Origin of the sequence: Micromonospora sp. NPDC048898 (assembly GCF_043198035.1) — a bacterium.
Lineage (GTDB): Bacteria > Actinomycetota > Actinomycetes > Mycobacteriales > Micromonosporaceae > Micromonospora.
On record NZ_JBICUF010000019.1, the window covers coordinates 1 to 57,205 of the forward strand.

Sequence of the window (57,205 nt, forward strand, 5' to 3'; positions counted from 1 at the left end):
CTTCTTGCTCGACACAAGTTGATCTATCAGGAGTCCCGTTCTCACTACTCAGCAGGGGTTGACCCGCCGATCACAGCCCTAACGCAACGGCGTTGTCAAGGAAGTGCCCGATCGGGGAGTGGGTTGGGCCCGGCTTGGCGATCATGGAGTTGTGGTGCCGACTTTGGGGGTTCGTCGGCGCGTTGGTGAGGCCACTACTTCCTGGATGGAGCGTGACCAACGGACGCCAGTCACCCCGAACCCGCTGCGGCCCCGCCCAAGCACGGTGCTCGTCATCAAGATCCGCGCAACTACCCAGATGTTGCTCCGCCGCGGTCCTGCGTAAAATCCCGCCGTCGGGGGCACCAGCGGGCTGGCGCCTTGGTGCCGGCGTGCGGGGTCAATTGCACAGCCGCGTACGCCAACTCGCACAACGAGATGCGACGCGTAGGCGGGTCCAACGGCGTCCGGATCTGCCGATGAGCGGATGTCGATGCCTGCGCGCTCTCCGGCGGTTCGACGCGCTGCTGTGCTGGATGGTGACGCTGACCGTCGGGTAGATCGGCCTGCCGATGGTCTGATCGAAATGACTCAACGGGACCGGTGCGTCGGTTGTTCGGTATCGCCTGGATGGGAACGGGATGTCGGGCGGATCAGGGTGATGCCGTAGGCGACGACCCACACGACCCAGATCAGCCAGCCGACAAGGCCGAGGAGGCCGACCGTGCCGGGGTCGTCGATGGCCAGAGGGCTCAGCACGGCCGAGCCGAACTGGAGTGCGGCGGCAAGCAGACCGATCCCGCTGTGCCAGCGGCGGATCAGGCCGGCGCGTCGGCCGCTGATGGACAGGCCGGTCATGGCCAGTGCCAGGAAGGTGCCGTTGAAGACGAACAGCGCGTTGTGTAGTGCCCAGATTCCGGCGATCGTGCTGCTGTCCTGCGCGGTCGTCGACGCGAGTGCGAGCCGGGTGGCCATCACGCCGGTGAAGGTGACGTTCTGCATGATCACTCCGGCGAATCCGACCAGGGACCAGGCTGTGCCGTGCTCGCGGTCGGATCGCCACAGCACGGAGACCGCGCCGGCGCCGAACAGGGTTGCCAGCACCCAGGCGATCGGGGCGAGTGCTGACGCGAGGCCGACGGTGTTCTGTTGGGTGGTGAAAAACTGGACAACGTCGTTGGTCTCAGCGCCGGTGTGGGGCAGGCCGGCTGGCACCAGGAAGGCGTTGGTGGAGGCGATCAGGATGGCGAAGCCGAGTCCGGCGAGTCCGGCGATCCGCGAGAACGTCCAGGTGCTTCCGACGTCGAGTTTACGCAACATATATTCAATATAAGGCTCGGAAACTGAAAGAGGCAAGCCATTGACCGACGAGACAGGCAGGCGGAGGTACGAATCACTGCGCCGGGTGGCGCAAGCGGCAGAGACCAGGGGTGAGATCGCCAGCGCCGCTCGTCGACTGTTCCTCTCCCGCGGCTGGGCGGCGACCACGGTACGTGACGTGGCACGGGAGGCGGGGGTCTCGGTGCCGACCGTCTACGCGGTGTACGGGAACAAGACCGGGCTGATCCAGGCCCTGGCCGACGCAGCAGACATCGCCGCGAATCCATCGCAGTCGCTCGCCGAACTGGAAGGGGCCGAGAACGATCCGGTGCGGCAGCTCGCGGCGATGGCCGGCTACGACCGGCGGCTCTTCGAGCGTGCCGGTGACATCATCGCGCTCGTACGCGAGGCGGGCCGCACCGAGCCTGCGCTGGCGAGCGTCTACCGCGACGGCCGTCAGCGGGGGGACGAGACCAGGATCCAGGTGTTCTCGTCGTGGCCGGGCGGCGTTCTCCGGGAAGGACTAGACATACGGTCGGCCGTCGATATCTATGCGGCGATCTGCAACATCGACGTCTACACCACACTGACCGGCGAACGCGGCTGGCAACCCGATCAGGTCGAGCGCTGGTGGACGGAGGCCCTGGCCCGCGAACTCCTGACCTGACGTGTCATGAGGTGCCTCATGACGGGCCGTCCTGGTACGGAAGATTACGAGGTGGACGACGACCATGAAGACCACGCCACCTCGTCCCACGGGCACCGCATGGGTAACCCCACACTCTCTCAGCCGACCGTGGCGACCGAGAGAGCGACGAGCAGGAAGGCCGCGAGATAGGCCCACGAACGGTATCCCTGAAACCACTCCCAGCGGTTACGGCGCTCCTGCCAGCGCTCCGGAGGGAAATCCTTGTCCCAGCGCAGTGTGGACAGGTTGATCGGCACGTTCACGACCACGGTCGTGACGATGCCCGTGGCCCAGGTCGCGGCCGCAACCCAACGCAACACCTCGGGCAACCCCGCCCCATCAGGGCGGGCCGCGTAGCTGACAGCCAGCACGAGCGAAGCCGTCATCAGCACCGGCATCACAATACCGAAGGTACGCAGCAGGCCCTGTTCGACCAGGATGTGGTCACGCGGCGCCAGACGCTTGACCACCGGATGCACAAAAGCATAGGAGCCGAACTCGGCGCACGCCGTGAACCCCAGCACCGCGACGGTGGCGAACATCAGCACGTCCATACCCGGTCCCCTCGTCGTCCCGGACTGCACGGTGTCACGCCCCATCGGCGAGCTGTCCCGCAGCGTCCGCGACGTGACACCGCACATGAGAGAGCACGGCTGGAGCCGATCGCCGGCGCTCACGCCGAGGTTATTGATTGATTGATAACATGTCAACCATGGGCCAGAAACGAATCTCCTCGTCCCAGCGACGCGCCTCCGTGCTCGCTGCGGCGATCCGGATCTTCGGCAGCAAGGGCTTCGCCGCAACCACCACGGCAGACATCGCCCGCGAGGCCGCCGTGAGCCAGCCCTACGTGGTGTCTTTGTTCGGCAGCAAAGACGCGCTCATCCGAGCCGCGATCGAGCACGCGCTCGACAGAGTGGTCGAGGTGTTCGAGCAGACGATCGACGACGACGCACCTGGCGACCTCGCGCCGCGTATCGGTGCCGCCTACCTTCAACTGTTCAAGGAGCAGGGATTGCAACTCTGCCTCGCGCACGCCTTCACCGCCGGCACCGATCCGGAGATCGGGCCACTCGCCAGAGACGGCTTCCTCCGCGTCTACCGAGTGCTCGTCAACCGCGGAGATCTCACACCCGAACAAGCCAGTCAGACCCTCGCCGCCGGCATGATGGCCAACGTCATCCTCGGCTTACGTCTGGCCGACGACTATGACCGTGAACCCGTAATACGCGAACTCCTCTCGGCGACCTACCCGAGCAATGTCGAGCTCCTCAGGACCGTCACCGGTGCCTACGATGGCGTCGCCCCTCGACAAGGTGAGGCCGGCGTTTGATCCGCTGGTGGGTCAGGTCAACGGCGGGACGGTCGGATCGTCGGCCTGCAACTGCAGCGCCCGACGGGGCGCCGACCGTTGTGGTGACGCGAATGATGATTGGGCGTCCTCACCCGGCCTGCCAAACCACGCATCCTCTTCACCGAACGGGATCTGCCACGATCCCGGCGCTGCCATGTCACGTCCACCAGTTACTCGTTGTTGGCGGACGTGGGTGGCCGATTCGCCGCCGTCGTGCCGTCCCCAGCACCTGGCCGGCGGAACCTCTGCACATCTGGCGTATCTGCCTCGGCATGAAGTTGGCTCCGGCAAGATTTTCGTAGCCGGAGATCGCCTGGCGTCCTGACCCGGTGACGGGCTCAGACCTCCTTATTGTCGACCCAGCGACAAAACGGGTCCGTGGTGTCCTCGTCGCCCATCTCGGCGGGCTCCGCCACGATCTCCAGCCCGGTCGCCGGGGCGGTGACCCCGAAGGTGCGGTGCAGCCAGTCCCGGTAGGGCGCATTGACGATCTCGTGGTCGGCGTCCCACGGCTCGGGTGGCGCGCTGAACTCCTCGTTCCAGCAGATCTCCCGGTAACCGATCGCCAGCAGCCGCAGGAAGTCGACCGCATCGTCGGCGAGCACACACGTCATTATCGAACCGCTGCCCGAACCGAGATGAACGATCCTCACCTGTCCCCGACCGTCGCGCCACAGCGCGGCCATCGAACCCTCGCCACCGGTCTGCGCGAACGGCCACAACCGTGCGGCCGCATCCGGGACCGACTCGTCGAACCAGGACCGTGCGTACGACAGGGTCTGCTCGGCGGTGTAGCCACGCAACTCGATCGAGGTGCCCACCCAGCCGTTGTCGCTCAACGAGCCGTACAGATCCCCGTCGTGCCCTTTCACCACGAAACCCTGCTCGTCGACCCAGGCGAAGAGCAGGCGCAGCGGCTCCGGCAGGTCGAATCCGTCCGGCACCCGGGCCAGCGTCGTCTTGAGGAAGTCACCCACGCCCGGCAGCGTACGAGATCACCTCGCCCTCCCACAGTCTCAGCCGCACTGCACGGTCGCCGACGTGCAGGGTGCCGCCGACCAGCTGGCCGACCTCGTCGTGCTCCGGAACCTGTGCGCAGGCGGCGCGGGGGTGTTCGGGCACGCGGGTGCGTGCGGGTCGGCAGGGGAGGCGGGGCCGCAGGGGCGGGCGGGCCGTGCGGCTCCCGCCCGCCCCGAGCCCACCGTCAGCAGTTGCGCAGCTCCGGCGACTGGTTGAGCAGTTGCCCACGGGTGGACACGAAGCGGCGGTAACGCTCCCCGTCAACGACCCACGGACGCGCCGCGGGAAAGAACTGCGATCCGACGGAGGTCAGGGGCGGCGGGGGTGACCCTTGAGGTGCCTGCCCAGCTCGCGGGCGATCTCCCGGTTGGCGTCCCGCTCGGCCAGCGTCTGCCGCTTGTCGTAGGAGCGCTTGCCCTTGGCCAGGGCCAACTCGACCTTGGCGTAGCCGTTCTCGAAGTACATCGACAACGGGACCAGGGTCACCCCGCCCTCGCGGACCTTGTCCAGGATCCGGTCGATCTCGGCCCGGTGCAGCAACAGCTTGCGGTTGCGGCGGGGGGCGTGGTTGGTCCACGTGCCGTACGCGTACTCGGCGATGTGCAGGCCGTACAGCACGATCTCGCCGTCGCGCTCGTGCGCGAACGCGTCGACAAGCGAGGCCCGCCCCTCGCGCAGCGACTTCACCTCGGTGCCGACCAGCACGATGCCCGCCTCGTACGTGCGCAGCACGGTGTACTCGTGCCGGGCCTTCTTGTTCGAGGCGATCAGCCGGCGCTCGGGCTTCTTGGACGGTGTCACCCGGAGACGATATCCGGCCGCCAGCCCGGTCGGGTCAGTCGACCGCCGGGCGGTCGCGGTGCAGCCGTGCGGCCAGATCCCGCACCGCCTGCCCGAACGCCTCCTCGGACTCGCACGGCCAGTGCCCCAGGATCGGCGGGGGGACACTGTCGCTGGGCGGCGGCACCACGTCCTGCGGATCGGTCAACCGACGATCCACCATCGCTTCCGGCCCGGTCAGCGTCTCGGCCTCGCCGGGCCGGTGGGAGGCGAAGATCCAGCCGCCGATCGGGTCCGTGTCGCGCCACAGGTTGACCCACCGCCAGCCCACCCGCTCGCCTACCTCCCGCAGCGTCGACATGTCGACGGAGGCGGGAAACAGCCGCGAGTACAACCGGCCCAGGGGCGACCCGTAGGTCAGCAGAGCGACCCGGTCGGTGACCCGGGCCGGCAGTTGGAGCACCGTGGCGGCGAGCAGCACCGAGCCGTGGCTGTGCCCGGTCAGCAACACCCCCTGCCCCTGGTCCACCAGGTAGGTGATGCGCTTGGCCAACTCCGGCACGGCCCGCTCGGCGTAGCAGGGCGGGGCGAACGGGTGCGCCGCGCGGGGCCAGAAGGTGCCCAGGTCCCACAGGACGCCCACGTACCGGCGAAACCCGGCCGTACGGTAGGCGAAGAGGCCGCCGATCACGAGACCGAGAATGATCGCGGCGATCACATAGCTGCCCATGCCGATGAAGAAGTTGACGAAGTCGTCGGGTACGCCGAGGAACCGCTGGGTCATGTCGCCGGGATAGATCTGGAACAGTCCGACCGCACTGGTCGCCAGCCCCAGCGCGGCCAGCCCCGCGTACACCACGGCGAGCGGCTCCAGTCGTTCGGTGAACCGTGCCCGTGCCACCGCCCGTTCGACCTGGCGCAGTCGGTCGGCCGCCTCCGGGGGCGCGTGCGGAAAGTCCGCGGCCACGATCGCCCGCGCGGCCTGCCACCGACGGCGTCGGGTCAGCACCGTGACCAGGGCGGCCACCAGCAACGCGCTCAGCACCGCGAGGAAGAAGCTGAAGATCGCCCACTTGTACGCCAGCGGCGGGCTCGTCGCGATCTTGTCCGCGGTTGTCCCCTCCCGGTCCAGGAGGTCCGCGGTCCGGTAGACCAGCTCGGCGGAGAAGGCCACCGCGAGTCCGGCGGCGATCGTCACGAGAACCGGCGAGCCCAGTGCGCGCAGCGTCGCGGGCCGCCGTCCTCCGACGCGCTGCTGACGGCCCCGCCGCGAGATCACCACGGCGGCGAGGACCGTGATCAGCACGGTCTGGCTGACGAACAACCCGGCCACGGTGGCGCCGTACCCGGGCAGTGCGCGGCTCTGCGGCCAGGGCGCCGGGCTGACGAGGACGTGCACGATCACCAGGATCGTCAGGCCGCAGGTGATCGTGCGCAGTCCGCGGGTGAGCCCGTCCACCAGGGGTGCCGGCTCGGGCCGGTCGAAGGTCCGCACCGCGCTGACCATGACCAGGCAGGCCAGCAGGACCGCGCCGACGGCCACCACCAACACCGCCATCACCCAGGTGCGGTGCTGGCTGGACTCGGCGAGCAGCAGGCTGCCGTCCAGCGTGGCGAAGGCGGCGGCGACGTGCACCGACCGCAGGCGACCGACGAGCGGTGCCCCGTCCCACTGGCCGACCGCGCTCAGCCGATGCCTCGAGGTCGCCGGCCCGCCGGTGTGGAACGCGTCGAACGAGTGGCTCAGGCGGGTACTCAACCACCAGAGGACACCGACGGCGGCGATCGCCACCAGCGCCAGCACACCCAGGCGCAGCCCGACCGGGCGGCCACCCATCCAGGACAGCCAGCTCCGGCCCGCCAGGCAGGACGGGTCGCCCATGCAGCGCCAGGCGATCAGGTCCAGCACCACGCCGACGATGGAGAGCACGTAGAGCATGGTGAGGCTGAGGGCAAGCGCCCTACCGAGGGCGACGACGACGCTCTTCGGGGCCTGGGGCACCGGGTGCATCCAGATCGCCACGTTGCACAGCATGAACGGCAGCAGGAACACCAGTGACAGCGTCCGCACGGCCGTGCCGGACGGCAGGTCACTCCAGCGGTACGCCTCCAGCGTCACCCCGTCCGTCGCGGCGGACCCCGGATAGCCGGGCCGGGGGCGGTAGAACCCGCCGTTGCGGTCCCCGGCGACCTGGTGCACGTACGGCCGGTCCAACACCTGGTCCGCGCCCGCACCGGACACGCCGTGCACCCGCAACTGAACGATCCCACCCGACGTCGTCGGTCCGGTCGGCGACACGTCCGCCATGGGCCCCCCGAGGTGTGCGCGACAGCGGGGCGTGTCGTCGACGGACGACCACCCACGCGGCTCCCCGGCTTACCCATCCCGAACCCGGTCAACCGTGCCGCGCGGCCCGGGCCAGGTGCGGCCGAGCGGCAGGAGGTGATTTCATGGCGCCATGGCGAACCCGGTGATCCTGACCGTCGACGACGACCCCGTGGTGTCCCGTGCGGTGGCCCGGGACATCCGCCGCCGCTACGGCGACCGCTACCGGGTGCTGCGGGCCTCCTCCGGGCCGGAGGCGCTGGACGCGTTACGGGAGGTCAAGCTGCGCGGCGAGCAGGTGGCGCTGCTCCTGGCCGACCACCGGATGCCGGAGATGACCGGGGTGGAGTTCCTGGAGGCCGCCATGGACATCTTCCCGGCCGCCCGCCGGGTGCTGCTCACCGCGTACGCGGACACCGACGCCGCGATCGAGGCGATCAACGTCGTCGACCTGGACCACTACCTGCTCAAACCCTGGCACCCGCCGGAGGAGAAGCTGTACCCGGTGGTCGACGGGCTGCTGGAGGCGTGGTCGGTCACCCCGGACGCGGCGAGCGCCGAGATCCGGGTCGTCGGGCACCGCTGGTCCGCGCCCTCGTTCAAGGTCCGTGACTTCCTGGCGCGCAACCTGGTGCCGTACCGGTGGATGCTCTCCGACGACCCGGAGGGCGCCCGCCTGCTCGACGCGGCCGGGGCCACCGAGGCGGACGTACCGCTTGTGGTGACGCCCGAGGGCAAGGCGCTTGTCGCCCCCAGCGAGGCCGAGTTGGCCGCGCTCGCCGGGTTGACAGTGGTGCCGGCGTGTGACTTCTACGACCTGGTGGTGATCGGCGGCGGCCCGGCCGGCCTCGGCTCGGCGGTGTACGGCGCGTCGGAGGGGCTGCGTACGGTGCTCGTCGAGCGGCGGGCGACCGGCGGGCAGGCCGGGCAGAGCAGCCGGATCGAGAACTACCTGGGCTTTCCCGACGGCGTCTCCGGTGCGCAGTTGACCGATCGGGCCCGGCGGCAGGCGGTCAAGTTCGGTGCCGAGCTGCTCAGCGCCCGGGAGGTGGTCGGTCTGAGTGAGGCCGGCGGCGCCCGGCTGTTGCGCTTCGGCGACGGCTCCGAGATCGCGGCGCACACCGTGGTCCTGGCCACCGGGGTGTCGTACCGGGTGCTCGACGCTCCCGGGCTGGCCGACTTCACCGGTCGGGGGGTCTTCTACGGTGCCGCCGCCACCGAGGCGCCGAGCTGCGTCGAGCAGGACGTCTACATCGTCGGCGGGGCCAACTCCGCCGGCCAGGCGGCGGTGCACTTCTCCCGGTACGCGTCGCGGGTGCACCTGCTGATCCGGGGTGCGGACCTGACCGCCTCGATGTCGCGTTACCTGATCGACCAGCTGGAACGGATCGACCGGATCACCGTGCACCCGCACACGGCGGTGGTCGGCGGGGCGGGTGACGACCACCTGGAGCGGCTCACCCTGTGCGACACCCGCACCGGGGAGTCCCGCTCGGTCGACACCTCCTGGCTGTTCATCTTCATCGGCGCGGAGCCCCGCACCGACTGGCTGGACGGGGTGCTGGTCCGCGACGGGCGCGGCTTCATCGTCACCGGCCCGGACCTGCTGGCCGGCGGACGCCGGCCGGCCGGCTGGTCGCTGTCGCGCGACCCGTACCACCTGGAGACCAGTGTCCCGGGGGTGTTCGCGGCCGGGGACGTGCGGGCCGAGTCGGTCAAGCGGGTCGCCTCGGCGGTCGGTGAGGGCGCGATGGCCGTCTCGCTCGTGCACCGTTACCTGGAGGCCCAGTGAGCGCGAGGAGTGAGCCGGTTTTGCGAGCCCCGCAGTCGCGAACAAAGGAGGCCCAGTGAGCGCGAGGAGTGAGCCGGTTTTGCGAGCCCCGCAGTCGCGAGCGAAGGAGGCCCAGTGACCACCGAGTCCGATCGACTGACCCCCGCGCAGTTGCGCACCCTGTTCCTGTTCGAGTCTCTCGACGACGCGCAGCTCGACTGGTTGGCCGAGCGGGGCCGGGTCGAGCAGCGTGCCGGCGGCACCCTCGTGTACGCCGAGGGTGAGCCCGGGACCTGCTTCTTCGTGTTGGTGCGCGGCGCGGTGGCGTTGAGCCGACAGGTGCGCGGCGACGACGTCGAGGTCAGCCGGACCGACCAGCGCGGGGTGTACGGCGGTGCCGTCCAGGCGTACCTGGGTGACCAGGTCGACCAGATCTACCGCAACAGCATGCGGGCGCTTGTCGACTCGGACTTCTTCGTGCTGCCGGCGGAGGACTTCGCGTACGCCCTGCGGTCCTGGTTCCCGATGCCGATGCATCTGTTGGAGGGGCTGTTCCTCGGCCTGCGGAACAGCCAGGCCATCGTCGGCGAACGGGAGCGGCTGTTGGCTCTCGGTTCGCTGTCGGCGGGCCTGACCCACGAGCTGAACAACCCGGCCGCGGCGGCGGTGCGGGCCACCTCTGTGCTGCGTGACCGGGTCGCCGGGATGCGACACAAGCTCGCGATGGTCGCCGACGGCCGGCTCGATGGTCGCGCCCTGCACGGCCTCGTCGCGTTGCAGGAGGAGGCCGTCGCCCGGGTCGCCACCGCGCCGAAGCTGACCCCGATGGCCACCGCCGACGCCGAGGACACCCTCACCGACTGGCTGGAGGAGCACGGGGTCGGTGGGGCCTGGGACCTGGCGCCGATCCTGGTCGGCGGAGGGCTCGACGCGGCCTGGTTGGCGCAGGTGAAGGCGGCGGTCGGCGCCGCGGACCTGGAGGCGGCGGTGCGCTGGCTCACCTACACGGTCGACACCGAGCTGCTGATGCGCGAGATCGGCGACGCGGTCACCCGGATCTCCGGCCTGGTGGATGCCGCCAAGCAGTACTCGCAGCTGGACCGCGCGCCGCACCGGGTGGTGGACGTGCACGACCTGCTCGATGCCACGCTCGTGATGTTCAAGGGGAAGATCCCCGCCGAGGTCAAGCTGGTCCGCGAGTACGACCGCGACCTCCCGCACGTTCCGGCGTACGCGGCCGAGCTGAACCAGGTGTGGACCAACCTGATCGACAACGCGTTGGGCGCGATGGGGGAGAAGGGTGTGCTGACCGTCCGCACCGGAATGGTCGGCGACCTGCTGGCGGTGGAGGTCACCGACACCGGTCCGGGTATCCCGCCCGAGGTGCGTCCGCGCATCTTCGAGCCGTTCTTCACCACGAAGCCGGTCGGCGCGGGCACCGGGTTGGGGCTGGACATCTCGTACCGGATCGTGGTGCACAAGCACCACGGTGACATCCGGGTGGAGACCGAGCCCGGACGGACCACGTTCCGGGTGCTGCTGCCGATCACGGAGGGCTCGCCGGACCTGCCGGGCGACGCGCCGACTACCTAAAGACATCGGGTGGTTGCGGGCAGTAGTCTCGGGCGGCGTTCGTGATCCCCGCCCCGAGGAGGGTCCCGTGGAGTCGATGGCCCGCCAGCGCACCTCCGTCGAGAACGACGACCAGCCGGACGATCCACCGGGCACGATGCTGCCGGAGTTGGAGGACCGCGACTGGCTGCACCACGCCCAGGAGTTCGCCCACACCAGCTTCTGGGCGGTGGCCCGTCGACTGCCGCGGCTGGTCCGCGAGGCGGTCGGCCTGGCCTGGGCCACCAACCGTCGGGACACTGTCGCCTCCATCGGCCTGAACATCGCCGCCGGGGTGATGACCACGTTCGGGCTGCTCGCCACGACCAGCGTGCTGCGCGAGTTGTTCGCCGCCGGCCCCACTCCGGACCGGGTCCGCGCGGCCCTGCCGGCGCTGATCGTGGCGGCGGCGGCGGTGTCGGCGCGCGGCGGCCTGACGATCGCGGCCGGCTGGGCCCAGGCCCGGCTGACCCCGCAGATCAACTATCAGGTGGAGCTGCGGCTGTTCGAGGCCACCACGGCGGTGGACCTCGCCGCGTTCGACGACGCCGGCTTCGCCGAGGAGATGGACCGCGCCCGCGACCGGGGGATGGCCGAGGCCGCGTGGATCGTCGACCACACCGTCAACCTGGTCACCGGCGTGGTCGGGATACTCGCCACCGCCGTCGCGGTGACAGTCATCCAACCACTGCTGCTACCGTGCCTGCTGCTCGCCGCGATACCCCAGGCGGTCACGGCGGTGCGGATGGCCCGCCGGGAGTACCTGGCGATGCTGGCCCGGATCACCCGGCGACGTCGGATGTGGATGCTGGCCCACCTGATGGCCAACCGGCACACCGCCGCCGAGGTGCGCGCGTACCAGATGCGTGACTTCCTGCTCGCCGAGTACCGGGGCGTGATGGCCGTCGAGACCCGCGCCCAACTGCGGCTGGTCCGCTCGCAGACCGGCACCCGGGTGGTCGGTGCCACGGTGGCGGGGTTGGCCACCTTCGGCGTGTACGCGGTCCTCGGCGGCCTGCTGCTCGCCGGAATGGTCGCCCTCGCCGCCGCGGCCACCGCCCTGCTCGCGCTGCAGTCCGCCCGAAGCAGCCTGGGCGTGGCGGTCGTCGCCACCAATTCGCTGTACGAGGACGCCCTCTACTATCAGGACTACCGCGACTTCCTGGCCCGCGCCCACGCCCGGGTGCCGATCGGGGGCAACCGGGTGAACGATGGCGTCGACGTGATCGAGCTGGACGACGTGAGCCTGCGCTACCCCGACACCGACGCCCCGGCGGTGGACCGGGTCAGCCTCACCATCCGGCGCGGTGAGGTGATCGCGCTGGTCGGCGAGAACGGCTCCGGCAAGACCACCCTGGCCAAACTGATCGCGGGGCTGTACCAGCCGACCGGCGGGGTGATCCGTTGGGACGGGGTCGACGCCGCCGAGTTGGACCCGCGCGCCCTGGGCGCCCAGGTCGCCGTGATGACCCAGGAGTGGTGGAAGTTCCCGTTCACCGCCGGGCAGAACATCCGCGTCGGGCGGCACGACCGCCCACCGGACCGCTCCGGCCCGAGCGTGCAGGAGGCCGCCGGCGCCGCCGCCGCGCACGACATGATCGTCGGCCTGCCGCACGGCTACGACACGCTGCTCGACCGGGAGTTCAAGGATGGCCACGAGCTGTCCGGTGGGCAGTGGCAGCGGCTCGTCGCGGCCCGCGGCCTCTACCGCGACGCCGCCCTGCTGATCTGTGACGAACCCTCGGCCGCCCTGGACGCGCGTGCCGAACACGCCCTGTTCCAGCATCTGCGCCGTCGTCCCGACCGCGCGGTCGTCCTGATCACCCACCGGCTGGCCAACGTCCGGCACGCCGACCGGATCTTCGTGCTGGAACGGGGCCGGCTCGTCCAGCACGGCGGTCACGACGAGCTGATGGCGGCCGGCGGCCTCTACCGCGAACTGTTCGACCTACAGGCCAGCGGCTACCTGACCGGCACCAACGACGCCCGGCCCAACTGACGCCCTCGCCCCGCCCCGCGCCGCCTGGCGCCGCGCCGCGCCGCCTGGCGCCGCGCCGCCAAGATCGTGCTCGATCCAGGATGTCAACGCCGTTGCGTTAGGTGGAACGGCTGTTCGTCGACCAGCACTGCTTCGCCGATCATGGAGTTGTGGTGGGTAACAGAACGCCCGTAAAACCCCCAAAGTTGGCACCACAACTCCATGATCGCCAAGCCGGGCCCAACCCGCTCCCCGATCGGGCACCTCCTGTCCCGGGTTGACCCGCCGGCTACAGCCCTAACGCAACGGCGTTGTCCTTGAAGTAGTGGCCTCGGCGACCTTGGATGCCACTACAACCAGGATCGAGCACGATCTTGGTGGTCGGGTACGGGCCACGAGGCGAACGGTGGCGGTGCAGCACGGGAGCGGGGGCCAGGTCCGGCGGGCGGCGGGTCAGGCCAGGCGGTTGGGGTTCAGCAAGTCGGCCAGGACTTGGGTGTGGGTGGAGAAGGCCAGCTCGACCGGGTCGGTGAGTACCAGCCACTCGGTTGCCTCCTCGGTGGGTGCCGAGGGTGGCAGATCCTCGGCTGCCTGCTCGGGCAGCACTCCGAAGATCATCATCGTGCCGCCCGTGGGAGCACTGTGCACCGCGAACAGTCGGGCGTCCTCGGCCGCCGCGATCAGTCCGGTCTCCTCCCGCAGCTCACGGACGAGGGCGTCGGACCAGTCCTCGCCGTACTCGATGAAGCCGCCGGGCAGCGCGAGCAGGCCGCGGGCCGGCTCGATGTCCCGGCGGACCACCACGACGCCCAGGCCGTCGGCAGTGCGGACCGGCAGCACCGCGACCGCCACCGGCAGCGGGTTGCGCCAGACGGTCTCGCGGCAGACCACGCAGACGCGCGGCCACCCGGCCGCCGCCGGGTAGGCCGCGCCGCAGTAGGAACAGTGCGAGTACGGCGTGCCGGTCATGCCGCAGCACGTTACTCCGCGCCGCCGGAGCGCCTCGGCCGCCGTCACCGCGCCGCCCGGCCGCCGTCACCGCGCCACCTGGCCGCCGCCCCAGCGCCCGGCCGCCACCGCCGCGCCACCTGGCCGCTGGGCCGCCGCCGGCGCAGCGCCGCCGTCGCGCCGCTGCGCCGGTTGCCCTCAGGCTTCCGGCGCGCCCGTGTAGAAGGCGGTGGTACGTGCGGCGGCGGCGTTCGCCTCGTCAGGATCGGTGCCGGCGGCGATGCTCGCCGCACCCCACAGCCGGCTGCTCAGCTCCATGGCCTGCCGGCCCTCGGCGGAGGCGCTCCACTCGGCGCTCTGCTCCGGGGTGACCCCGCTGCCGTCGCCGGCCAGGTGGGCGGCGAGGCCGAGCAGCCCGAGGTCCCAGCCGACGCCGACGGCGCCCGGCCCGAACTGGGCCCACCGGTCCTGGTCGACGTGCGCGATGTGGTCCAGGTCGAGGCGGGCACGCTCGTCGTCGACCGGGGTGATCCGCACCTCGATCCAGCTCACCTCGTCGCCGTACTCCCAGGTGGCGGTGAAGCGGTGCGGCGGCTCGCAGCTCTCGATGACGCCGTGGGCGTTGCCCTGCAACTCGTACTTGCCGCCCAGCCGCAGGTCGCCGGAGATCGGCAGGAACCAGCGGGGGATGCGCTCGGCGTTGGTGCAGGCATCCCACAGGTCCTCGGCTGTCGTCTGGTAGGTCTGGCTGATCGTGGTCACCCGAGCCTCGCCGGCCTCCAGGGTGCGGCTGCCGACCGCGCGCTGCACGGCGTTGATCTGCTCGGTGGCGTCGAACATCAGGTGTCCCTCTCGTCGGGTGAATCTCTGGGCTCGCGCAGCCGACGTTCGCGTCGGCCCCGGGCCAGCTCGGTGGCGAGTGCCGCCAGGGGTGGGGTCCAGAACCGGCGGAAGTGCTCCAGCCAGCCGTCGACCTCACGCAGTGGTCGTGGGTCGACCGCGTAGAGCCGCCGGGTGCCCTCCGGCCGCACGGTGGCGAAGCCGTTGTCCCGTAACACCTTGAGGTGCTGGGACACGGCGGGCTGGGAGATGCCGAACTCGTCACGGATCACCGCGCTGACCGCGCCTGCTGGCTGCTCGCCGTCGGCGAGCAGCTCCAGGATGCGGCGCCGGACCGGATCGCCCAGCACGTCGAAGGCGTGCACGACGACATTTGTATCACCACAGGCTTATTTAAGCCAGTGGTGATGCTCCGACGAGTTTGTCCAACCGGATCGGCAGGTCCCGGATCCGTACGCCGGTGGCGTGGTGTACCGCGTTGGCGACCGCCGCCGCCGCACCGACGATGCCGATCTCGCCGATGCCCTTCACCCCGGCCGGGTTCAGCTCGTCGTCCCGCTCGTCCAGCCAGTACGCCTCGATGGACTCCACGTCCGCGCAGCCGGTGATGTGATACGTCGCCAGGTCGTGGTTGACCCAGTCGCCGTACCGCTCGTCGAGCAGGCCCTCCTCGTGCAGGGCCATCGACAGCCCCATCGTCATGCCGCCGACGAGTTGGCTGCGTGCCGTCGCCGGGTTCACCACCCGCCCGGCCGCGAACACCCCGAGCATCCGGTTCAGCCGTACCTCGCCGGTGTCCGCGTCCACCCGCACCTCGGCGAACTGCGCCCCGTACGCGTACCGGGGGAGCGTGGGCTGCCCGCCCACCTCGTCGGTGGTGTCCGCGGACGCGCTCACCTCCCGATCCGGCGGCACGCCCGCGCGCAGTTTCCCGCCCAGCGCCTGACAGGCGCGGATCACCGCCCAGCTCCAACTGGCGGTGCCCGTCGAACCCCCGGCCAACGCCGCGGCCGGCAGGTCGGTGTCCCCGATGTGGATCTCCACCCGCTCGGGCGGGACCCCGAGCGCGTCGGCGGCCACCTGCCAGAGGGCCGTCCGGGCGCCGGTGCCGATGTCGGTGGCGTTGATCCGGACCAGGAAGCCGCCGTCGGGCCGGGCGGTGGCGGTGGCCGACGACGCCCTGGCCCGCGCCGGGTAGCTCGACCCGGCCACCCCCGTGCCGATCAGCCAACGCCCGTCGCGCCGGGCGCGGGGCGTCGGGTCCCGGTCGGTCCAGCCGAACCGCCGCGCGCCGTCGCGCAGGCAGGCCACCAGGTTGCGGCTGGTGAACTGTCGCTCCTGGTCGGGGTCGACCCGCGCGTCGTTGCGGATGCGCAACTCCACCGGGTCGACGCCGGCGGCGGTGGCCAGCTCGTCCATCGCCGACTCCAGGGCGTACGCGCCGGGGCACTCGCCGGGGGCGCGCATCCAGAACGGTGTGGGCACGTCGAGGCGGACCAGCCGGTGCGTGGTGCGGCGGTGGGGTGCGGCGTACATGCTGCGGGTGTAGACGGCGGTCTGCTCCGCGAACTCCCGGATGGTCGAGGTCTGGCTGATCGCGTCGTGGCAGATCGCGGTGAGCCGCCCGTCGGTGTCCGCGGCGAGGCGGACCCGTTGGATGGTGGGGGTGCGGTACCCGACCGGCCCGAAGAGTTGCTGACGGGTCAGCGCCAGCCGGACCGGCCGGTCCACGTGTCGGGCGGCGAGAGCGGCCAGCACCACCGAGGCCTTCGCGTACCCCTTGCTGCCGAAGCCGCCACCGACGTGCTCGGCGACGACCCGGATCGACTCCGGGGGCAGCGCGAACAGCTCGGCGAGGGTGGCCCGCACCGGTGACGCACCCTGGGTGGAGTCGTGCACCAGCAGTCGGCCGTCGCGCCACTGCGCCGTCGTGGCGTGCGGCTCCATCGGGTTGTTGTGGTAGGCGGGCGTTCGGTACGTGGCGTCCACCCGCACGGGGGCGGCGGCGTACCCGGCGTCGAAGTCGCCCTCGGCGGTGTCGGTCGGATAGCTGGGGTTGACGTGCTCCGGCCGGTACAGGCCGGGGTGGTCGGTGGTGAGCACGGTGCTGTGCGGTCCGCTGTCGTAGTCGATCCGGACCAGCCGCGCGCCCTCCCGGGCCGCCTCCAGGCTGGTGGCCACCACCACGGCGACGAACTGCCCCCGGTGGTGCACCGCCGGCTCCTGCAACAGCCACAGCTCCGGCGGCCCGCCGGCGGCGAGGCGGGGCGCGTTGCCGTGGTGCACCACGGCCAGCACGCCCGGTGACGCGAGCGCCTCGGTCGAGTCGATCCGCGTGATCCGGCCCCGGACCACCGCCGACGGCACCGCCCAGCCGTAGGTGACGCCGTCCACCGGGTACTCCACCGCGTAGCGGGCCGTGCCGGTGACCTTCTCCGGGCCCTCCAACCGGGGGTACGCGCGGCCGACCGCCCCGGTGCTCACGACGACGCCAGCTCGCTGAGCGCCCGCACGGTGATGGCCCGGGTCAGTGGCACCTTGAAGCCGTTGTGCCGCAACGGGCGGGCCTCGGCCAGCTCCGCGTCGGCGGCCCGCCCGGCCAGCTCCGGGCTGAACGGCCGGCCCCGCAGCTCCTCCTCGGCCCGGTAGGCCCGCCACGGCCGGTGCGCCACCGCCCCGTACGCCAGCCGCACGTCGCGGACCACGCCGTCGTCCAGGTCCAGCACCGCGGCCACCGAGCCGGCGGCGAACGCGAACGAGGCACGGTCACGGACCTTGAGGTACGTCGAGCGGCGCGCGGCCGGCAGCGGCGGCAGCCGGACGGCGGTGATCAGCGTGCCCCGGGCCAGCGTGGTTTCCCGCTCCGGGTGGGTGCCGGGGGAGCGGTAGAGGGCCGTGATCGGAAGCTCTCGGGCGCCGTCGGCCTCGTGCACCTCCACCACCGTGTCGAGCGCGGTCAGCGCCACGGCCAGGTCGGACGGGTGGGTGGCCACGCACTGTTCGGACCAGTCCAGCACCGCCAGGTCGCGGTTCTGGCCGTGCAGCGCGGCACAACCGCTGCCCGGCTCCCGCTTGTTGCACGCCTTGCCGGTGTCCTGGAAGTAGACGCAGCGGGTGCGCTGCAACAGGTTGCCACCGGTGGTGGCCATGTTGCGCAGCTGTCCGGACGCGGCGGCGAGCAGGGCGCGGGCCAGCACCGGGTAGTCCCGGCGGACCACCGGGTGGGCCGCGAGGTCACTGTTGCGCACTGTCGCGCCGATCCGCAGCCCGCCGTCGGGCAGCTCCTCGACGGTGTCCAGCGCAAGCCCGGTCACGTCCACCAGCACGTCGGGGCGCTGCACCCCGAGTTTCATGAGGTCCACCAGGTTGGTGCCGCCGCCCAGGTAGGCCGCGTGTGGCTCCGCGCCGAGCACGGCGACCGCGTCGGCCACGTCGGCGGGCCGGTGGTAACGGAACGCCCTCATCGCGTCGTCGCCGTCTCGCGCACGGCCGCGACGATGTGCGGGTACGCGGCACAGCGGCACAGGTTGCCGGCCATGCGCTCGCGGATCTCCGCGTCGGTCAGGTCGGCCGGCGCGTCCAGGTCGGCGGTGACCGCGCTGGGCCAGCCGCGGGCGACCTCGTCGAGCATGCCCCGGGCGGAGCAGAGCTGCCCCGGCGTGCAGTAGCCGCACTGGAACGCGTCGTGCGCGATGAACGCGGCCTGCAACGGGGACAGCTGCCCCGGCTCGGCCAGCCCCTCCACGGTCACCACCGACCGGCCGTCCAGCGTGACCGTGAACACCAGGCAGCTCTTCACCCGCCGGCCGTCCAGCAGCACCGTGCAGGAGCCGCACTGGCCGTGGTCGCAGCCCTTCTTCGCCCCGGTCAGGCCGAGGTGCTCGCGCAGCGTGTCGAGCAGGGTGGTGCGGTTGTCCATGGTCACCTCGCGTGCCGCGCCGTTGACCTCGAACGCCACCCGGGACGAGTGCCGCTCGTCGGTCGTCGTCGCGTTCTCTCCCCCGCCCTGCACCGGCCCAGACTAGCTTTGTCGGTATATCTCGGGGTGAATAACGCAAAGCCCTCCGCGGGGGAGGTGAGGACGGTGACCGCCGGGCTGCTGCTGGCCGCCGGGGCCGGGCGGCGGTACGGCCGGCCGAAGGCGCTCGTCGAGCTGGCCGGCGAGCCGCTGGTGCGCCGTGGCGTCCGGCTGCTGCGCGACGGCGGCTGCACGCCCGTGCACGTGGTGCTCGGTGCGGGCGCCGACGAGGTGCCCGACCTGCCCGGGGCGGTGCCGGTCCGGCACGACCGCTGGTCCGAGGGGCTGGGCTCGTCACTGCGCCGGGGCCTGGCCTCGCTGCCGGCCGACGTGCCGGCCGCGGTCGTGGTCCTCGTCGACCAGCCGCTGCTGCACCCGGTCGCGGTCCACCGGGTGCGGGCGGCGTACGCCGGCGGTGCGCTCGTCGCGGTCGCCACCTACGCGGGCCGGCCGGGGCACCCGGTCCTGCTGGGCCGGGACGTCTGGCCGCTGCTGGACGGGTACGCGATCGGTGACCGGGGTGCCCGCGACCTGCTCCGCGACCGGCCGGACCTGGTGGTCGAGGTGCCCTGCGACGACGTCGGCTCACCGCTGGACGTGGACACTCCCGCCGACCTGCCCCGGCTGGTCAGCGACGGGTGAGCCACCGGGGCAGCCCCTCGCTCGTCGCCGCGTGATAGATGATCATGAAGATGACCGCGAGCAGGCCCAGCAGCGGGTTGACGAACCAGCCGAGCAGGCCGCCGAGCGCGTACAGGACCAGGCCGGTGATCGGCCGCGGCAGCTGCCTGCGCACGTACTCGGGACTGACCCCGCGGCGCAGCAGCACCGGGTGCCGCCGCAGGTAGCCGAAGAACACCAGCCAGGGGGCCGACATCAGCGCGGCGGACAGCGCGTACAGGGCGACGGCCGCGCGCTGGTCGTCGGTGTCGCCCTGGGTGAACGCCGACGCCAGCACGGAGGTGGGAAACGGAATGATCACCACACCGAAGAGCACGCCGAGGTTGATCCAGCTCAGCATGAGCGTCGTGCCGCGGATCAGCCGCAGCAGCGCGTGGTGGTTGAGCCAGAGCACCCCGACGTAGACGAAGGACACCACGAACGCGAGGTACGAGGCTCCCTCGTCGAGCAGGTCGCTGAGTAACTCGCCCTCGTGGTATTCCGGCACCCGCAGGTCGATGACGAGCAGCGTGATGACGATGGCGAAGACACCGTCGCTGAAGGCCGTCATCCGGTCGGTGCCGGAGACTCGCGCCCCGGCGTCGGGCTGCTCGACCTCGTCGGGTGCTGCGGACATTGCCGCAGGTTAGCCACTCCACCACGTGGTCGGTGGCGGTTTCGTCCGATTCGGACGGAAATGGCCGCCCGGGGTCGACATCCCGGGCGGCCGGTCGCACCGCCGGTGATCAGGCCACCGGCGCGGCCGTCCCGGTCGTGCTGGCGAGACGCCGGTGGGCGTGGATCAGTTCGGCGTAGCGCAGACCGCTCGCCTTCATCGTCCGGCGCTGCGTCGGGTAGTCCACGTGTACCAGCCCGAAGCGCTTGTCGTAGCCGTACGCCCACTCGAAGTTGTCCAGCAGCGACCAGACGAAGTAGCCGTCCAGGGGAACCCCCCGGGCCACCGCCGCCGCGCACGCCGCCAGGTGCTGCTCCAGGTGGTCGGTGCGCTCCTTGTCTTCCACCGTGCCGTGCGCGGTGACCTCGTCCGGCCAGGCCGAACCGCTCTCGGTGACGATGATCCGGCCCGGCCGGTACTCCTCGTGCACGTCGACGAGCAGCCGCTCCAGCCCCGCCGGGTACATCTCCCAACCCATCGCGGTCTCCACCGAGCCGGGCACCGGCACCTGCCGGGCGTACGGCGCCGCGCCGGTCGGGTCGTCGACCACCAGTTGACGGAAGTAGTAGTTCACCCCGAGGAAGTCGGTGGGCGTGGCGATCACCGTCAGGTCGTCGCCGCGTACCGGTGGCTCGACGCCGTAGGTGGCGATCATGTCGCCCGGGTAGCCGCGCCCGTGGATCGGGTCCAGCCACCACCTGTTGACGTGCCCGTCCGCCCGGCGGGCCGCCGCCACGTCCTCGGGTCGGTCGGTGGCCGCCTCGATCGGGCTGAGGTTGAGCACCAGACCCACCGAGGCCGGACGGGCGGCGTTGGCGCGGATCGCCTGGGTGGCCAGGCCGTGACCGAGCAGCACGTGGTGCGAGGCATGCACCGCCCGGGTCAGGTCCCGCTCGCCGGGGGCCATGGTGCCCTCCAGGTGCCCGATCCAGCACACGCAGAGCGGCTCGTTGACGGTGCACCAGTCGGCGACCCGGTCACCGAGACGGGCGGCGACCACCGCCGCGTAGTCGGCGAACGCCTCGGCGGTGGAGCGCTCTGGCCAGCCGCCGGCGTCCTGCAACCTCTGCGGCAGATCCCAGTGGTAGAGCGTGACGAACGGCCGGATCCCGTCGGCGAGCAGCGTGTCCACGAGCCGGTCGTAGAAGTCCAGCCCGGCGGGGTTGACCCGACCGACGCCGTCGGGCATCACCCGGGGCCAGGCCACCGAGAAACGGTACGCGTCCACACCGAGTCGACGCAGCAGCGCGAAGTCCTCGGGCCACCGGTGGTAGTGGTCGCAGGCCACCGCGCCGGTGTCGCCGTTGTCGACCTTGCCGGGGGTCGCCGAGAAGGTGTCCCAGATGGACGGCGCCCGGCCGTCGACGTCGACGGCCCCCTCGATCTGGTACGCCGCCGTGGCGACGCCCCAGAGGAAGTCGGGTGGCAGCTTGGACAGGTCGGGCACGGGACGGATCTCCTCTGGCATTGACTGACTCACTTGACCGCGCCGGCGGTGAGACCGGCGACGAAGTAGCGCTGGAGGGCCAGGAACCCGACGACGACCGGGACGCTGACCACCAGCGAGGCGGCCATGATCTGGTTCCAGTAGACGTTGAACTGGGTGGAGTAGCCCTGCAGGCCGACGGCCAGGGTGCGGCTGCCCTCGTCGGTCATCACCGACGCGAACAACACTTCACCCCAGGCGGTCATGAACGCGTACACGGTGACCGCCACGACGCCGGGAACGGCGGCCGGCAGGATGACCTGGAACAGGGTGCGCAGCGGTCCGGCCCCGTCGACCTGCGCCGCCTCGTCCAGCCCGCGGGGGATCGAGTCGAAGTAACCGACGAGCATCCAGATCGAGAACGGCAGCGAGAAGGTCAGGTACGTGATCACCAGGCCGGTGCGGCTGGCGTACAACTCGATGCCCGTGGCGTTGCCCAGGTTGACGTAGATGAGGAACAGCGGCAGCAGGAACAGGATGCCGGGGAACATCTGGGTGGACAGCACGGTCACCGAGAAGAGGCTCCGGCCGCGGAACCGGTACCGGCTGACCGCGAACGCCGCGAAGATGGCCACCGCGACCGAGCAGACCGCGGCGATGCTGGACACCACCAGGCTGTTCACCAGGTACCGGGCCAGCGGCACGGTGCTCCACATGTCGACGAACGGTTGCAGGGTGGGTCGGCTGGGCCACCAGGTGAAGCCGTTCTGCACGTCCTGCAACGGCTTCGCCGCCGAGGTGACCATCACGTAGAGCGGGACGACGACGAAGAGGGTGAGCAGGGTCAGCACGATGCGCCGGCCCCAGCGCTCACCGGCGGTCTCACGCATGGTCGTCCCTCCGACGGTTGGTGATCAGCAGGTACGCGGCCGAGACGATCATCAGGAACAGCAGCAGCGCCACCGACATCGCCGAGCCGGAGCCGAAGTCCCAGGTCTTGAAGGAACTGCGGTAGATGTGGATGGAGATCAGGTCGGCCTGCTCCGGCGCGGAGCCGCCGAAGAGCACGAACGGTGTGTTGAAGTCGTTGAAGGTCCACAGGAACAGCACCAGCAGCAGCACCAGGTTCACCGGCCGCAGCATGGGCAGGGTGACCGAGCGCAGCCGGCGCCAGAACCCGGCGCCGTCGATGGCCGCGGCCTCGTACAGCTCACCCGGCACGTTCTGCAGACCGGCCATCAGGCAGAGGAACGCGAACGGCCAGTTGCGCCACACCGACACCACCAGCAGCGACCAGAAGCTGTTGTCGCCGATCAGCCAGAACGGACGCTCGTTCAGCAGCCCGAGTTGGTCGACCAGGACGTGGTTGACCAGGCCGGTGTCGCGTTGCAGCAGGAAGCTCCAGGTGATCACCGCGGCGTAGACCGGCAGCGCGTACGGGGTGAGGAAGAGCGCCCGTAGGATCGCCCGGCCACGGAACGGCTTCTGCAGGACGACCGCCGCCGAGATGCCGAGCAGCCAGGCGAACCCGACCGAGAGCACGCTGTAGGCCAGGGTGACCCAGAACGAGTGCAGCAGTTCCTTGCCGGCGGCGCTGTTCAGGTCGAGCGTCGCCCGGTAGTTCTCCAGCCCGACGAAGGGCGCGGTGGACCAGTTGCGAATGTGGAACTGGGTCAGCTCCAGCAGGCTCATCCAGACCCCGACCACCATCGGGACCACGTGGATGGCGAGTTCCAGCACGATGGCCGGTGCGAGCAGCAGATAGGGCAGGAGGGAGCGGCGGGGGCCGCGGGGCCGGCGGGCCGGCCCCCGGGCCGGTGACCCGGCCCGGGGTTCGCGCCGGTCGGCGTCCGGCGCGGTGGTGCTGGTTGCCATCGGGGTCCTCTCGGAGGCGGTGGCCGTGGCCGGGCTCGACACCCGACCACGGCCACCGGTGACGCGTGGGTCAGCGCATCTTCTGCTGCGCGTCGGTCAGCTTCGCCTTCACCGACGCCTCGGTGACCGGCTTGCCGCTGGCCGCGTCCGCGAACAGCTCCTTCATCGCGGTGCCGACCAGGGTCTCGAAGGTGCTCTCCTCGGGCACCTGCGGCAGCGGGGCCGCGGTGGTGACCAGGGTCTCCTGGATGGTCTTCTGCTCGGTGGCGCCGAACGCCGGGTCGGAGCCCGCGGTCTTCACCGCCGGCAGCGAGCCGTACGTCTTGTTGAGCAGCGTCTGCTCCTCGTCGCTGGTCATGAACTTCACGAAGCTCAGCGCGCCGTCCTTGTTCTTGGTGTGCTTGAAGACCGCCATGTTGATGCCGGCGACCATGCTGTTGACCTTCTTGCCGCCGGCCGGCGGGCTGGCCAGGAACGGCACCGGGGCCACCCCGTACGCGTCGGCGGCCATGTTCTGCGTCTTCAGGTTCGAGCCGGCGGACTGCCACAGCAGCATGGCGGCCTTGCCGTTGGCGAAGTCCGAGACCGACTGGTTCTGCGCGTACTCGGCGTTGCTCGGGTTGGTGATCTTGTCGGCGGCCATGAAGTCGATGTAGCGCTTGATCGCCGAGACGTTCTGCGGGGTGTCGAAGGTCGGCTTGCCGGCCGAGTCGAACCACTCACCGCCGTACTGCTGGCTGAAGGTGAAGGCGTGGTGCGCGTTCTCCGACGGGTTGGCCCCCTCGATCGCCAGGCCCCACTTGCCGCCGGTGCTCAGCTTCTTGCCGTACTCGGCGAGCTGCTCCCAGGTCGTCGGCGGCGCGGTGAGGCCGGCGTCGGCGAACGACTTCTTGTTGTAGTACAGGCTGTACGCCATGCTGTAGAGCGGCACGGCGGCCGGCGGCTTGCCGGGGGCGCCGGCGGCGGCGAGCGCGGCGGGCACGATCCGGTCCTTGCCGCCGACGGCCTGCAGGGTGGCGTCGTCGAACTCGACGAGCGCGCCGGTGGCCTGCAACGACGCCGACCAGGTGTTGCCGATGTTGACCACGTCGGGGCCCTTGCCCGAGGCGGCGGCCGCGAGCAGGCGGTTGAGCAGGTCCGACCACGGGACCACCTCGACGGTGACCTTGATGCCGGTCTGCTTCTCGAACTTGTCCAGCTCGGGCTGGAGGATCGTCTTGTCGGCCTCCAGGCTGGCGCCCTGGTTGCTGGCCCAGTAGGTGAGCGTCTTGGGCGATGCGGCGGAGTCGTCGCCGGAGCCGCCACAGGCCGTCAGCGAGGCGGCGGCCAGTACGGCGGCGGTGAATATCCCGAGGTGTCGTCTCGACACGGGTCTGCCCTTCCGGTGCGTGGTGGGGGTCCGCCGACCTCCGTCGCCGATAGGGGTCGAAGGCGACGGGCGGCCGGCTGCGGACAGGGTTCGGGGGTGCGCCGTCGGGGTCCGTCGGCGTTTCCCGGGAGTTACATCACGGCTTAATTTATGTCGTCATTAAAGTGGTTGGCCGGTGGGTCGTCAAGCACGAGGCGGTTACAGTCGCCTCGAACGACCGACGGGAACGAGGTGACGAGTGGAGCTGGCGCGTGCCACCAACCGCAGCGTCCGGCTGCGCAACCGGTCCGCCCTGCTGACCAAGCTCTTCCTCGACGGTCCGCTCACCCGCCAGGACCTGGTGCGCAGCACCGGGCTCAGCCAGCCGGCGGTCAGCAACGTGGTGGCCGACCTGATCGACGAGGGGCTGGTCGCCGAGGCCGGGGCCGCCGAGTCCGACGGCGGACGGCCCAGCATGCTGCTGCGGATCGCACCCCGCTTCGCCTTCGTGGTCGGCGTGGACGTCGGCGAGACCCGCGTGCGGGTGGAGCTGTTCGACTTCGCGATGACCCTGCTGGCCAGCATCGAGTACCCGCTGGACCCGGCCCGGACCGAGCCCGATCTGGTGGCCGGGCACGTGCTCGCCGGCATCGACGCGGTGACCGGGCAGGCCGGCGTGACCTCCGGCGACGTGCTCGGCGTCGGCATCGGCGTCTCCGGGGTGGTCGAGCAGGGTGCCGAGGCCGTCGTGCACGCCCAGGCCCTCGGCTGGGACCGGGTGCCGTTGGAACGCCTGATCAGCGCCGGCACCGACCTGCCGCTGCACATCGACAACGGCGCGAAGACCCTCGGCCAGGCCGAGATGTGGTTCGGCGCCGGCCGGGGAGCCCGACACGCCGTCTTCGCGCTCGTCGGCTCCGGCGTGGGCGCGTCGGTGGTGACCGGCGGCGCCACCTACCGGGGCGCGTCCAGCAGCGCGGGGGAGTGGGGGCACACCACCCTGGTGTACGGGGGACGGGCCTGCCGGTGCGGCGCGCGCGGCTGCCTGGAGGCGTACGTCGGCGCGGAGGCGATCATCGACCGGTACCGGGAGGCGCGTCGGGGTCGACAGGTGCCGGGCGAGGACGAGGAGTCCCAGATCGCGGCGCTGGTCGCCGCCGCCGGGACCTCGGCCACCGCCCGGCGGGTGCTCGACGACACCGCCGGCTACCTCGGCGCCGGGGTGGCCAACCTGATCAACCTGTTCAACCCGGAGCGGGTGGTGCTCGGCGGCTGGGCGGCCATGGCGCTGGGTGACCTGCTGCCGGCCGTCCGCGAGGCCGCCGGCCGACAGGCCCTGCGGCAACCGTTCGAGCAGGCGTCGATCGAGCTGTGCCGCCTCGGCGTGGACGCGGTGGCGCTGGGCGCCGCCACGCTGCCGATCGCCCGCTTCCTCACCGAGGGCGGCGTCCGCCGCTGAGCCGCGACGACGGCAGCGGCGCCGGCGAATTACACAAAAAGAATCCTCGGGATAAATAACGAAGTTATAGATCGATGTCTTGACGCCGCCGCAATCTCGCCGCAACACTCCTACGAGAGCGCTCTCCGGCCCGCGGCGCCGCATCGGCGGCACCACCCACGGCACCACGGGGCGAGCCCGATCCCACCCTCGTCGGCATCCGTAACCCCCTATCGACAGGCGATGTCATGACATCTCGTGCAACATCCGTACGCCCGCGTCCCCGACGGGCCGTCCGACACCTGCTCGTCGGGCTCACCGTGGCGCTTGTCGCGGCGCTCACCCCGGCGGGTGCCACCGCACCCGCGCAGGCCGCCCCCACCCTGCTCTCCCAGGGTCGGACGGCCACCGCCTCGTCCACCGAGAACGCCGGCACCCCCGCCAGCGCCGCCGTGGACGGCAACACCGGCACCCGCTGGTCCAGCGCGTTCAGCGACCCGCAGTGGCTCCAGGTCGACCTGGGTACCAGCGCCACCATCACCCAGGTCAATCTGCTGTGGGAGGCCGCCCACGGCCGGGCCTTCCAGCTCCAGACCTCCGACAACGGGTCCACCTGGACCACGATCTACTCGACCACCACCGGCGCCGGCGGCACCCAGAACCTCACCGTCTCCGGCGCCGGCCGCTACGTCCGCATGTACGGCACGGTCCGGGGCACCGGCTACGGCTACTCGCTCTGGGAGTTCCAGGTCTACGGCGAGACCGGCGGCGGCACCAACGAACCCCCGGTGACGCCCACCGACCCGCGCAACCCCAACCTCGGGCCGAACACGTTCGTCTTCGACCCGAGCACCCCGACGTCGACCATCCAGAGTCGACTGAACACCCTCTTCACCCAGCAGGAGACCAACCAGTTCGGCCCGCAGCGCTACGCGGTGCTGTTCAAGCCCGGCACCTACACCGCCGACGTCAACCTCGGCTTCTTCACCCAGGTCGCCGGCCTCGGCCTGAGCCCCGACGACGTCAACCTCAACGGCCACGTCCGCACCGAGGCATTCTGGTTCGGCGGCAACGCCACGCAGAACTTCTGGCGGGCCGCCGAGAACCTCTCGGTCACCCTGCCCGCCGGGCAGACCGTGGAACGGTGGGCGGTGTCCCAGGCCGCGCCGTACCGCCGGATGCACCTGCGCGGCGCGCAGAACCAGATCCAACTGTGGAACGGCGGCGACGGCTGGTCCAGTGGCGGCCTGATGGCCGACACCCGCATCGACGGCCTGGTCGTCTCCGGCTCGCAGCAGCAGTGGTACTCCCGCAACAGCGAGTTCGGCAACGGCTGGACCGGCTCGGTGTGGAACATGGTCTTCCAGGGCGTCGCCGGCGCACCGGCGCCGAGCTTCCCCAACCCGTCGCACACCGTCATCGCGCAGACCCCGCAGGTGCGGGAGAAGCCGTTCCTCTACGTCGACGGCACCGGCGAGTACCGGGTGTTCGTGCCGGCGCTGCGCACCAACTCGACAGGCACCAGCTGGTACAACAAGACGCCCGCCGGCTCGTCGATCTCGCTGTCGCAGTTCTTCGTCGTCCAGGCCGGCACCAGCGCGGCCACCATCAACGCGGCCCTCGCCCAGGGCAAGCACCTGCTCTTCACCCCGGGCGTGCACCACGTCACCGAGCCGATCCAGGTCAACCGGGCCGACACGGTGATCCTCGGCCTCGGCCTGGCCACCATCCAGGCCGACAACGGCAGCGTGGGCATGCGGGTCGCCGACGTGGACGGCGTCAAGGTCGCCGGCCTGATGTTCGAGGCCGGCACCACCAACTCGCCGGTGCTGATGGAGGTCGGGCCGTCCGGCTCGTCCGCGAGCCACGCCAGCAACCCGACGTCGCTGCACGACGTGTTCTTCCGCATCGGCGGGCCGCACGTCGGCCGGGCCACCAACACGTTGACCGTCAACAGCGACAACGTGATCGGTGACCACATGTGGCTGTGGCGGGCCGACCACGCCACCAGCGGCGTGCCGACCGGGTGGACGCTGAACACCGCCGACACCGGCCTCACCGTCAACGGCGACAACGTCACCATGTACGGCCTGTTCGTCGAGCACTACCAGAAGTACCAGACCATCTGGAACGGCAACGGCGGGCGGACGTACTTCTACCAGAACGAGCTGCCGTACGACGTGCCGAACCAGGCGGCCTGGATGAACGGGTCGACGCGGGGTTACGCCGCGTACAAGGTCGCCGATTCGGTGACCAGCCACCAGGCGTTCGGGCTGGGCAGTTACAGCTACTTCAACGTCAATCCCGCGGTGGTCGAGGAACGGTCCTTCGAGGTGCCCACCAACCCGAACGTGCGGTTCACGAACATGGTGACCGTCTCGCTCGGTGGCGTGGGCACCATCAACCGGGTGATCAACAACGCTGGTGGCACCGCGAACGCGGCCAACCAGACGGTGTACCTGACCACCTACCCCTGACCGGTGCGCCCGCGCCGGCCCGGTCCGTCGAGGCCGGGTCGGCCGGGTGACACCCAGGGCCGAGGCCGGCCCGGTCCCGCCGAGACCGGGCCGGCCCCGGTCGTACCCGTGTCGACCCGCCGAGGGACGGCCGGTCCCACCGCGCGGCCCCGGGCGCGGCCGGGTGCAGCCGTGCGCCGTCGACCACACCGGGTCCACCCACCATCGTCGCAGGCACGACTACCGGCTCCGGCCGCGGCACCGGCGGCCCCACCAGCTGGGTCATGCCGGCTCCGGGCCGGAACGCGCAGCCGACCACCCCTGTCCTTCGTCCTTTGCTCTGCACCCGCCGATGCACCACCCGGGCCCGGGCACACCGTCGCGTCCGCGGGTGCAGAGCAAAGGGCACGCCAACACCGGGGCCGGGCCGGCCGCCGAGAACTTTCTGCCGGCCTGTCGAATCGGGTGGCGGCCGATCGTGTGGAGGATGAGAGGTCGGCGACGCGTCGACCGCCTGCGAGGAGGAACGATGACGCTGTACCTGCTCAGCCTTCACCAGCCGCAGGGTGAGCCACCGGAGCCGGCATTCCTGGCCGAGGTGATGCGCCAGGTCGGCGAGCTGCGCGACGAGCTGGCCGCCGCCGGGTCGTGGGTCTTCGGGCAGGGCCTGCACGGCCCGGAGACCGCCACCGTGTTGCGCCCCCGCGACGGCGAGGTCCTGGTCACCGACGGGCCGTTCGTGGAGGGCAAGGAACACCTGGGCGGCATCACCATCATCGACGTGGCGGACCTGGACGCCGCCCTGCACTGGGGGCGCCGCTACGCGCTGGCCACCACCCTGCCGATCGAAGTGCGTCCCTTCCAGGGCGGGGCCGGCGACTGACCGTGCCCGACGTGGAGGCGGTGTTCCGCGCGGAGTACGGGCGTGCGGTCGCCGTCCTGGTTCGTCTCCTCGGCGACATCGACCTCGCCGAGGAGGCCGTCCAGGACGCTTTCGCCGTCGCGGTGGCCCGCTGGCCGACCACCGGCCCACCGCCCAGTCCGGCCGGCTGGATCATCACCACCGCCCGTCACCGGGCGATCGACCGGCTGCGCCGCGAGGCGTCCCGGGCCGAGCGGCAGGCCCAGGCGGCCCTGCTGTTCGCCGCCGACGAACCCGTCGAGGAGGGGCCTGTGCGCGACGACCAACTACGGCTGATCTTCACCTGCTGCCATCCGGCGCTCGCCCCGGCCGCTCGGGTCGCGCTCACCCTGCGGCTGCTCGGCGGCCTGAGCACCGCCGAGATCGCCCGAGCCTTCCTGGTGCCCGAGCCGACGATGGCGCAGCGGCTGGTCCGCGCCAAGTCGAAGATCCGCGACGCGCGGATTCCGTACCGGGTGCCCCACGACGCCGACCTGCCCGACCGGCTGCACGCCGTCCTCACGGTGCTCTACCTGATCTTCAACGAGGGGTACACGGCCAACGCCGGCCCGCACCTGATCCGCGTCGAGCTGTGCGTCGAGGCGATCCGGTTGACCAGGCTGCTGGTGGAGCTGATGCCGGACGAGCCGGAGACGCTCGGCCTGCTCGCCCTGATGCTGCTCACCGAGTCCCGCCGGCCGGCGCGGACCACCGCCGGCGGTGAGCTGGTGCCGCTGTCCCGGCAGGACCGAGAACTGTGGGACACCGCGCTGATCGCCGAAGGGCAGGCGCTGGTCCGCCGCTGCCTGCGCCGCGACCGGCCCGGCCCGCACCAGATCCAGGCCGCGATCGCCGCCGTGCACAGCGCCGCGCGCCGCGCCGCCGACACCGACTGGGCTCAGATCCTTGCGCTGTACGACCAGCTGACGGTGCTCGCCGCCGGCCCGGTGGTGGCGCTGAACCGGGCTGTCGCGCTCGCCGAGGTGTCCGGTGCGGCGGTGGCGCTGGCCGAGGTGGACCGCCTCGATCTGGTCGGCTACCACGTCTATCACGTGGTCCGTGCCGACCTGCTCGCCCGGCTCGGTCGGGGCGGGGAGGCCGTCGAGGCGTACCGGACGGCCGTCGCCCTGACAGACAACGCGGCCGAACGGGCCTTCCTCACCGCGCGCGCGACGGCCCTGAGCGGGCGTCTGCCACCGGGGTAGGCCGGGAATGGAGGGAAGCTGCCAACTGATCCAAGCCCAGCGAACCCAGCTTCAGCGCCTGGCGATGGAATGCGCGCCGGTCGCCGGGGAAGGACGAGCGGCCCGCCAGCCACACGCGCTCACCCGCCTTGTAGGCCAGCGCCTGCCCTGGCCGGCCCAGGTAACGCGCGAGCTCGGCGGACGCGTAGGGCCCCTGGTGACAGCGGTCCCCCAGCAGCTGGAGCGCGGCATCCGGCGTCCACACTGCTCCGCCAGCGAAGGGCGTCGGCAGTCGCAGGTGCAGGCCGATGTCGAGCACGACCCGTGCCGCGCGCAGGAGCTGCATGTACAGGTACCCCAGTCGCGCACCCGGCTGTTCATAGAGCCCGAGCTCGTCCATGAACCGCTCGGCGTACAGTGCCCAGCCCTCCTGGTTGCCGGAGAGGCCGCCGAGCAGGTTCAGTCGCTGCCCGAGGCCTCCCCGGCAGACCTCGGAGCCGAGCTGCAGGTGATGGCCGGGAACGCCCTCGTGATAGGCGGTGCTGTAGGCGTACCAGGTGGGGAAAGCCGCTGCGTCCTCAGGGATGGACCACCAGACCCGGCCCGGCCGCGTCAGGTCCCGCGACGGCCCGATGTAGGCAATGCCGGACGACGTGGTCAACCGTGACTCGATGCGCCGCAGCGGGGCGGGGATGTCGAAGTGCACGCCGTCCAGCCGCTCGGTGGTGGCCTCCAACAGCTCCTGCAGCCATGCGGCGAACGACTCCCTGCTGGGCAGGGTGCCGGGTGCGTCGGGGCTGGCGAGCCGGGCAAGCACCTCTGGCACGCGCCCGCCCAGGGCCTTCGCTTCCGCGATCAGCTCTGCCTCTGTCGCTTCGAACTCGTCCCAGCCCCAGTCGTACAGCTCACGCACATCAGGCTGGGCCGCGAGGAAGGTGCGCACCCACAGTGCGTACCGCTGCTGGCCGAACGCCTCCTCCTCGACGGCCTGTGGTGCCAGCTCCGCGGTCAGCCTCCCGGCCAGTCTCTGGTACGCCTCTCGCGCGTCCGTCGCTGCGGCCTGCAACGACGCCCGCTGACGCCCCTCGCCGTAGCGATCCACCAGGGCGACATCGTCGTCGACCCAGTTGCGGCAGCGCTGCACGACGAGCTCCACTTGACGCCGCGCCGGCAGATTGCCGCGCTCCGCGGCGAGTAAGAGGCTGCGGGCATACCCGTCCAGGGCGGCCGGGATCGCGGCTATGCGTGCGCCGACACGGGCCCAGGCCTCCTCGAAGGCCGCGCCATCGGCGCCGGGGCCGGGAACCGCGGCCCCGACGGCCTGGCGGATGAGCTGGAGCGGACCGGTGGCTGCCGCGTGCAGTTCGCGCAGGTCCTCCCCGGCGTCGTGCAAGGCGATACGCGTATGCAGCCGTTCGGCGAGGTGGGCGTGCAGCGGGCTCGCGGCGGGCAGTGCGTCGCCCAGGCTCTCGAGCTCGCACAGGGCGCGGGCTGCGAGGTCGGCGCGGGCCTGGTGGCCCTCCGGGCTGTAGTCGGTAAGCCCGTCGACATCCTGCTCGCCAGCCTCGACGACCGCTGCGCAGGGGTCGAGGCTGGCCATGTCGCACAGGAGCCGATCCGCGAAGTCCTCGACCACGGGGGCCATCTTAGGGCCTTGACCTCGCTGCCGTGGTGCGAGCCTCCATCGATGCCGGCAAACAGTACAGCACACAGGGCGATCACGCCCCATGCCTACACGTGTTTGCCAACGGGGTAGCCCGGGAAACCGAGGCGCCGGCCGTAGCAGTGAGGGAGGGGCCATGGCGTACCGTCCGACCGCCGTCGACACCGTGCCCGACCTGTCCACCCTCACGCTCGGCGTGGAGGAGGAGTTCCTGCTGCTCGACCCGGACAACGGGCGCAACCTGCCGGTGGCCGACCAGGTACGGGCCGCGCTGCGCGGCCCCGCCCGCGACCAGAGCCGCCAGGAGTTCCGGCACAGCATGGTGGAGATGGTCACGCCGGTCTGCGCCGACCTCGGTGAACTGCGTGCGCACCTGGTGACGCTGCGCCACTGGGCTGCCGAGGCCGCCACGGCGGCCGGGGCCCGGCTGGTGGCGGTCGGCGCCACCCCGCTGGCCGAGCCGCAGCGGACGGTCCCCGACGAGCCGCGCTACCACGCGATGTCGCGCCGGTACGGCCCGGTGGCGCACGATCCGGCGGTGTGCGGCTGCCACGTGCACGTCGGGCTGCCCGACCGGGAGTTGGCCGTGCAGGTCTGCAACCACCTGCGGGCGTGGCTGCCGGTGGTGCAGGCGATCACCACCAACTCGCCGCTGCACGACGGGCGCGACACCGGCCACGCCAGCTGGCGGTCGATGCAGCTGGAACGCTGGCCCAGCATCGGGCCTACGCCGTACTTCGACTCGGCCGCCGACTACGACCGGACCGTCGACGAGCTGATCGCCGCCGGCATCATGCTCGACGCGGCGATGGTCTACTGGTACGCCCGCCCGTCGTCGGCCTACCCGACGGTGGAGATCCGGGTGGGCGACGTCTGCTCGACAGTCGACGACACGGTGTTGGTCGCCGCGCTGGTCCGGTCACTCGTCGCCACCCTCGCCGACGACGTCCGCGCCGGGGTGCTGGCCCCGCCCATCCGCGACTGTCTGATCGCCGCCGCGCACTGGCGGGCCGCGCACGACGGCCTCGACGGCGAGCTGATCGACCTGCGTGGCGGCGGCACCCGGCCGGCCTGGGCGCTCGTCGACGAGTTGATGGCGGTGATCGCCCCGGCCCTGCTGCGCCACGGCGACCTCGGGTACGTGTTGGCGCAACTGGCCCGACTGCGCCGCGACGGCACCGGCGCGACCCGGCAGCGTCGGGTGCTGGAGCGCACCGGTGACCTGCGGGCGGTCATCGACGACCTGGCCGCCCGCACCGTGGCGAGCTGACCGCCGCGCCGCCTCAACGGATGTCGTGGGTCTGAAGCCACAGCTCCAGGAGCCCGAGCTGCCACAGTTTGTTGCTGCCGGCGGCCGCCTCGGCCCGGTCCGGCTCGGCGAGCAGACGTGCCACGTACTCCGGTCGGAACAGCCCCCGCTCGCGCGCGGCCGGCGCCTGCAACGCCTCGGCGACCAGCTCGCGGACCGGGCCGTCCACGTTGCGCAGCGCCGGCACCGGGAAGTAGCCCTTCGGGCGGTCGACCACCTCGGCCGGCAGCACCTGCCGGGCGACCTCCTTGAGCACTCCCTTGCCGCGCTGGGCGACCTTGTGCTCCGGCGGGCAGTGCGCGGCCAGGGTGACCAGGTCCTGGTCGAGGAAGGGGGTACGCACCTCCAGGCCCCACGCCATGCTCATGCTGTCCACCCGCTTGACCGGGTCGTCCGGCAGCATCAGGTGGGTGTCCAGGCGCAGCACCGCGTCCAGCGCGGTCTGCGCCCCGGGCGCGGCGAGGTGGTCGGTGAGCAGGGCCCGGCTGGCGTCGTGCTCCAGCGCGTACGCCGGACCGACGATGGCCCGCAGCTCGTCGTGGCCACGGTCGAAGAACGCGGCGGCGAACGTCTCGGCGGCGCCGTGCCGGGGCGCCTCGACCAGCGGCTGGTGGTAGCCGTACCCGGCGAACACCTCGTCGGCGCCCTGCCCGGACTGGGCCACCTTCACGTGCCGCGCCACCTGCTCGGACAGCAGGTGGAAGGCGACCACGTCGTGGCTGCCCATCGGTTCGGTCATCGCCAGCACGGCACGGCGTACGGCGGGCACCAGGTCGTCGTCGGCGAGCCGGATCCGGTGGTGGTCGGTGCCGTACGCGCGGGCCACCAGGTCGGAGTAGCCGAACTCGTCGCCGGACTCGCCGTCGCGGCTGTCGAAACCGATGCTGAACGTGCGCAGGTGCTGCTGCCCGGCCTCGGCGAGCAGCGCCACGATGAGGCTGGAGTCCAGTCCACCGGAGAGCAGCACACCGACCGGCACGTCGGCGACCAACCGTCGGCGTACCGCCGTGCGCAGCGCGTCGCCGATGGCGGCCCGCCAGTCGGCGGCGTCCATTCCCGCGTCGGCGGGCTCGCGGACGTAGTCGGGTCGCCAGTAGACCTCCTCGCGGCTGCGCCCGTCCGCCTCGATCACCCGCAGGGTGGCCGGCGGCAGCTTGCGCACGCCGCGCAGCACGGTGCGCGGCGCGGGCACGATGGAGTGCCAGGACAGGTAGTGGTGCAGCGCCACCGGGTCGATGCCGGTGTCCACGTCGCCGGCGCGCAACAGCGCGGGTAGGGTGGAGGCGAACCGGAGCCGCCCGGGTGTCTCGGCGAGGTAGAGCGGTTTGATGCCGAGCCGGTCGCGGGCCAGCACCAGCCGGCGCCGGATCCGGTCGACGAGCCCGATCGCGAACATGCCGACCAGGTGGTCGACGAAACGCTCACCCCAGTGCGCGTACGCCACCAGGATCACCTCGGTGTCGCTGGTGGAGTGAAACCCGTATCCGGCGTTGCGCAGCTCCTCGCGTAGCTCCGGGTAGTTGTAGATGCAGCCGTTGAAGACCAGCGCCAGGCCCAGGTCGTCGCGCACCATCGGTTGGCCGCCGGCGTCGGACAGGTCGATGATGGTCAGCCGCCGGTGCCCGAGGGTCACCCAGCCCTCGGCGCACAGGCCCTCGTCGTCCGGGCCGCGCGAGCGCATCGCCTCGGTCATCCGGGTGACCGCCGCCGCGTCGGGTGACCGACCGTCGAAGCGCGCCTCCCCGCTGATTCCGCACATCAGCCGGGGCGGTTGTTCGGGTGTGGCACCAGCGGCACGAGCGTCCTCCTGTCACCTCGCCCCCGGCCGGTGACGGCCGGTCCCGCCGACCGGACGGGGCCGCTGGCTACCCGAGCGCGAGGTGGGCAAACCCACTGCCTGCGGGGCGGGCGGGCCGCCGTCGGTCAGGCGCGCAGGGTGCGCAGGATGCGGGCCAACTCGGCGCGGTCGGTGTCGTCGAGGTGGCCGAAGAAACGGTCGGCCTCGGCTCGGCGGGCGGTCCGGATGGCGGCGCCGACGCGCCTGCCCTCCTCGGTGAGGGCGACCAGGGTCGCCCGCCGGTCGGCCGGGTCTCCTCGGCGTTCGACAAGCCCACGGGCCTGCAGGTCGTCGACGACCTCGGTCGCCGAGCGGGCCGCGATGCGCAGGTGCTCGGCGAGGGTGCCGGGGCGTACCTCACCGTGGCGACCCAGCACACCGAGGGCTCGGGACTGGCTGGGCGTGATGTCCCAGGGGGTCAACGACTCCTTGGTCTGCCGACGCAAACGGGACGCCACCGCCCAGAACGTCTCGGCCAGGCTCTCGTCGTCGCCGATGCGCGGGGTGTCCTCGGTCACCGGAATACCGTCGCAGCCGATGCGGTTGTTCCCTCATGTTGAGGTAACCTCAGCATATCCGAACGAAAGGTAGTGCCCCTTGGGGCCCACCCCGAAGGGCCGCGACCGCGGCCACCGCACCATCAGCGCCGAAGAGAAGGCGCAGGCCCGTCAGGTGTCGCTGCGCCGCATCGGTCGCCTGTTCACCCCCCACCGGCCCGCGCTGGCCGCCGTCACCGCGATCATCGTGGTCTCCTCGATCGTCGCGATGGCCAGCCCGTTCCTGCTGCGCGCCGTGATCGACCGCGCCCTGCCGCAGGGCGACGTGACGCTCCTGGTCTGGCTGGTCCTCGGCATGGTCGCCGTCGCGGCCGTGACCTCCGCCCTCGGCGTCGTGCAGACCTGGATCTCCACCCAGGTCGGGCAGCGGGTCATGCACCGGCTGCGCACCGACGTCTTCAGCCACCTCCAGCGTCAGTCGCTGGGCTTCTTCACCCGCACCCGCACCGGTGAGGTGCAGTCGAGGATCACCAACGACATCGGCGGCATGCAGTCGGTCGTCACCTCCACCGCCACCGCCGTCGCGGCCAACCTCACCACTGTGGTCGCCACCACCGTCGCCATGGTCGCACTCTCCTGGCAGCTCTCCCTCGTCTCGCTCGTGGTGCTGCCGCCGGCCATCTGGCTGACCCGCCGGGTCGCCCGGATGCGCCGCGAGATCACCGCCCAGCGCCAACGCGAACTCGCCGATCTCAACGTCACAGTCGAAGAGGGCCTGTCGATCAGCGGCGTGCAACTGGCCAAGACCCTCGGCACCGGCCCCGCGCTGATCGACAGGTTCACCGCCTCCTCGGAGCGACTCGTCGACCTGGAGCTGCGCAGCGAGTTGGCCGGCCGCTGGCGGATGGCCTCGATGAGCATCATCTTCGCCGCCGTACCGGCGGTCATCTACCTCGCCGCCGGCCTGCCCGGCACCGCCGGCACGCTGAGCATCGGCACCCTCGTCGCCTTCACCGCCCTGCAGGGTGGCCTGTTCCGACCGCTGATGGGCCTGCTCAACGTGGGCGTCTCGCTCACCGCGTCACTGGCACTCTTCGCCCGGATCTTCGAATACCTCGACCTGCCCGTCGACGTGGCCGACCCCGCCGAGCCGATCCACCTCGACCGGGTCAGCGGACACCTGCGCCTGGAGGACGTCACCTTCGGCTACCCGGGCAGCGACACCGCAGCCCTCGCCGGGATCACCCTGGACGTGCCCGCCGGCACCAGCCTCGCCCTGGTCGGCGAGACCGGCTCCGGCAAGAGCACCCTCGCCGGCCTGGTCAGCCGCCTGCACGACCCGACCGCCGGACGGGTCACCGTCGACGGCGTCGACCTGCGCGACCTGCGCCTGGCCGACCTGTCCGCGATCGTCGGCGTGGTCAGCCAGGAGACGTACCTGCTGCACACCACCGTCCGGGAGAACCTGCGCTACGCGCGGCCGGGCGCCACCGACACCGAGATCGAGGACGCCGCCCGCGCCGCCCAGATCCACGACCTGATCGCCGGGCTGCCCGACGGGTACGACACCATGGTCGGCTCCCGTGGCCACCGGTTCTCCGGCGGCGAGAAGCAACGCCTCGCCATCGCCCGCACGTTGCTGCGCGACCCGCGCGTCCTGGTCCTCGACGAGGCCACCAGCGCGCTGGACACCGAGACCGAGCGGGCCGTGCAGCGGGCGTTCGACGCGCTCGCCGAGGGGCGTACCACGATCACCATCGCCCACCGGTTGTCCACGGTGCGCGACGCCGACCAGATCGCCGTGCTCGACCACGGCCGGATCGTCGAGTCCGGCACCCACGACAGCCTGCTGGGCCGCAACGGCCGCTACGCCACCCTGGCCGCGTAGCCGGCACCGTTCGACGCGACACGACCACTGTGGCGGGTCGGGCCGTCGAGATGACAGGCTCGGCCACATGGAGAGCGTTCTGACGCAGTTGCCCGCACTGCTCGGTGTGTTGATCGGCACCGTCGGCACGATGGTTGCCACCACGGTGACCGAGCGTGCCCGGTGGCGGCGATCCCAGACGGTCCGCTGGGACGAGCGGCGGCTCGACGCGTACGCCGATTTCACACGCGCGGTGAAGGAGATCCATCTACTCTCCCTGGGATTGCTTCGCGCACATCGCCCCGGCTCCCGCGCGCCTGTCCTGGACCGCGAGGAGGGGCTGTCCCGGCTGGCTGAGGCGGACGTGCGCCACACCCTGACCTGGGAGGCGGTCCTGCTGCTGGGCGACGCGACGACGGTGCGCGCGGCCTCCACCTGGCGCTCCGCCGTGCGGAGGCTGGAGCAGGCGGCGCGGAGCCTGCCGGACCCACCGGACGACCTGGTGGCCCTGGTTAGGCAGGCCGACGAGACCCGCGACGATTTCTACCAGGCCGCTCGCGGCAGCCTCGGTGTGCGCGGTGGGTCGGTCGAGCAGTTTCGGCGCCCAGCCGAGGGTCGGGTTCCGGCGGCGCGAAGCTGAGCAGCGCGGGGCGCGGGCTCGCGGCAGCCGACGCGTGCGTCGTCGACGCCCACCGCAGCGCTGTCCTACCCTGACCGGCAGGTCTACTGATCCAGGCGGGCGGCCAACTCCTTCCCCGCTGGCCACGAGTCGTCGCCCATTCGTTCGGCAAGACAGGACAGAGCGAAGGCAAGGGGCCAGGATGCCGCGTGCCGGATGTCTGGAGGCAGAATCCCCACCGGATGGTGGAGGTCCCAGTCGGCGGCCGGAGTGAGGTCCACAGCCATGACCTCCCCCACGTAGGGCCGCTCCGTTCGGCGGACGGCCCGGGCGACCAGTTGGTCGCCGGCGACGTTCAGGAAGGTGACAGCGCAGAATTCGGGTGTGGCACCACGACTGAGCCAACGGCCGTAACCCAGAAGGTCACTACCCTCGATCTCGGCCGAGTTGATGTGGCATTCCTCCCGCAGCTCACGCTCCGCGCCGGTACGAATGATCTCCTGAAGAGTCGGCGTCGACTGTGGTGATACGTCCTGCGGTTCGAGTGAACCCGAGCCGGAGGGGGCGAGAAGTCCCGGGCTGCCCACGTTGTCCCTGGTCTGGGCCACCAGGAGCAACTGCCCGTCGGAGGTGAAGGCCAGCGTGGAGACACCGATGATGTTGGCCAGTCGGCTGTTTCTGAACGTCCGCAGTCGGCCGTGGCGGTCCACGATGAGGTCGCGCCCGCGCAGTGCCAGGTTGCGCCGTCCCACCTCGCACACGTCATAGGGAACGAGCACGTTGCTGCAGAAGAAGTCGAAATAGTGGGCGCTCCGCAGGACGACGACCCCGTCATCGCCCTCCCCGGGCAGGTCCGAGCCGAGCCCCAGCACGGCCGCGTTGTGCATCACCGCTCTGCGCGCCTGCCGGGCCAGAAAGTCGAATGACCATGGCTTCAGATCGCGATGCAGGACGTACTCGCTGATCACCGGGTCGACCGCAACGGCTTGCTGTCGCAGTCGAACGCTCGCGTCGGTCATCACGATGCCGATGTTGCGTGCGCTCTCCAACACCCGGCCCAGGTCGCTCGCGTGCTCGGCGATGTCCCGGTACGTGTCGGCGTCGCGTGGTTGGAAACGCACGGCCCTGGCCCGCCGCCGGTTGGCGCGAATCTCAAGCGTGGACACCAGGACCCCAGCCGCGGCGGCCACGACGCTCAGGACCACGGGCGGGCTGTTCAACGCGGTTGAGGTGCCGAAGGCGGCAAGGACGACACTGGCAGTGGTGAGTCGGTACCGCCACAGGCCGCGACGCCAGATGCTCATGGTCGTCTTGACTCTTCTCGACGTCGCCAGCATGCAGTACCCGCCTTCGGCCCGACCCTGCTTTGGCACTTGCAGGGTATCGGCGGCACCAAGCGGATCAATGGCCGTAAAAGCGCAGGTACAGGCCGATGCTATCGAAGTGGGACCGAATTGCCAGCGGGTGCGACCGCGCGTCGCGCATTTCGTGAAGCGTCGGTTCGACCAGCACGGCCTTCCGTGAGTGCATTTGCCACAGTCGGCACCAAGCCGGGCCGCTACGCCACCCTGGCCGCGTAGCCGGTTCGGGGGAGCGACATTGGGAGTGACGGGTACCGGACACTCCTGACGGGCATGCACGCGGTTTGTCGGAGGCTGCCGCGAGACTGAGGCTTCCGCGAACGAGGAGGTGCCTCGTGCCGTACGTCAGATCACACACCAGGAGGGGTGGAGGCCGAGTTCGGGCCCACTACCGAAGGCGGCGCACCAGCAGTGTCCGGCGGCGATCGACGACCCGCCGCGCGTCCGGCGGCGGCAGGTCGGCCAACGGCTGGTTCTTGCTGCTCTGCGCCGTCGTCGGTTTCGTGCTCCTGCGCATGGTCGTCGACTTCGTCGAGCGGCATCCATACTGGACCGCCTTCCTGGTGAGCCTCGTCGTCGCGGGGGCGACCACAGTCGGTCTCCTCGCGTCGAAGCAGCGTGCCCGCGAGCGGGCCGACCAAGCTCAGCGGGACAGGCTGATCGCGGTGACAGATGCGATGAGCGGGCCCGAGTTCGAGCAGTGGTTCGCGCGGATCCTGGTCGCGTCCGGTTTTCGGAACGTGCAGGTGTGCGGCGGCTCCGGTGACCGGGGAGCCGACGTCACGGCCATCGCCCCGGACGGCCGACGTGTCGTGGCGCAGTGCAAGCGGCAGAGCATCGGCAACCGGGTCGGCAGTGCCGCCATCCAGCGGTTCGCCGGCACCTGCCGGGACATCCACCGAGGCGAGATCTGCCTGCTCGTGACGAACAGCTTCTTCACCGCCGGTGACGGCATCCAGATCGCCCGACAGCTCGACATCACGCTCGTCGACCGGCACGCACTGGAGATGTGGGCCTGGACGGGAAGACCCACGCCAGAGTCCATCGCGGCGGGCGGCTCGCACTGACGCAGAGCGGGTGGCGAGCACCGGCTGGACAATGGCCTCCTGCTCAAATCCGACGTACACATTCTCTTCGATCGCGGCTACCTGGGCGTTGATCCGAAGCATCGTCTTCTGGTCAGTCCTCGGCTTCGGAGCGAGTTCGGCAACGGCGACCAGTTCTATGCCAAGGCAGGTGAGCAGATCGCTCTGCCGGAGCGCCGCGATGATCGGCCACGTGCCGAGTTCCTGGAATGGCACCTCGACACCGTCTACAAGGCAGCTTGAACTGCAGCGCTGGCTGCCGCGGGTCTGGCCGGGTGCGGATACCACATTTGAGTGCGCCCCGGACCGCTGTCCACAGGTGCCCCCGCTGTGCACAGCGGCCCCCGACGGGACAGTGCTCGGGGGCAGGGTGGACGCGTGGACCCGAGGCTGCACGCTCTGCTCGTACGCCATGGCGGCCTGCTCACTCGACAGGACATGCTGCGGGTGGCACCGGCCTGGACGATCCAGGCCGCCGGCCGCGCCGGTCGGTTGGTTCCGGTGCTGCCCGGGATCTACGTCGACGTCGAGCTGGTCCGCGACCGGGACGCCGACCTGCCGGTGCTGGCCCGTGTTGAGCCCGAGTTGGCCCGCCGCGCGGCTCTGGCGTATGGCGGTGGGCGAGCGGCGCTCAGTCGCCTCACCGCCCTCGACGTGTGGGGCCTACGCCGCCAGCCATCCGGGGAGCCGGTTCATCTCGACCTGCCCAGAGGGTCAGGCCTGCGGAATCGGCCCCACCTCGTGGTACGCCATCGCACCGACTTCACGATTGCACCGCCGCAGGTGGTGACACGGGCGGGAGTGCCGGTTACCCGGCTGGACCGGACGCTGGTGGACTGTTGGCCGCTGCTCCAACCGGTCGACCGGTCTGGCCCGCTCATCCGCGCGGTCAATGACCGGCTCACCACCGCGCAGCGCCTCGTCGCCGCTCTTGCCGAGGCGCCGACGATCGACGACCGTGGGACGTTGCGGCGTCTGCTCGACCGGCTCGCCGCCGGATGCCGCAGCCCACTGGAGATCTGGGGCCACGACCACGTCTTCACCGGCCCGGGAATGCCGACGTTCACCCGGCAGGCACGGGTGCGGGTCGGGGCCCGAACCATCTATCTCGACATGTTCGCCGAGGCGGAGCGGGTCGACATCGAGCTGGACGGCGCCACCAGCCATGGCGATCCGGCCGAGCGGGAGATCGACCTCCGCCGCGACGCTCTCCTGGCGACCCTCGGGATCCTCGTCGTCCGGTTCACGCATCGCCGGCTCATCGCGGACCCGGTCCAGGTGCGCCGGGAAACCCTCGCCATCCTCGCCGCACGCTCCTGTTCCCCATGATCAGGTGATGAAAAGTAGGTCTCAGGGGCACTCCAGACCTACTTTTCATCACCTGATCATGAAATGGGGCCACGCCGTCAGCCGGTACGACATCGCGACGTCGCCTGCTGATCGTCCGGGTGTCGTGTGGCGGTCAGCGGTGCACGACATCCTGCCCGGGTGCGCACAATGCCGACCGTCGTCGCGTACCGGCTGCTCGGGGGAGTCGGTGCCACGCTGCTGTCCTGCGCCGGCCTGGCCGCCGGCGCGCTGCCCGTCGGCGCGCACGCCGCCTGGTGGAGCGCGCTGCGGCAGCTTGCGGGGCCGGGGGTGCTCTGCGGATACGCGGGTCTGACCCTGCTCGTCGTCGCCTGGTGGTGGGCGGGCCGGCACCCGCACGCACCCGACAAGGTGATCGGCCGGCGGTCCGCCGCGCTCACCCTGGCCTGCTGGGCGGGGCCGTTGCTGGTGACGCCGCCGCTGTTCAGCCGGGACGCGTACAGCTACCTGGCGCAGGGCGCGATGGTCCTCGCCGACATCGACGTGTACCGGCACGGGGTGGCCCAGTTGGGCGGTGCGTTGGCCGGTGAGGTGCCGCAGATGTGGCAGCAGACCCCCGCGCCCTACGGGCCGGTGTTCCTCGCGGTGGCGGCCGTGGTCACCGCGGCGACCGGCGGCAAGCTGGTGCTCGGCGTGCTCGGTCTGCGCCTGGTGGCGCTGGCCGGGGTGGCGCTGCTGGTGGCGTACCTGCCCCGGTTGGCCCGGCACTGCGGCGTCGACCCGGCCGCCGCGCTCTGGCTCGGCGTGCTCAACCCGCTCGTACCGTTGCACCTCATCGCCGGGGCGCACAACGAGGCGGTGATGCTGGGGCTGCTGGTGGCCGGGCTGAGTCTCGCCTTCGAGCACCGCTACGGCGCGGCCACCGTGCTGGTCACCCTCGCCGCGCTGGTCAAGGTGCCGGCGGTGGTCGGGCTGCTGGTGGTCGTGTCGCTCGCCGCGCGCCACCGCGGGCTGCCGACCTCGGTGGCCCGCACCGCCGGGCTCGCGCTGGGCACCGCCGCCGTGGTCACCTGGGCCACCGGCATCGGGTACGGGTGGGTCGGCGCACTCGGCACACCGATGTACCGGCACAGTTGGTCGATCTCCAGTGCGCTGGGTCGGCTCGCGTCGCGTGCGGCCGGGCGCTTCGGTCTGCACCTGGGCGACGCCCCGATGCGGCTGTGCCTCGCGCTGGGCGTGGCCGCCGCGGTGGCGGTTGCGGTCGGCGTGTGGTGGCATCGGCGTCGGCTCGGCCCGGCGTACGCGATGGGATTGGTGCTGGTGGCGGCGGCGCTGCTCGGCCCGGCGACCCGCCCCTGGTACGCGCTGTGGGGTCTGGTGCTGATCGCGGCGGCGGCGCACGGGCGAGCCCGGCCGGCGGCGGCGCTGGGCGCGGTGGCGCTCACGTTCGTGGCGCTGCCCAGTGGCTTCGGGCCGGACGTGGCGCAGGCGGTGCTGGCCGCCGTCGGGGTGCTGGTGGGGTTGCTCGCGGTCGGTTCGCTGCGCCTGCTGGTGCCTCCCGCCCCGGTGGACGTGGCCCGATGAACGCGGGCCGGCGGCGTGTGGTGACGGTGCTCGCCCTGGTCACCGTGCTCGCGGTGGCGATCGCGGTGCTGCCCGGGCATCGGGGCTGGTTCGACGTCGGTGTCTACCACGGCGCGGTCGGGCACTGGATGCGTGGCGGCGACCTGTACGAGTGGACCACCGGCAACGGGTACGGCTTCACCTACCCACCGTTCGCCGCGGTCAGTATGGTGCCGATGGCCACGCTGGCCTGGTACCCGACGATCGTGGCGAACCTGCTGCTCACCACGTTGGCCGCCGCATTCCTGCTGCACCTGCTTGTGGACCCGTTGGCCCGGCGGCACGGGTGGACCCGCTGGTACGCGCTCGCGCTGGCCTGCTGCCTGCTGGCCGGGCTCAACCCGGTGCGGGACACGGTCAGCTTCGGGCAGGTCAACCTGTTGCTGGTGGCGCTGGTCTACCTGGACCTGTGGTTGTTGGAGCGGGGCAGTCGGCTGGCCGGTGTCGGGGTTGGGCTGGCCGCCGCGGTCAAGCTCACCCCGGCGGTCTTCATCGGGTATCTGCTGGTCACCGGGCGCTGGCGGGCCGCCGCCACGGCCGCCGGCACGGCCGTCGGGGCGACGATGATCGCGGCGGCGCTCGCCCCGGACGCCACCCGGACGTTCTTCACCGAGGCGCTGTGGGACACCGATCGGGTCGGTGTGTTGGCGTACGTGTCGAACCAGTCACTGCTCGGCCTGGTCGCCCGGCTCGACCCGGAGCGCCCGGACCGGCGGCTGTGGCTGCTGCTTGTCGTCGCCGTGCTGGCGGTGTGGGCGCTACGGGTACGCCGGGCCGTGCGCGAGGGCGACGAAAGGGCCGGCTTCGCGCTGACCGGCGTCGCCGCGTGCCTGGTCAGCCCGGTCACCTGGGTGCATCACCTGGTGTGGCTGGTGCCGGGGCTGGTGGTGCTCGCCGCGTCCACGCGGCTGTGGCCGCCAGTCGACGCGACGGCCCGCCGTCGGGTGCGGGCGGGTGTCGTCGGCTACGTCGTGCTGTGCAGCGGGCTGGTCTGGGTCTTCGCCAACGGGTCGGCCGGGCCGTGGGGGTTCGTGGGCGCCAACGCGTACGTCTGGGTCAGCATCGGCATGCTCGCGCTGCTTCCGATCGGGCGCGCCGACACAGATGATCATTCGGGGTTCACCGAGCATTGTGGAGCAGTTGGGGCGCCGAGGGGTGTTGCCACCGACCGGCAGCGGTAGAGACTGGGTCCGGTCCGACAATCACGCGGATCGATGAACTGGATGGTCTGGAGGCAGCCTGTGTCCACCCTCGCGTCCCCGCTGGCCACGCCCGGCGCGATCCGCCGGCGTACCACCACCCTCGCCCTGCTCCTCGCCATGGTCGCCGCCGCGCTCGTCGGCCCGTCCGTGGTCTCTCCCCGGTTGACCGACTCGGCCTCGGCGGCGGTCTACAGCTCCTGTACCATGAGCCGCTGCGCGGACGCCCGCACCGCCCGCTCGGGCTGGTCGGCCAAGGGGTTCCCGACCAGCCGCGGCTGGTACTCCTGGAGCGGTGGGAAGTCCAACTTCGCCGGCGGGCAGTTCTACAACTACGAGGGTCAACTGCCCACCAACGCGACCTACTACGAGTACGACGTCTACCCGCGCACCCAGGGCGCCGCCCGGGACGCGTACCGGATCGTCGTGAACCGCAGCACCGGGGTCACCTGGTTCTCGCCCAACCACTACACCGACTTCTACCGGCTCTGACCGATCTGGGGCCGGCAGGTCGCGGTCGGTCGGCCCCGCTACGGCGGCGTCCCGGTCGGATGTCGCCCGGCTGGGATGTCGCCCGGCTGGGATGTCGCCCGGCTGGGATGTCGCCCCGATCGGATCAGGAGGCACGAGATGATCGATGACGACGAGAGTCGGATGCCCGAGTGGCTGATCGTGTGCCGCGACGACGCCCTCGAACTGTCCGATTCCGTGGTGCTGGCCGGAGCGGCGACCCGGACCAGGGCCGGGCTGTTCGCCGTGCTCGCCACCACGCTGGCCCTGCCGGCGTACCTGGGGGACACCTGGGACGCTCTCTCCGACGTGCTCCGGGAGCGGCTCGACGCCGGCCCGCTCACCCTGCTGATCACCGACGCCGGCCACCTGCTCGCCGACGAGCCTGCCGATCAGTACGCCCTGCTGCTCACCGTGCTCGGCAACCTCGCCACCAGCGCCCCGCATCCTCTCCGTCTCGTCCTGCACGAAGCCGGTTCCTCCTGACCGGTGCTCCGGGGCTCGGCTCGGCGACGGCCGGCTGTCCCAGCGCCGCCGGCCGTCCAGGTCAGTGGGTTGCGGGTGGGATGCTCTGCTCGTACTGGAAGACGTTGTGCGGGTCGTACTTCGCCTTGATCTTTCGCAGCCGCGGGAAGTTGCGCCCCCAGTAGGCCTCCTCCCACTCCGCCATGCCGATGTTCGGCACGTTGACGTAGGCGCCGTCCACGTAGGGCCGCAGCGCCAGGCTGAACTCGGCGATCCAGGCCTGGGCGATCGGAGTGACGGCGTCGTCGCTGTCCGGCTCGCCGCGAGTGCCCCAGCCCGCGCCGGGCTCGGAGTAGAAGAGCGAGTCGCGGTGCGCGAACGCCGCGCCGCCGAAGGGCTCCTGTCGTTGGGCTCCCCGGCCGAAGGCCTGGGCGAAGAAGTTGCTGTCCGGTGACGGGGCCTTCTCCATGAACCGGCGGACGATGCTGATCGCCTCTGCCGGGAAGGGCTCCCTGGTGAACTGTGAGTAGAACTTCCACTTCCCCGGATCTTCGTCGCTCGGGACCTGGAATCCGGCGTACGTCTCGTCCCAGCCGCCGACCTGCACGGTGACCTCGGGGTTGCCGATCGAGAGGAGCGGCTCCAGCAGCCTCCTCGCCTCGGCCTCCGAACCCTCGGCGAGCACCGCGAAAAACAGGATCTCGTCCGGGTGGACCTCGACCTGGGTGCCGAGACGAGGATCGGCGAACGGTGCGGTGTGCTGCCAGAGGTCGAAGATGTCGTGCAGGTTGTCGAGGCCCGGCCAGGTCGCCTGCAGGTAGGCGACGCTCTCCAGCGGAGCCACCTGGTAGGTCAGGGACGTGACGATCCCGAAGTTGCCGTTTCCGGCGCCGCGCAGCGCCCAGAGCAGGTCCGCGTGGTTCCACGGGTCCACCTGGAGCACCTTGGCGCCGTCGACCCCCGCCGCGACGACGATCTCCACACCGATCAGGTTGTCGCAGGCCATGCCGATGTAGCGGGTGAGGAAACCGAGACCGCCCCCGAGGGTCGCACCGGACAGGCCGACGGTCCCCTCGCCTCCGGTCGTCGCCGCGAGGTCGTACTCCCCGAGTGCGGCGACCGCCTCGGACTGGGTGAGCCCCGCGCCGAGCTTCGCCTTGCGGGCGGCGGGGTCGATGTGGACGTCCTTCAGCTCACTGACGTCGATCACGATGCCGTTGTCGACGTTCGACCAGCCTTCCAGGCTGTGCCGGCCGCTGCGTACCCGCAGCGCCACGTCGTGCTGCCGAGCCCAGGTGAGTGCGTTGACGACGTCCTGAGTCTCCTGAGCGAAGACGATCACCAGGGGGTAGCGCACGAACAGTTCGTCCCAGCCGAGGCTCGCCTCCGCGTAGTTGGGGCTCTGGGGACGGACGATCCGGCCGGTCAACGTGGCGGGCGGGAACTTCTCACCACCAAAGGACGGACCGTCCGCCGCCGACGCGGAACTGCCGGCAATCACTGCGGGGAGGGCGACCGCTCCGGCGCCGACGGCCGTCGCCTTGAGCAGGTCGCGACGAGAAAGGTCGCGCATGGTCCGAGTCCTCTCGATCGGGGTTACGTCAGAACTTCGATCGAGAGGACTTCTCCCTCCCAACTGACGCAAAACCACCGTAATGCCGCAGGTTGCGGCAAAGATCCGAGAACTTGTCACGGAACCCGGTCGGGTGATGCGGCAGCTCAGTTGGGGTGGGCGGGCTGGTCCAGGATGGCGCTGAACCGCTCCTCGGCGAGGTCGAGCTGGCCGAAGATGTGCCGCTTCACCGCCGGCGACAACGGAGTGTCCGGCCGGCCGATCAGGTCCCGGAAGAGCGGCACCAGCGGCCGGTACTTCCGGGCCGACGAGACGACCTTCGGCCCGACCGTGTGGATCACCCCGACGCCGTTGTCGGTGAAGTCCGACACCTTGATCACCCGGGCCCAGGGCTCCCGGTCCAGGCTGACCGCCAGGTGCTCCCGGTACTGCGTGTTGCGGTCCCGCTCGGGGTCGTACACCGGGTTGGTGACGGCGGCGACGAGCGTCGCGACGCGCGTCCCGAACCGCGCGCCGAGCGCGGCCAGCGCGGCCGCGCTCGGGTCCGGGCCGGCGTGCCCGTCGGCCAGCTCGGCCGGGTGGTCCTCGACGGCGTCGTGCAGCAGGCCGGCGACGATCACGTCCACGTCGCGCACCTGGTAGTGGTGCATCAACCGGATCGCCACCCGCAGCAGGTGGTTGAGGTACGGCTCGCGAACGCGCCGGTCGTCGCGGTGCAACTCGGCGGCCAGGTCGAGCGCGGCGGTCAACCGCTCGCGGGCGGCGTCGTCGAACTGCTGGACCTCCAACCGGAAGCGCTCCAGCAGGCCCGGTTCGCCGTGGATCTCGGTGATCGCGTGCATCGGCATGCTGCCCAGGTGCGGCGGGAAGTCCATGCGTCACTTATAGCCGATCTTCACCACATCGATGAGCCCTTACGTCGCCGACCCGACCGGCGCGCCGGCGTCGTTCTCGGCTAGCCCGTCAGCTCGGCGCGGTACGCGGTGGTCGCCCACGGCACCGCCAGTTCGCTCGGGAGGGCCCCCCGCTCGGCCGCCCGGCGCAGCACCTCGACCACGCCCCGCAGGTGGCGGACCCGCTGCCCACCCGCACCGACGGTGGTCACCAGGTCGCCGTCGAGCAGTCGGGGCTCCGGGGCGGCCCGTAACGCGTCCAGCAGCGCGGTGAACGGCGCGGTCCGGGCCAGCGGGGCGATCAGCGGCACCCCCGACGGGTCGACCCGGTGCGCGAGCAGGTTCTCCAGCAACCCCTGCCGCCCCGGCACGCGGCGGGTCACCACGTCCCCGGGCAACCGCAGCCGGTCGGTCGGGTATTCCAGCACCGCCTGGCCCGCCGTGCCGGTCACCACCACCTCGCCCGCCACGAACTCCTCAGCCGCCAGGGTCACCGCCACCAGCACGGGTGGGCCGGCGCGGAACAGGACCCGCAGCACGGCGGTGTCCTCCACCTCGATCGGCCGGACCCGGTAGCGCTCCACCTCGATCACGGCCGGCCACGGCGTCGCCCCGCCGAGCGCCTCGCCGATCGCCAGGCACTGCATCACGGCGTGCGCGAGCGGGTTGACAAGTGCGCCGTCCAGCACCGTCCGACCGTCCAGGCTCCGTCGACCGGCCCAGGGGGAGCGGGCGTAGTAGGCGTCCGGCCGTTGCCAGGCGGCCACGCTGGAAATGCCGGTGACCGTACCCAGCCGGCCGGCGGCCAACGCGTCGGTCAGCGCGGTGAGCGCCGCCGAACCGAGCGCCTGGAAACCGACCTGGGCGACCCGGCCGGCGGCGGCGAGAGCCCAGGTCAGCTCCTCGTGCTCGGCCAGCGACAACACCGGCGGCTTCTCCAGCAGCAGGTCCGCACCGCTGGCCAGGGCATCCCGGGCGATCGCCAGGTGGGTGTGCGGCGGCGTGCAGATCACCACCACCTCGGGGCGGGTGGCGGCGAGCATCGCCCGGTGGTCGGTGAACACCCCGACCCCGGGCGGCACCGGCGCCGCCGGATCGTCCCGGACCGGCTGGACGTCGACCAGGGCGACCAGCCGCAACCGGCCGGCGGCGTGCAACGGCGCGAGCACCCGGCGGTGCCAGCGGCCGTGCCCGTTCGCCCCGATCACCGCCACCCGCGGCGGCGTCGCCGTCACCCCGCCGCTCACCACGCACCAGCCGGCCGTGGAGTCACCGGGCACCGGCCGGCGGTGGACTCACCGGGCACCGGCCAGGGTGGCCTCGACACCGTGTCGTCCCAACGCGGTCAGCCAGGCGGTCACCTCGGCGCGGACCTCGTCGTCGGCGGCCACCTCCGCCGGGATGACCTCGCGCAGGGCGAAGACGGCGTCCACCGCGCCCGCCGGGGTCTGCGCGCCGGCGTCCAGGGCGGCCCGGATCGGCCCGGCGAGGGGGTCCTGCAACGGCAGCGCTCGGCCGTCGTCGGCGTACCCCAGCGCGAAGCGCAACCAGGACGCCACGACCAGCGCGCCCCAGCGCGCGGACCGGCCGGACGCGCGCAGGTCGACGATGGTGTGCAGGATCCGCTGCGGCAGCTTCTGCGAGCCGTCCAACGCCACCTGCAGGGTGCGGTGGTGGATCGCCGGGTTGCCGAAGCGGGCGAGGACCTGCTCGCCGTAGTCGACCACCCGGACCCCGTCCGGCGGGGTGAAGCTGGCCGCGACGTCCTCGGCGATCAGCCGGCGCAGCACGTCGGCCAGGTGCGGGATCTCCAGTGCCTCGGCGATCGTCTCCCGACCGGCCAGGGCGCCGAGGTACGCCACGGCCGAGTGCACGCCGTTGAGAGCACGCAGCTTCAACCGCTCCCACGGGCCGGCGTCACCGGTCAGCACCGCACCGGCGTGCTCCCAGCCGGGCCGTCCGCCGGGGAAGTCGTCCTCGATCACCCACTGCGCGTACGGCTCGGCGGCCACCGCGGCCAGATCGGTCACGCCGAGCGCCAGGCGGGCCGCCTCGATCGTCTCCGGGGTGCTGGCCGGCACGATCCGGTCGACCATGGTGCCCGGGCAGGTGACGTTGCCGGCCACCCACTCGACGAGCCCGGCGGGCACCCGAGCGGCCCGGCCGACCGCCTGGTCGAGCATGCCGCGCAGTCGTCGACCGTTGGCCGGCAGATTGTCGCAGCTCACCAGGGCCACCGGCCCGGCGTCCGCGGCGGCCCGCGCGGCCAGCCCCCGCAGCAGCAACCCGGGCACGGTGGTCGGCGGCCGGCCGCCGGCCAGGTCGGCCGCGAGCGCCGAGTCCGGGGACAGCCGGCCGGTCACCGGGTCGAGCTGGTAGGCCTTCTCGGTGACGGTCAACGTCACCACCCGCACCGCCGGGTCGGCGAGCAGCGCCACCACGGCGTCCGGGTCGCGGGGGGCGTGCCGTACGTCGCTCAACGCGCCCACCACCCGGGTCTCGCTGGCGGTGGCGGAGAGGGTGCTGACACTGAACAGGTTGTCCTGGGCGGCGAGCGCCTCGACCACGGCGGTGCTGCGCGGTGCGACGGCCACGATGCCCCAGTCGCCGCCGGCCGCGCCGACCGCCGCCTCGGTGTAGACGGCCTGGTGCGCCCGGTGGAACGCGCCCAGCCCCAGATGGACGATGCCGGCCGGCACGGTGCCCGGCCGGACCAGCGGGCGGGCCTCGGCGGGCAGTCGGCGCAGCACGCCCAGGCCGAGTCGGGACGCGCCGAGTGTCACCGCCATGCCGGACCGTCCGGGAAGCGGAACTCGGCGATCGACGCCGGTTTCATGGTGGCGCTGTAACCGGGCCGCTCGGGCAGCAGGTAGCGGCCACCGCGGGTGCGGACCGGGTCGACGAAGTGCTCGTGCAGGTGGTCGACGTACTCGATCATCCGCCCCTCCAGGCCGGTGCCCACCCGCAGGTAGTCGAAGATAGCCAGGTGCTGGACGTACTCGCAGAGGCCGACGCCACCGGCGTGCGGGCAGACCGGCACCCCGAACTTCGCCGCCAGCAGCAGCTCGGCGAGGACCTCGTTGACGCCGCCGACCCGACACGCGTCGATCTGCATCACGCCGATCGCCTCGGCCTGCAACAACTGCTTGAAGATCACCCGGTTGGCGGCCACCTCGCCGGTGGCCACCCGGCACCGCCCGCCGGTCAGCTCGTCGACCGCCCGGGCGATCCGGGCGTGGCCCAGGATGTCGTCGGCGTGGGTCGGCTCCTCGATCCAGTACGGATCCACCTCGGCAAGCGTGGCCATCGCCGTGATCGCCTCGTCCACGTCCCAGACCTGGTTGGCGTCCATCATCAACAGCGCGTCCGGGCCGATCTCCCCCCGGATGATCCGGGCCCGCCGCAGGTCGTCGGCGAGCGGGCCGCCGACCTTCATCTTCATCGCCCGCCAACCGTCGTCGTACGCCTGCCGGGTCAGCGCGCGCACCTTGTCGTCCGGATAACCGAGCCAGCCGACCGAGGTGGTGTACGAAGCGAAACCGTCCCGTTCGAGCGTCGCCAGCCGGTCGGCCAGGCCGTCGCGCCCCTTGTCCAGGATGGTGGCCGCCTCGTCCGGGGTGAGTGCGTCGCTGATGTGCGTGAAGTCGACGCTGGCCACGAGCTCGTCGGTGGGCAGCTCGGCGAGGAACCGCCACATCGGCCTGCCGGCCAGGGTGGCCCGCAGGTCCCAGACCGCGTTGACGAGCGCGCCGGTCGCCATGTGGATGACGCCCTTCTCGGGGCCCAGCCACCGCAGCTGCGCGTCGGCGCTGAGTGCGCGGCAGAACGCCACCGGCTCGGCGGCGATCTCCTCGATCGTGCGTCCCCGCACGTGGTGGGCCAGGGCGCGGACCGCGGCGCAGGTGATCTCGTTGCCGCGACCGTTGGTGAAGGTGAACCCCGCGCCGGTCGTCCCGGCGTCGGTGCCCAACTCCACGTACGTCGCCGAGTAGTCGCCGCGGTTGATCGCGTCGGAGCCGTCGCCCCGGGCGGCGGTCGGGAACCGCACGTCGTGCACCTCGACGGAGGTGATGGTGATGCTCACGTGTCAATGCCTCCGAAGTTGAAGACCCGTTTGGGCAGTCGGTACGCCAGGTCCACGATGGTCTCGGCGGCCTCGTCCATCGGCAGTCGGTGCTCGGCCACCAACCGGGCCAGGAACCCGGCGTCCACCCGACGGGCGACGTCGTGGCGGACCGGGATGGAGCAGAACGCCCGGGTGTCGTCGACGAACCCGGTGGTGTTGTAGAAACCGGCGCTCTCGGTGACCGTCTCCCGGAAGCGGCGCAGCACCTCGGGGGAGTCCAGGAACCACCAGGGCGCGCCGAGCAGCACCGCGGCGTACCCGCCCGCGAGGGGCGCCAGCTCGCGGGTGAAGGTGTCCTCGTCCAGGGTGTAGAGCACCAGCCGCAGCCGGGGGTCGTTGCCGTAGCGCTCCAACAGTGGGGCGAGCGCGTGTACGTACTCGGTGGCCTGCGGGATGTCGCCGCCGACGTCACGGCCGTGCCGGGCGTGCAGCCACCGGTTGTGGTTGCGGACCGCGCCGGGGTGCAGCTGCATGACCAGGCCGTCGTCGAGCGACATCCGGGCGAACTCCACGAGCATGTGCGCCCGGAACGCCTCCGCGTCGGCGGCGTCGGCCGCGCCGCGCCGGCCCCGGTCGTACAGTCGCTCGGCCTCGGCCGGGGTCAGGTCCAGCGTGCGCGCGGTGGGGTGGCCGTGGTCGGAGGATGTCGCGCCGGCGGCGATGAACGCGGCCCGCCGGGCCCGCAGCGCGGCCAGGTAGCCGGCGTACGTGCCGGTGTCCTCGCCGGTCCGCTCGCCGAGCCGGTCCACATTGCTCGCCCAGCCGTCGTACTCCATGTCCACCACGTCGTCCGGGCGGAACGTGGTCACCACCCGCCCGCCCGGCCCGCCCCAGCCGTCGGCGGCGAGCTTGGCGTGCTGGCTCAGGTCGTCAAGTGGCGACTCGGTGGTGGCGAGCACCTCGATGCCGAACCGCTCGAACAGCGCCCGGGGCCGGAAGTCCGGCTCGGCGAGCCGGGCCGCGATCTCGTCGTAGAGGGTGTCGGCGGTGGCCGGGCCGAGCGGCGTGTGCACCCCGAACACGGTGCGGAAGGTCTGCTCCAGCCAGAGGCGCGACGGGGTGCCCCGGAACAGGTGCCAGTGCGCGGCGAAGCGTCGCCAGATCACCCGGCCGTCGGTCTCCACCGGGCTGCCGTCGCGGGTGGGCACACCCAGCTGCGCCGGGGGGACGCCCTGGCTGAGCAGCATCCGGGTCAGGTAGTGGTCCGGCACGATGAGCAGCCGCGCCGGGTCCGGGAAGGGGCGGTCCTCGGCCAGCAGGGCCGGATCGACGTGCCCGTGCGGCGAGATGATGGGTTGCTCCGCGGCGAGGGCGTACAGCTCCCGGGCCAGGGCGCGCTGGCCCGGTTCGGAGGGCAGGAGCAGGTCGGTGTGGTCGGACGTCGGCACGGGGATGGGCTCCTCGTCTCCTGGTCAGCGGGGGGTGAGCAGGTCGGCGACCCGGACCGGTTGGCCGGTCTCGAAGGACCGGTTGGCCGCCAGGCCGGTGAGCAGGGCCAATGCGCCGTCGTCGGCGGTCGCGGCGCGGTCCAGCGGGTCGGGGTGACCCCCGAGGAGCACCCCGGTCATCCGGGCGTCCGCGCCACCGTGGCCGTGCCGGGTGCGGCCCTCGACGGGGATCTGCCGGGGCGGTGCCCAGAACGGACGCAGGGTGAGTGTCGCGCCACCGCCCTCGGCCGGCGCCTCGGTGCCGTGCAGGGCGGCACCCTTGACCGCGCCGGCGGTGCCCCGGTCGACGAAGTCGTTCTCGGTCACCTCCAGCTCCAGCCGGCCGCGACTACCGTTGACCATCACCCGGTAGCCCTCCCAGGGAGCGTAGGCGGTGAGGTGGTACGTCATCGTGGCACCTGTGGAGTAGCGGGCGAGCACCGCCATGTCGTCCTCGATGGTGACTCCGGGGGCGAACACGTTGCGGTCGCGCTGGTAGCCGTCCTCGGCCTCGGCGTCGAGGTACAGCTCCCGCAGCCGGGGGTGGGCGTCCAGCCGCAGCGCGAACGGGTCGTCGACGGCGTCGGGGGAGCCGTGCGCCCGGTCGTAGTCGCGGGCGTAGCCGTGCCGGCGGCCACCGTCACCGTAGAAGAAGAGTCGACCGGCCGCGTACACCTGCACCGGGGTGGCGGCCAACCACCAGTTGACCAGGTCGAAGTGGTGACTGGCCTTGTGCACCATCAGCCCGCCCGAGGTGGCCTTGTCGCGGTGCCAGCGGCGGAAGTAGTCCGCACCGTGGCGCACGTCGAGCAGCCACTCGAAGTGCACCGAGCCGATCTCGCCGACCGCGCCGTCGGCGAGCAGCCGGCGGACCTGCTCGTGCAGCGGGTTGTAGCGGTAGTTGAACGCCACAGTCACCCGACCGCCGGTCTCGGTGACGGCGTCCAGGATGCGCCGGCAGCGCGGTGCGTCGACGGTCATCGGCTTCTCGGTGATCACCTCCCGGCCGGCGTGCAGCGCGGCCACCACGTACTCGTCGTGGGTGACGTCCACACTGGTGACCAGGACGACGTCGACGCGCTCGGAGTCCAGCATGGCCGCGAAGTCGCCGGCCGGGTAGGTCGGCACCGGGCGGTGGCCCAGCTCGGCCAGCCAGCGGTTGTGCGCGTCCATCCGGGCCTGGTTGACGTCGGCGAAGGCGACCAGTTCGGTGGTGTCGGCGTGGTCGAGCACCAGCGCCCGCACGAACATCTCCGCCCGCGCGCCGGTGCCCACGATGGCGTACCGGACCCGCCCGTCGGCTCTCGGTGACATGCGCTCGCCTTCCCCGGTGATTCTGCAAAGGTTTGCAGTGAAGTAATCACGATCAATATGATCGCGTCAACGAGGGCGCTGCGATCGGCGGTAAATATCCGCGTTTGTGGGGCGGGACGTCACGGAGTGAAACACGGGCGTAGCACGTCCGCAGACATTGACCGTTGACACTGGCGCAACCGTTTGCATTAATGGGCCACACCCGCGTCACCGCCACCACACCGGACGAAGGGCCCGCCGTGCCAGTCACCATCCGGGACGTCGCCCGGGCGTCCGGTGTGCACATCTCCACCGTGTCCCGCACCTTCTCCGCTCCGCACCTGGTCAACCCGGACACCCGGGTCCGGGTGTTGGCGTGCGCGGAGGATCTGGGCTACCGGCCGAACCGGGCCGCCCGCGCACTGATCACCGGGCGTACGCACAACATCGGGCTGATCATCGCCGACATCGCGAACCCGTTCTTCCCACCGCTGATCAAGGCGGCGGAGAGTCAGGCCCGCCGCCGCGACTACCACGTCTTCGTGGCCGACACCAACGAGGACCCGGCCACCGAGGAGGAGTTGGTCCACGCGTTGGCCAAGCAGGTGGACGGTGTGTTGCTGTGCAGCCCGCGGATGAGCAACAGCCTGATCGAGCAACTCAGCCGTGAGGTGCCACTGGTGGTGGTGAACCGTCAGGTGACCGGCCTGCCCTGCGTGCTGATGGACGTCGGGCAGGGCGCCCGCGCGGCGGTCGAGCACCTGGTCGGCCTGGGTCACCGCCGCATCGCGCTGCTCGGTGGCCCGCGCAGCTCGTGGACCAACCGGGAGATGCGCCGGGCCGCCGGCACGGCCGCCCGGGCCGGCGGCGCGGAGCTGACCGTGCTCGGCCCCAACGCGCCCACCGTGACCGGCGGTTCCGCCATCGCCGAGCAGGTGCGACGCAGTGGTGTGTCGGCCGTGCTCGCCTACAACGACCTGATGGCGATCGGCCTCATCGAAGGGCTGGACGCGCTCGGGGTCCGGGTGCCGCGGGAGGTGAGCGTCGTCGGGGTCGACGACAGCACCCTGAGCCGGCTCACCCGCCCCAAACTGACGACGGTGGCCACCCCCACCGCGACCGCCGGCCGGACGGCCGTCGACATGCTGCTGCAACAGGACATCGAGTCACCGCGCGGCGCGCGGGGGCCCGGTGCCGGCACGACGCTCGACGTCCGTCGTACCACCGCACAGGTAATGCTCCAGACCGACCTGGTCATCCGCGACTCGACCGGCCCGGGCCCGCACGCCCGACCGGCCCGTCCCCTGGCCGCGCCGCTCGGCCCGGACCCGCGTCGCCCCGCGGGCCCGAACAATCCCGAGCACGGCCACCGGTGACACCGTCGCCTCCTACCGCCGAGGAGTGAGCGCACATGCACCCCACCACTGACGCGCCCGTCGGGCGCAACGACCGTCCCCCGCTGTCTCGGCGGCGTCTGCTGCGCGGCCTGCTCGCCATGACGGTCGCCGCGCCGCTGCTGGCCGGGGCCGCCGCCTGCGGCGACGACGACGGCGGTGCCGCCGACCCGAACGCCCCGGTCAAGCTCTCCGTTTTCTGGTGGGGCGGCGACGCCCGGGCCAAGCTGACCGAGGACGCCCTGGCGCTCTACACCAAGAAGCACCCGAACGTGACATTCGAGACGACCTGGCAGGCCAACCAGGGCTACTTCGACAAGCTGGCCACGCTCACGGCGGGCGGCAACCCACCGGACCTGTTCCAGATCGACGACAACTACCTGGCCGAGTACGCGGCCCGCAACACCACGCTCGACCTGACCTCCTACCAGAAGTCCGGAAAGCTGGACACCTCCAAGTTCCCGGAGAGTCTCTGGCAGTACGGCGTGGTCGACGGCAAGCTCGCCGGGCTGGCCGCCGGGGAGAACACCCAGGGCCTGGTCTACAACAAGACGCTGCT

Annotated in this window: 51 protein-coding genes and 1 pseudogene (1 of these 52 cut by a window edge); 22 read left to right on the top strand and 30 right to left on the bottom strand. The window is 71.5% G+C overall.

The annotated features are described in order from the left end of the window. Positions 1–570: 570 nt before the first annotated feature. Complete coding sequence (locus ACGFIQ_RS31630) at positions 571–1,467, bottom strand: hypothetical protein (RefSeq protein ID WP_393249431.1); 897 nt, start codon at positions 1,465–1,467, stop codon at positions 571–573. On the opposite strand from ACGFIQ_RS31630, the gene ACGFIQ_RS31635 reads away from it, so the two are divergent. After that, positions 1,385–1,966, top strand: a complete 582-nt coding sequence (locus tag ACGFIQ_RS31635) for a TetR/AcrR family transcriptional regulator (protein WP_393249217.1) — start codon at positions 1,385–1,387, stop codon at positions 1,964–1,966. The genes ACGFIQ_RS31630 and ACGFIQ_RS31635 overlap by 83 nt on opposite strands. A gap of 119 nt (positions 1,967–2,085) precedes the next feature. On the opposite strand, the gene ACGFIQ_RS31640 is transcribed toward ACGFIQ_RS31635, so the two are convergent. Next, entirely contained in the window at positions 2,086–2,541 is a 456-nt protein-coding gene (locus ACGFIQ_RS31640; protein WP_393249219.1) for an anthrone oxygenase family protein, read from the bottom strand. 158 nt (positions 2,542–2,699) lie between these two features. Between ACGFIQ_RS31640 and ACGFIQ_RS31645 the strand changes: the two genes are divergently transcribed. Continuing rightward, positions 2,700–3,320: a TetR/AcrR family transcriptional regulator gene (locus ACGFIQ_RS31645; protein ID WP_393249221.1), complete on the top strand. Its 621-nt coding sequence runs from the start codon at positions 2,700–2,702 to the stop codon at positions 3,318–3,320. Positions 3,321–3,679: 359 nt separating this feature from the next. Here ACGFIQ_RS31645 and ACGFIQ_RS31650 read toward each other — a convergent pair whose 3' ends face one another. The 5 genes and pseudogenes from ACGFIQ_RS31650 to ACGFIQ_RS31670 all read right to left on the bottom strand — a co-directional run bounded on the left by ACGFIQ_RS31650 (position 3,680) and on the right by ACGFIQ_RS31670 (position 7,449). After that, positions 3,680–4,318 carry a hypothetical protein gene (locus ACGFIQ_RS31650; protein WP_393249223.1) on the bottom strand — a complete coding sequence of 213 codons (639 nt, stop codon included), beginning with the start codon at positions 4,316–4,318 and terminating at the stop codon, positions 3,680–3,682. After that, the gene (locus ACGFIQ_RS31655) at positions 4,311–4,463 is read right to left on the bottom strand and encodes a hypothetical protein (RefSeq protein ID WP_393249225.1); all 153 of its coding nucleotides are present in this window, start codon (positions 4,461–4,463) and stop codon (positions 4,311–4,313) included. Before ACGFIQ_RS31655 ends, ACGFIQ_RS31650 begins: the two co-directional genes overlap by 8 nt. A gap of 82 nt (positions 4,464–4,545) precedes the next feature. Then, a pseudogene (locus ACGFIQ_RS31660) lies at positions 4,546–4,644 on the bottom strand (hypothetical protein); the annotation flags it as partial. 26 nt (positions 4,645–4,670) lie between these two features. Next, on the bottom strand, positions 4,671–5,162 hold the full coding sequence (smpB, locus tag ACGFIQ_RS31665; protein WP_357063402.1) for an SsrA-binding protein SmpB: 492 nt from the start codon (positions 5,160–5,162) through the stop codon (positions 4,671–4,673). A gap of 34 nt (positions 5,163–5,196) precedes the next feature. Beyond that, entirely contained in the window at positions 5,197–7,449 is a 2,253-nt protein-coding gene (locus ACGFIQ_RS31670) for a hypothetical protein (protein ID WP_393249227.1), read from the bottom strand. A gap of 151 nt (positions 7,450–7,600) precedes the next feature. Here ACGFIQ_RS31670 and ACGFIQ_RS31675 point away from each other — a divergent pair, with 151 nt between their 5' ends. The 3 genes from ACGFIQ_RS31675 (at position 7,601) to ACGFIQ_RS31685 (ending at position 12,848) form a co-directional block, all read left to right on the top strand. Beyond that, the gene (locus ACGFIQ_RS31675) at positions 7,601–9,259 is read left to right on the top strand and encodes an FAD-dependent oxidoreductase (RefSeq protein ID WP_393249229.1); all 1,659 of its coding nucleotides are present in this window, start codon (positions 7,601–7,603) and stop codon (positions 9,257–9,259) included. Between the two features lie 114 nt (positions 9,260–9,373). Further along, the gene (locus tag ACGFIQ_RS31680) at positions 9,374–10,831 is read left to right on the top strand and encodes an ATP-binding protein (protein WP_393249231.1); all 1,458 of its coding nucleotides are present in this window, start codon (positions 9,374–9,376) and stop codon (positions 10,829–10,831) included. 76 nt (positions 10,832–10,907) lie between these two features. After that, on the top strand, positions 10,908–12,848 hold the full coding sequence (locus ACGFIQ_RS31685; protein WP_393249417.1) for an ABC transporter ATP-binding protein: 1,941 nt from the start codon (positions 10,908–10,910) through the stop codon (positions 12,846–12,848). 432 nt (positions 12,849–13,280) lie between these two features. Here the strand turns inward: ACGFIQ_RS31685 and ACGFIQ_RS31690 are convergent, their stop codons facing one another. The 6 genes from ACGFIQ_RS31690 to ACGFIQ_RS31715 form a co-directional block, all read right to left on the bottom strand. After that, positions 13,281–13,796 (bottom strand): NUDIX domain-containing protein, encoded by a 516-nt coding sequence (locus ACGFIQ_RS31690; RefSeq protein ID WP_393249233.1) that lies wholly within the window; start codon positions 13,794–13,796, stop codon positions 13,281–13,283. Between the two features lie 177 nt (positions 13,797–13,973). Next, positions 13,974–14,615 carry an SRPBCC family protein gene (locus ACGFIQ_RS31695; RefSeq protein WP_393249235.1) on the bottom strand — a complete coding sequence of 214 codons (642 nt, stop codon included), beginning with the start codon at positions 14,613–14,615 and terminating at the stop codon, positions 13,974–13,976. Then, positions 14,615–14,980 (bottom strand): ArsR/SmtB family transcription factor, encoded by a 366-nt coding sequence (locus tag ACGFIQ_RS31700; RefSeq protein WP_393249237.1) that lies wholly within the window; start codon positions 14,978–14,980, stop codon positions 14,615–14,617. The genes ACGFIQ_RS31695 and ACGFIQ_RS31700 overlap by 1 nt, the downstream gene beginning before the upstream one ends. Before the next feature lie 28 nt (positions 14,981–15,008). Next, positions 15,009–17,099 carry a xanthine dehydrogenase family protein molybdopterin-binding subunit gene (locus ACGFIQ_RS31705; RefSeq protein WP_393249239.1) on the bottom strand — a complete coding sequence of 697 codons (2,091 nt, stop codon included), beginning with the start codon at positions 17,097–17,099 and terminating at the stop codon, positions 15,009–15,011. Beyond that, entirely contained in the window at positions 17,096–18,079 is a 984-nt protein-coding gene (locus ACGFIQ_RS31710) for an FAD binding domain-containing protein (RefSeq protein ID WP_393249241.1), read from the bottom strand. Before ACGFIQ_RS31710 ends, ACGFIQ_RS31705 begins: the two co-directional genes overlap by 4 nt. Next, a complete protein-coding gene (locus tag ACGFIQ_RS31715; RefSeq protein ID WP_393249419.1) occupies positions 18,076–18,534 on the bottom strand; it encodes a 2Fe-2S iron-sulfur cluster-binding protein in 459 nt (152 codons plus the stop codon). The genes ACGFIQ_RS31710 and ACGFIQ_RS31715 overlap by 4 nt, the downstream gene beginning before the upstream one ends. A 165-nt stretch (positions 18,535–18,699) precedes the next feature. On the opposite strand from ACGFIQ_RS31715, the gene ACGFIQ_RS31720 reads away from it, so the two are divergent. Next, a complete protein-coding gene (locus ACGFIQ_RS31720) occupies positions 18,700–19,275 on the top strand; it encodes an NTP transferase domain-containing protein (RefSeq protein WP_393249243.1) in 576 nt (191 codons plus the stop codon). On the opposite strand, the gene ACGFIQ_RS31725 is transcribed toward ACGFIQ_RS31720, so the two are convergent. The 5 genes from ACGFIQ_RS31725 to ACGFIQ_RS31745 form a co-directional block, all read right to left on the bottom strand. After that, positions 19,262–19,930 carry a TMEM175 family protein gene (locus ACGFIQ_RS31725; protein ID WP_393249245.1) on the bottom strand — a complete coding sequence of 223 codons (669 nt, stop codon included), beginning with the start codon at positions 19,928–19,930 and terminating at the stop codon, positions 19,262–19,264. The two genes, ACGFIQ_RS31720 and ACGFIQ_RS31725, sit on opposite strands and share 14 nt — an antisense overlap. A 109-nt stretch (positions 19,931–20,039) precedes the next feature. Beyond that, positions 20,040–21,437, bottom strand: a complete 1,398-nt coding sequence (locus ACGFIQ_RS31730) for a GH1 family beta-glucosidase (protein ID WP_393249247.1) — start codon at positions 21,435–21,437, stop codon at positions 20,040–20,042. A gap of 8 nt (positions 21,438–21,445) precedes the next feature. Continuing rightward, a complete protein-coding gene (locus ACGFIQ_RS31735; protein ID WP_393249249.1) occupies positions 21,446–22,285 on the bottom strand; it encodes a carbohydrate ABC transporter permease in 840 nt (279 codons plus the stop codon). Next, entirely contained in the window at positions 22,278–23,270 is a 993-nt protein-coding gene (locus ACGFIQ_RS31740; protein ID WP_393249251.1) for a carbohydrate ABC transporter permease, read from the bottom strand. Before ACGFIQ_RS31740 ends, ACGFIQ_RS31735 begins: the two co-directional genes overlap by 8 nt. A 70-nt stretch (positions 23,271–23,340) precedes the next feature. Next, positions 23,341–24,639 carry an extracellular solute-binding protein gene (locus ACGFIQ_RS31745; protein ID WP_393249253.1) on the bottom strand — a complete coding sequence of 433 codons (1,299 nt, stop codon included), beginning with the start codon at positions 24,637–24,639 and terminating at the stop codon, positions 23,341–23,343. 238 nt (positions 24,640–24,877) lie between these two features. Here ACGFIQ_RS31745 and ACGFIQ_RS31750 point away from each other — a divergent pair, with 238 nt between their 5' ends. The 4 genes from ACGFIQ_RS31750 to ACGFIQ_RS31765 all read left to right on the top strand — a co-directional run bounded on the left by ACGFIQ_RS31750 (position 24,878) and on the right by ACGFIQ_RS31765 (position 30,618). Then, the gene (locus tag ACGFIQ_RS31750; protein WP_393249255.1) at positions 24,878–26,077 is read left to right on the top strand and encodes an ROK family protein; all 1,200 of its coding nucleotides are present in this window, start codon (positions 24,878–24,880) and stop codon (positions 26,075–26,077) included. Between the two features lie 227 nt (positions 26,078–26,304). After that, positions 26,305–28,533, top strand: coding sequence for a discoidin domain-containing protein (locus tag ACGFIQ_RS31755; protein WP_393249257.1), 2,229 nt, complete (start codon positions 26,305–26,307; stop codon positions 28,531–28,533). Positions 28,534–29,041: 508 nt separating this feature from the next. Continuing rightward, positions 29,042–29,395 carry a YciI family protein gene (locus tag ACGFIQ_RS31760; protein ID WP_393249259.1) on the top strand — a complete coding sequence of 118 codons (354 nt, stop codon included), beginning with the start codon at positions 29,042–29,044 and terminating at the stop codon, positions 29,393–29,395. Positions 29,396–29,397: 2 nt separating this feature from the next. Continuing rightward, positions 29,398–30,618, top strand: coding sequence for an RNA polymerase sigma factor (locus ACGFIQ_RS31765; RefSeq protein WP_393249261.1), 1,221 nt, complete (start codon positions 29,398–29,400; stop codon positions 30,616–30,618). Here ACGFIQ_RS31765 and ACGFIQ_RS31770 read toward each other — a convergent pair. Next, positions 30,572–32,233 (bottom strand): DUF885 domain-containing protein, encoded by a 1,662-nt coding sequence (locus tag ACGFIQ_RS31770; RefSeq protein ID WP_393249263.1) that lies wholly within the window; start codon positions 32,231–32,233, stop codon positions 30,572–30,574. The two genes, ACGFIQ_RS31765 and ACGFIQ_RS31770, sit on opposite strands and share 47 nt — an antisense overlap. A 163-nt stretch (positions 32,234–32,396) precedes the next feature. Between ACGFIQ_RS31770 and ACGFIQ_RS31775 the strand changes: the two genes are divergently transcribed. After that, complete coding sequence (locus tag ACGFIQ_RS31775) at positions 32,397–33,530, top strand: glutamate--cysteine ligase (protein ID WP_393249265.1); 1,134 nt, start codon at positions 32,397–32,399, stop codon at positions 33,528–33,530. 13 nt (positions 33,531–33,543) lie between these two features. Here ACGFIQ_RS31775 and ACGFIQ_RS31780 read toward each other — a convergent pair whose 3' ends face one another. Together ACGFIQ_RS31780 and ACGFIQ_RS31785 are read right to left on the bottom strand one after the other, a co-directional pair. Continuing rightward, positions 33,544–35,328: an N-acetylglutaminylglutamine amidotransferase gene (locus tag ACGFIQ_RS31780; protein ID WP_393249267.1), complete on the bottom strand. Its 1,785-nt coding sequence runs from the start codon at positions 35,326–35,328 to the stop codon at positions 33,544–33,546. Positions 35,329–35,492: 164 nt separating this feature from the next. Beyond that, positions 35,493–35,924: a MarR family winged helix-turn-helix transcriptional regulator gene (locus ACGFIQ_RS31785; RefSeq protein ID WP_393249269.1), complete on the bottom strand. Its 432-nt coding sequence runs from the start codon at positions 35,922–35,924 to the stop codon at positions 35,493–35,495. A 121-nt stretch (positions 35,925–36,045) separates the two neighbouring features. On the opposite strand from ACGFIQ_RS31785, the gene ACGFIQ_RS31790 reads away from it, so the two are divergent. Together ACGFIQ_RS31790 and ACGFIQ_RS31795 are read left to right on the top strand one after the other, a co-directional pair. Then, a complete protein-coding gene (locus ACGFIQ_RS31790) occupies positions 36,046–37,791 on the top strand; it encodes an ABC transporter ATP-binding protein (RefSeq protein ID WP_393249421.1) in 1,746 nt (581 codons plus the stop codon). A 67-nt stretch (positions 37,792–37,858) separates the two neighbouring features. After that, positions 37,859–38,410 carry a hypothetical protein gene (locus ACGFIQ_RS31795; RefSeq protein ID WP_393249271.1) on the top strand — a complete coding sequence of 184 codons (552 nt, stop codon included), beginning with the start codon at positions 37,859–37,861 and terminating at the stop codon, positions 38,408–38,410. An 83-nt stretch (positions 38,411–38,493) separates the two neighbouring features. Here the strand turns inward: ACGFIQ_RS31795 and ACGFIQ_RS31800 are convergent, their stop codons facing one another. Further along, positions 38,494–39,693, bottom strand: coding sequence for an NUDIX hydrolase (locus ACGFIQ_RS31800; protein WP_393249273.1), 1,200 nt, complete (start codon positions 39,691–39,693; stop codon positions 38,494–38,496). A gap of 445 nt (positions 39,694–40,138) precedes the next feature. Then, positions 40,139–40,267, bottom strand: coding sequence for a hypothetical protein (locus ACGFIQ_RS31805; RefSeq protein ID WP_393249275.1), 129 nt, complete (start codon positions 40,265–40,267; stop codon positions 40,139–40,141). Between ACGFIQ_RS31805 and ACGFIQ_RS31810 the strand changes: the two genes are divergently transcribed. The 7 genes from ACGFIQ_RS31810 (at position 40,254) to ACGFIQ_RS31840 (ending at position 45,961) form a co-directional block, all read left to right on the top strand. Next, the gene (locus ACGFIQ_RS31810) at positions 40,254–40,817 is read left to right on the top strand and encodes a restriction endonuclease (RefSeq protein ID WP_393249277.1); all 564 of its coding nucleotides are present in this window, start codon (positions 40,254–40,256) and stop codon (positions 40,815–40,817) included. The two genes, ACGFIQ_RS31805 and ACGFIQ_RS31810, sit on opposite strands and share 14 nt — an antisense overlap. A gap of 24 nt (positions 40,818–40,841) precedes the next feature. Further along, a complete protein-coding gene (locus ACGFIQ_RS31815; protein ID WP_393249423.1) occupies positions 40,842–41,078 on the top strand; it encodes an HNH endonuclease in 237 nt (78 codons plus the stop codon). A gap of 135 nt (positions 41,079–41,213) precedes the next feature. Then, the gene (locus tag ACGFIQ_RS31820; protein WP_393249279.1) at positions 41,214–42,164 is read left to right on the top strand and encodes a DUF559 domain-containing protein; all 951 of its coding nucleotides are present in this window, start codon (positions 41,214–41,216) and stop codon (positions 42,162–42,164) included. A gap of 159 nt (positions 42,165–42,323) precedes the next feature. Further along, positions 42,324–43,727, top strand: coding sequence for a polyprenol phosphomannose-dependent alpha 1,6 mannosyltransferase MptB (mptB, locus tag ACGFIQ_RS31825; RefSeq protein WP_393249281.1), 1,404 nt, complete (start codon positions 42,324–42,326; stop codon positions 43,725–43,727). Continuing rightward, on the top strand, positions 43,724–44,947 hold the full coding sequence (locus ACGFIQ_RS31830; protein WP_393249283.1) for a glycosyltransferase 87 family protein: 1,224 nt from the start codon (positions 43,724–43,726) through the stop codon (positions 44,945–44,947). Before mptB ends, ACGFIQ_RS31830 begins: the two co-directional genes overlap by 4 nt. Positions 44,948–45,007: 60 nt before the next feature. Further along, on the top strand, positions 45,008–45,457 hold the full coding sequence (locus tag ACGFIQ_RS31835; RefSeq protein ID WP_393249285.1) for a ribonuclease domain-containing protein: 450 nt from the start codon (positions 45,008–45,010) through the stop codon (positions 45,455–45,457). A 138-nt stretch (positions 45,458–45,595) separates the two neighbouring features. Further along, on the top strand, positions 45,596–45,961 hold the full coding sequence (locus tag ACGFIQ_RS31840; protein ID WP_393249287.1) for a barstar family protein: 366 nt from the start codon (positions 45,596–45,598) through the stop codon (positions 45,959–45,961). A 61-nt stretch (positions 45,962–46,022) separates the two neighbouring features. Here the strand turns inward: ACGFIQ_RS31840 and ACGFIQ_RS31845 are convergent, their stop codons facing one another. The 7 genes from ACGFIQ_RS31845 to ACGFIQ_RS31875 all read right to left on the bottom strand — a co-directional run bounded on the left by ACGFIQ_RS31845 (position 46,023) and on the right by ACGFIQ_RS31875 (position 55,273). Then, entirely contained in the window at positions 46,023–47,513 is a 1,491-nt protein-coding gene (locus tag ACGFIQ_RS31845; RefSeq protein WP_393249289.1) for an FAD-binding oxidoreductase, read from the bottom strand. A 146-nt stretch (positions 47,514–47,659) separates the two neighbouring features. Beyond that, on the bottom strand, positions 47,660–48,388 hold the full coding sequence (locus ACGFIQ_RS31850) for an HD domain-containing protein (RefSeq protein WP_393249291.1): 729 nt from the start codon (positions 48,386–48,388) through the stop codon (positions 47,660–47,662). An 80-nt stretch (positions 48,389–48,468) separates the two neighbouring features. Then, positions 48,469–49,686 carry a Gfo/Idh/MocA family protein gene (locus tag ACGFIQ_RS31855; protein ID WP_393249293.1) on the bottom strand — a complete coding sequence of 406 codons (1,218 nt, stop codon included), beginning with the start codon at positions 49,684–49,686 and terminating at the stop codon, positions 48,469–48,471. A 15-nt stretch (positions 49,687–49,701) separates the two neighbouring features. Beyond that, on the bottom strand, positions 49,702–51,195 hold the full coding sequence (locus tag ACGFIQ_RS31860) for a mannitol dehydrogenase family protein (protein WP_393249295.1): 1,494 nt from the start codon (positions 51,193–51,195) through the stop codon (positions 49,702–49,704). Beyond that, on the bottom strand, positions 51,186–52,490 hold the full coding sequence (locus tag ACGFIQ_RS31865; RefSeq protein WP_393249297.1) for an enolase C-terminal domain-like protein: 1,305 nt from the start codon (positions 52,488–52,490) through the stop codon (positions 51,186–51,188). Before ACGFIQ_RS31865 ends, ACGFIQ_RS31860 begins: the two co-directional genes overlap by 10 nt. Further along, positions 52,487–53,920 (bottom strand): glucuronate isomerase, encoded by a 1,434-nt coding sequence (uxaC, locus tag ACGFIQ_RS31870; protein ID WP_393249299.1) that lies wholly within the window; start codon positions 53,918–53,920, stop codon positions 52,487–52,489. The genes ACGFIQ_RS31865 and uxaC overlap by 4 nt, the downstream gene beginning before the upstream one ends. A 24-nt stretch (positions 53,921–53,944) precedes the next feature. After that, entirely contained in the window at positions 53,945–55,273 is a 1,329-nt protein-coding gene (locus tag ACGFIQ_RS31875) for a Gfo/Idh/MocA family protein (RefSeq protein WP_393249301.1), read from the bottom strand. A gap of 239 nt (positions 55,274–55,512) precedes the next feature. Between ACGFIQ_RS31875 and ACGFIQ_RS31880 the strand changes: the two genes are divergently transcribed. Next, entirely contained in the window at positions 55,513–56,628 is a 1,116-nt protein-coding gene (locus tag ACGFIQ_RS31880; RefSeq protein WP_393249425.1) for a LacI family DNA-binding transcriptional regulator, read from the top strand. Positions 56,629–56,663: 35 nt separating this feature from the next. Then, positions 56,664–57,205, top strand: partial view of an ABC transporter substrate-binding protein gene (locus ACGFIQ_RS31885; RefSeq protein WP_393249303.1) — the 5' portion only. 796 nt of this gene lie beyond the right edge of the window; only the first 542 of its 1,338 coding nucleotides appear in the window; its start codon is at positions 56,664–56,666; the stop codon falls past the right edge of the window.

What these genes read in the sequence shown, in the direction of transcription:
- ACGFIQ_RS31640 (WP_393249219.1), bottom strand. Translation starts at nt 2,541, where the DNA reads ATGGACGTGCTGATGTTCGCCACCGTCGCGGTGCTGGGGTTCACGGCG.
- ACGFIQ_RS31645 (WP_393249221.1), top strand. Translation starts at nt 2,700, where the DNA reads ATGGGCCAGAAACGAATCTCCTCGTCCCAGCGACGCGCCTCCGTGCTC.
- ACGFIQ_RS31670 (WP_393249227.1), bottom strand. Translation starts at nt 7,449, where the DNA reads ATGGCGGACGTGTCGCCGACCGGACCGACGACGTCGGGTGGGATCGTT.
- ACGFIQ_RS31675 (WP_393249229.1), top strand. Translation starts at nt 7,601, where the DNA reads ATGGCGAACCCGGTGATCCTGACCGTCGACGACGACCCCGTGGTGTCC.
- ACGFIQ_RS31685 (WP_393249417.1), top strand. Translation starts at nt 10,908, where the DNA reads ATGGCCCGCCAGCGCACCTCCGTCGAGAACGACGACCAGCCGGACGAT.
- ACGFIQ_RS31690 (WP_393249233.1), bottom strand. Translation starts at nt 13,796, where the DNA reads ATGACCGGCACGCCGTACTCGCACTGTTCCTACTGCGGCGCGGCCTAC.
- ACGFIQ_RS31695 (WP_393249235.1), bottom strand. Translation starts at nt 14,615, where the DNA reads ATGTTCGACGCCACCGAGCAGATCAACGCCGTGCAGCGCGCGGTCGGC.
- ACGFIQ_RS31710 (WP_393249241.1), bottom strand. Translation starts at nt 18,079, where the DNA reads ATGAGGGCGTTCCGTTACCACCGGCCCGCCGACGTGGCCGACGCGGTC.
- ACGFIQ_RS31715 (WP_393249419.1), bottom strand. Translation starts at nt 18,534, where the DNA reads ATGGACAACCGCACCACCCTGCTCGACACGCTGCGCGAGCACCTCGGC.
- ACGFIQ_RS31725 (WP_393249245.1), bottom strand. Translation starts at nt 19,930, where the DNA reads ATGTCCGCAGCACCCGACGAGGTCGAGCAGCCCGACGCCGGGGCGCGA.
- ACGFIQ_RS31730 (WP_393249247.1), bottom strand. Translation starts at nt 21,437, where the DNA reads ATGCCAGAGGAGATCCGTCCCGTGCCCGACCTGTCCAAGCTGCCACCC.
- ACGFIQ_RS31735 (WP_393249249.1), bottom strand. Translation starts at nt 22,285, where the DNA reads ATGCGTGAGACCGCCGGTGAGCGCTGGGGCCGGCGCATCGTGCTGACC.
- ACGFIQ_RS31740 (WP_393249251.1), bottom strand. Translation starts at nt 23,270, where the DNA reads ATGGCAACCAGCACCACCGCGCCGGACGCCGACCGGCGCGAACCCCGG.
- ACGFIQ_RS31755 (WP_393249257.1), top strand. Translation starts at nt 26,305, where the DNA reads ATGACATCTCGTGCAACATCCGTACGCCCGCGTCCCCGACGGGCCGTC.
- ACGFIQ_RS31760 (WP_393249259.1), top strand. Translation starts at nt 29,042, where the DNA reads ATGACGCTGTACCTGCTCAGCCTTCACCAGCCGCAGGGTGAGCCACCG.
- ACGFIQ_RS31775 (WP_393249265.1), top strand. Translation starts at nt 32,397, where the DNA reads ATGGCGTACCGTCCGACCGCCGTCGACACCGTGCCCGACCTGTCCACC.
- ACGFIQ_RS31780 (WP_393249267.1), bottom strand. Translation starts at nt 35,328, where the DNA reads ATGTGCGGAATCAGCGGGGAGGCGCGCTTCGACGGTCGGTCACCCGAC.
- ACGFIQ_RS31795 (WP_393249271.1), top strand. Translation starts at nt 37,859, where the DNA reads ATGGAGAGCGTTCTGACGCAGTTGCCCGCACTGCTCGGTGTGTTGATC.
- ACGFIQ_RS31800 (WP_393249273.1), bottom strand. Translation starts at nt 39,693, where the DNA reads ATGAGCATCTGGCGTCGCGGCCTGTGGCGGTACCGACTCACCACTGCC.
- ACGFIQ_RS31805 (WP_393249275.1), bottom strand. Translation starts at nt 40,267, where the DNA reads ATGCGCAGGAGCACGAAACCGACGACGGCGCAGAGCAGCAAGAACCAG.
- ACGFIQ_RS31830 (WP_393249283.1), top strand. Translation starts at nt 43,724, where the DNA reads ATGAACGCGGGCCGGCGGCGTGTGGTGACGGTGCTCGCCCTGGTCACC.
- ACGFIQ_RS31840 (WP_393249287.1), top strand. Translation starts at nt 45,596, where the DNA reads ATGATCGATGACGACGAGAGTCGGATGCCCGAGTGGCTGATCGTGTGC.
- ACGFIQ_RS31845 (WP_393249289.1), bottom strand. Translation starts at nt 47,513, where the DNA reads ATGCGCGACCTTTCTCGTCGCGACCTGCTCAAGGCGACGGCCGTCGGC.
- ACGFIQ_RS31850 (WP_393249291.1), bottom strand. Translation starts at nt 48,388, where the DNA reads ATGGACTTCCCGCCGCACCTGGGCAGCATGCCGATGCACGCGATCACC.
- ACGFIQ_RS31860 (WP_393249295.1), bottom strand. Translation starts at nt 51,195, where the DNA reads ATGGCGGTGACACTCGGCGCGTCCCGACTCGGCCTGGGCGTGCTGCGC.
- ACGFIQ_RS31875 (WP_393249301.1), bottom strand. Translation starts at nt 55,273, where the DNA reads ATGTCACCGAGAGCCGACGGGCGGGTCCGGTACGCCATCGTGGGCACC.